Annotated in this window: 47 protein-coding genes and 1 tRNA gene (1 of these 48 cut by a window edge); 28 read left to right on the forward strand and 20 right to left on the reverse strand. The window is 66.2% G+C overall.

Features of this window, described 5'->3' with window-relative positions:
• Both D3I60_RS06560 and D3I60_RS06565 read right to left on the reverse strand, forming a co-directional pair.
• Window positions 1–457 carry the start of a beta-ketoacyl-[acyl-carrier-protein] synthase family protein gene (locus D3I60_RS06560; RefSeq protein WP_262775334.1) on the reverse strand. Its footprint begins 947 nt before the window's first position, so only the first 457 of its 1,404 coding nucleotides appear in the window; the start codon lies at window positions 455–457; the stop codon falls past the left edge of the window.
• Window positions 454–2,094, reverse strand: coding sequence for a class I adenylate-forming enzyme family protein (locus D3I60_RS06565; protein WP_262775335.1), 1,641 nt, complete (start codon window positions 2,092–2,094; stop codon window positions 454–456). Before D3I60_RS06565 ends, D3I60_RS06560 begins: the two co-directional genes overlap by 4 nt.
• Window positions 2,095–2,302: 208 nt before the next feature.
• On the opposite strand from D3I60_RS06565, the gene D3I60_RS06570 reads away from it, so the two are divergent.
• From D3I60_RS06570 to D3I60_RS06580, 3 genes are read left to right on the forward strand one after another with little or no spacing between them, the layout of a single operon-like run.
• Entirely contained in the window at window positions 2,303–2,908 is a 606-nt protein-coding gene (locus D3I60_RS06570) for a TetR/AcrR family transcriptional regulator (RefSeq protein ID WP_262775336.1), read from the forward strand.
• Window positions 2,905–3,246: a DUF6204 family protein gene (locus tag D3I60_RS06575; RefSeq protein ID WP_262775337.1), complete on the forward strand. Its 342-nt coding sequence runs from the start codon at window positions 2,905–2,907 to the stop codon at window positions 3,244–3,246. The genes D3I60_RS06570 and D3I60_RS06575 overlap by 4 nt, the downstream gene beginning before the upstream one ends.
• Window positions 3,243–3,653, forward strand: coding sequence for a hypothetical protein (locus D3I60_RS06580; protein ID WP_262775338.1), 411 nt, complete (start codon window positions 3,243–3,245; stop codon window positions 3,651–3,653). Before D3I60_RS06575 ends, D3I60_RS06580 begins: the two co-directional genes overlap by 4 nt.
• On the opposite strand, the gene D3I60_RS06585 is transcribed toward D3I60_RS06580, so the two are convergent.
• Window positions 3,642–4,001 carry an MFS transporter gene (locus D3I60_RS06585; protein ID WP_262775339.1) on the reverse strand — a complete coding sequence of 120 codons (360 nt, stop codon included), beginning with the start codon at window positions 3,999–4,001 and terminating at the stop codon, window positions 3,642–3,644. The genes D3I60_RS06580 and D3I60_RS06585 overlap by 12 nt on opposite strands.
• A 54-nt stretch (window positions 4,002–4,055) precedes the next feature.
• Between D3I60_RS06585 and D3I60_RS06590 the strand changes: the two genes are divergently transcribed.
• A complete protein-coding gene (locus D3I60_RS06590; RefSeq protein WP_262775340.1) occupies window positions 4,056–4,613 on the forward strand; it encodes a DUF402 domain-containing protein in 558 nt (185 codons plus the stop codon).
• Between the two features lie 137 nt (window positions 4,614–4,750).
• Here the strand turns inward: D3I60_RS06590 and D3I60_RS06595 are convergent, their stop codons facing one another.
• The 3 genes from D3I60_RS06595 to D3I60_RS06605 form a co-directional block, all read right to left on the reverse strand.
• Complete coding sequence (locus tag D3I60_RS06595) at window positions 4,751–6,145, reverse strand: NAD-dependent succinate-semialdehyde dehydrogenase (protein WP_262775341.1); 1,395 nt, start codon at window positions 6,143–6,145, stop codon at window positions 4,751–4,753.
• A 344-nt stretch (window positions 6,146–6,489) separates the two neighbouring features.
• Complete coding sequence (locus D3I60_RS06600) at window positions 6,490–8,913, reverse strand: transketolase-like TK C-terminal-containing protein (RefSeq protein WP_262775342.1); 2,424 nt, start codon at window positions 8,911–8,913, stop codon at window positions 6,490–6,492.
• A 2-nt stretch (window positions 8,914–8,915) separates the two neighbouring features.
• Entirely contained in the window at window positions 8,916–9,932 is a 1,017-nt protein-coding gene (locus D3I60_RS06605; protein WP_262775343.1) for a 1-aminocyclopropane-1-carboxylate deaminase, read from the reverse strand.
• Window positions 9,933–10,110: 178 nt separating this feature from the next.
• Here D3I60_RS06605 and D3I60_RS06610 point away from each other — a divergent pair, with 178 nt between their 5' ends.
• The 8 genes from D3I60_RS06610 (at window position 10,111) to D3I60_RS06645 (ending at window position 17,668) form a co-directional block, all read left to right on the forward strand.
• On the forward strand, window positions 10,111–10,770 hold the full coding sequence (locus tag D3I60_RS06610) for a GntR family transcriptional regulator (RefSeq protein ID WP_262775344.1): 660 nt from the start codon (window positions 10,111–10,113) through the stop codon (window positions 10,768–10,770).
• A 143-nt stretch (window positions 10,771–10,913) separates the two neighbouring features.
• Window positions 10,914–11,942 carry an alpha/beta hydrolase family esterase gene (locus tag D3I60_RS06615; RefSeq protein WP_262775345.1) on the forward strand — a complete coding sequence of 343 codons (1,029 nt, stop codon included), beginning with the start codon at window positions 10,914–10,916 and terminating at the stop codon, window positions 11,940–11,942.
• An 83-nt stretch (window positions 11,943–12,025) separates the two neighbouring features.
• Window positions 12,026–12,709, forward strand: coding sequence for a FadR/GntR family transcriptional regulator (locus D3I60_RS06620; protein ID WP_262775346.1), 684 nt, complete (start codon window positions 12,026–12,028; stop codon window positions 12,707–12,709).
• On the forward strand, window positions 12,706–13,527 hold the full coding sequence (locus D3I60_RS06625) for a creatininase family protein (protein ID WP_262775347.1): 822 nt from the start codon (window positions 12,706–12,708) through the stop codon (window positions 13,525–13,527). Before D3I60_RS06620 ends, D3I60_RS06625 begins: the two co-directional genes overlap by 4 nt.
• Before the next feature lie 127 nt (window positions 13,528–13,654).
• Window positions 13,655–15,199: an AbgT family transporter gene (locus tag D3I60_RS06630; protein WP_262775348.1), complete on the forward strand. Its 1,545-nt coding sequence runs from the start codon at window positions 13,655–13,657 to the stop codon at window positions 15,197–15,199.
• 398 nt (window positions 15,200–15,597) lie between these two features.
• Window positions 15,598–16,212, forward strand: a complete 615-nt coding sequence (locus tag D3I60_RS06635) for a DUF6230 family protein (RefSeq protein ID WP_262775349.1) — start codon at window positions 15,598–15,600, stop codon at window positions 16,210–16,212.
• Complete coding sequence (locus D3I60_RS06640) at window positions 16,212–16,829, forward strand: DUF6114 domain-containing protein (protein ID WP_262775350.1); 618 nt, start codon at window positions 16,212–16,214, stop codon at window positions 16,827–16,829. The genes D3I60_RS06635 and D3I60_RS06640 overlap by 1 nt, the downstream gene beginning before the upstream one ends.
• Window positions 16,826–17,668 (forward strand): hypothetical protein, encoded by an 843-nt coding sequence (locus tag D3I60_RS06645; protein ID WP_262775351.1) that lies wholly within the window; start codon window positions 16,826–16,828, stop codon window positions 17,666–17,668. The genes D3I60_RS06640 and D3I60_RS06645 overlap by 4 nt, the downstream gene beginning before the upstream one ends.
• A 54-nt stretch (window positions 17,669–17,722) precedes the next feature.
• Here the strand turns inward: D3I60_RS06645 and D3I60_RS06650 are convergent, their stop codons facing one another.
• The 3 genes from D3I60_RS06650 to D3I60_RS19150 all read right to left on the reverse strand — a co-directional run bounded on the left by D3I60_RS06650 (window position 17,723) and on the right by D3I60_RS19150 (window position 20,552).
• Complete coding sequence (locus D3I60_RS06650; RefSeq protein WP_262775352.1) at window positions 17,723–19,375, reverse strand: alanine/glycine:cation symporter family protein; 1,653 nt, start codon at window positions 19,373–19,375, stop codon at window positions 17,723–17,725.
• A gap of 126 nt (window positions 19,376–19,501) precedes the next feature.
• Window positions 19,502–20,269 (reverse strand): type 1 glutamine amidotransferase, encoded by a 768-nt coding sequence (locus D3I60_RS06655; protein WP_262775353.1) that lies wholly within the window; start codon window positions 20,267–20,269, stop codon window positions 19,502–19,504.
• A gap of 82 nt (window positions 20,270–20,351) precedes the next feature.
• Window positions 20,352–20,552 carry a DUF2871 family protein gene (locus tag D3I60_RS19150; protein ID WP_346659555.1) on the reverse strand — a complete coding sequence of 67 codons (201 nt, stop codon included), beginning with the start codon at window positions 20,550–20,552 and terminating at the stop codon, window positions 20,352–20,354.
• 155 nt (window positions 20,553–20,707) lie between these two features.
• On the opposite strand from D3I60_RS19150, the gene D3I60_RS06665 reads away from it, so the two are divergent.
• A complete protein-coding gene (locus D3I60_RS06665; RefSeq protein WP_262775354.1) occupies window positions 20,708–21,193 on the forward strand; it encodes a hypothetical protein in 486 nt (161 codons plus the stop codon).
• 77 nt (window positions 21,194–21,270) lie between these two features.
• On the opposite strand, the gene D3I60_RS06670 is transcribed toward D3I60_RS06665, so the two are convergent.
• Window positions 21,271–22,833 (reverse strand): 8-oxoguanine deaminase, encoded by a 1,563-nt coding sequence (locus tag D3I60_RS06670; RefSeq protein WP_262775355.1) that lies wholly within the window; start codon window positions 22,831–22,833, stop codon window positions 21,271–21,273.
• A gap of 449 nt (window positions 22,834–23,282) precedes the next feature.
• Here D3I60_RS06670 and D3I60_RS06675 point away from each other — a divergent pair, with 449 nt between their 5' ends.
• Window positions 23,283–24,893 (forward strand): nucleobase:cation symporter-2 family protein, encoded by a 1,611-nt coding sequence (locus D3I60_RS06675; RefSeq protein ID WP_262775356.1) that lies wholly within the window; start codon window positions 23,283–23,285, stop codon window positions 24,891–24,893.
• A gap of 131 nt (window positions 24,894–25,024) precedes the next feature.
• Here the strand turns inward: D3I60_RS06675 and D3I60_RS06680 are convergent, their stop codons facing one another.
• The 4 genes from D3I60_RS06680 to D3I60_RS06695 all read right to left on the reverse strand — a co-directional run bounded on the left by D3I60_RS06680 (window position 25,025) and on the right by D3I60_RS06695 (window position 30,139).
• Window positions 25,025–26,971 carry an HNH endonuclease signature motif containing protein gene (locus D3I60_RS06680; protein WP_262775357.1) on the reverse strand — a complete coding sequence of 649 codons (1,947 nt, stop codon included), beginning with the start codon at window positions 26,969–26,971 and terminating at the stop codon, window positions 25,025–25,027.
• Between the two features lie 361 nt (window positions 26,972–27,332).
• A complete protein-coding gene (locus tag D3I60_RS06685) occupies window positions 27,333–28,010 on the reverse strand; it encodes an HAD family hydrolase (protein ID WP_262775358.1) in 678 nt (225 codons plus the stop codon).
• A gap of 151 nt (window positions 28,011–28,161) precedes the next feature.
• Window positions 28,162–28,911 (reverse strand): M50 family metallopeptidase, encoded by a 750-nt coding sequence (locus D3I60_RS06690; protein ID WP_262775359.1) that lies wholly within the window; start codon window positions 28,909–28,911, stop codon window positions 28,162–28,164.
• 121 nt (window positions 28,912–29,032) lie between these two features.
• A complete protein-coding gene (locus D3I60_RS06695) occupies window positions 29,033–30,139 on the reverse strand; it encodes a Gfo/Idh/MocA family protein (RefSeq protein WP_262775360.1) in 1,107 nt (368 codons plus the stop codon).
• 178 nt (window positions 30,140–30,317) lie between these two features.
• Between D3I60_RS06695 and D3I60_RS06700 the strand changes: the two genes are divergently transcribed.
• The 3 genes from D3I60_RS06700 to D3I60_RS06710 are packed head-to-tail and all read left to right on the forward strand — an operon-like array spanning window position 30,318 to window position 32,665.
• Window positions 30,318–31,220 (forward strand): PhzF family phenazine biosynthesis protein, encoded by a 903-nt coding sequence (locus D3I60_RS06700; RefSeq protein WP_262775361.1) that lies wholly within the window; start codon window positions 30,318–30,320, stop codon window positions 31,218–31,220.
• Window positions 31,217–32,188, forward strand: a complete 972-nt coding sequence (locus D3I60_RS06705; protein WP_262775362.1) for a methyltransferase family protein — start codon at window positions 31,217–31,219, stop codon at window positions 32,186–32,188. Before D3I60_RS06700 ends, D3I60_RS06705 begins: the two co-directional genes overlap by 4 nt.
• Window positions 32,189–32,233: 45 nt before the next feature.
• Entirely contained in the window at window positions 32,234–32,665 is a 432-nt protein-coding gene (locus tag D3I60_RS06710; protein ID WP_262775363.1) for a YdeI/OmpD-associated family protein, read from the forward strand.
• Here D3I60_RS06710 and D3I60_RS06715 read toward each other — a convergent pair whose 3' ends face one another.
• Window positions 32,666–33,064, reverse strand: a complete 399-nt coding sequence (locus D3I60_RS06715) for a VOC family protein (RefSeq protein WP_262775364.1) — start codon at window positions 33,062–33,064, stop codon at window positions 32,666–32,668.
• A gap of 101 nt (window positions 33,065–33,165) precedes the next feature.
• Between D3I60_RS06715 and D3I60_RS06720 the strand changes: the two genes are divergently transcribed.
• Entirely contained in the window at window positions 33,166–33,639 is a 474-nt protein-coding gene (locus tag D3I60_RS06720; protein WP_262775365.1) for a MarR family winged helix-turn-helix transcriptional regulator, read from the forward strand.
• Between the two features lie 80 nt (window positions 33,640–33,719).
• On the opposite strand, the gene D3I60_RS06725 is transcribed toward D3I60_RS06720, so the two are convergent.
• The 4 genes from D3I60_RS06725 to D3I60_RS06740 all read right to left on the reverse strand — a co-directional run bounded on the left by D3I60_RS06725 (window position 33,720) and on the right by D3I60_RS06740 (window position 37,937).
• Window positions 33,720–34,193 (reverse strand): VanZ family protein, encoded by a 474-nt coding sequence (locus D3I60_RS06725; protein ID WP_262775366.1) that lies wholly within the window; start codon window positions 34,191–34,193, stop codon window positions 33,720–33,722.
• A gap of 80 nt (window positions 34,194–34,273) precedes the next feature.
• Window positions 34,274–34,741: a VanZ family protein gene (locus tag D3I60_RS06730; RefSeq protein WP_262775367.1), complete on the reverse strand. Its 468-nt coding sequence runs from the start codon at window positions 34,739–34,741 to the stop codon at window positions 34,274–34,276.
• A 158-nt stretch (window positions 34,742–34,899) separates the two neighbouring features.
• The gene (locus D3I60_RS06735; protein ID WP_262775368.1) at window positions 34,900–35,979 is read right to left on the reverse strand and encodes an NAD(P)-dependent alcohol dehydrogenase; all 1,080 of its coding nucleotides are present in this window, start codon (window positions 35,977–35,979) and stop codon (window positions 34,900–34,902) included.
• Between the two features lie 131 nt (window positions 35,980–36,110).
• A complete protein-coding gene (locus D3I60_RS06740) occupies window positions 36,111–37,937 on the reverse strand; it encodes a bifunctional 3'-5' exonuclease/DNA polymerase (RefSeq protein ID WP_262775369.1) in 1,827 nt (608 codons plus the stop codon).
• A 161-nt stretch (window positions 37,938–38,098) separates the two neighbouring features.
• Between D3I60_RS06740 and D3I60_RS06745 the strand changes: the two genes are divergently transcribed.
• From D3I60_RS06745 to D3I60_RS06785, 9 genes are all read left to right on the forward strand, one after another.
• The gene (locus D3I60_RS06745; RefSeq protein ID WP_262775370.1) at window positions 38,099–39,472 is read left to right on the forward strand and encodes an FAD-binding oxidoreductase; all 1,374 of its coding nucleotides are present in this window, start codon (window positions 38,099–38,101) and stop codon (window positions 39,470–39,472) included.
• A gap of 176 nt (window positions 39,473–39,648) precedes the next feature.
• Window positions 39,649–40,083 (forward strand): YciI family protein, encoded by a 435-nt coding sequence (locus tag D3I60_RS06750; protein WP_262775371.1) that lies wholly within the window; start codon window positions 39,649–39,651, stop codon window positions 40,081–40,083.
• A gap of 10 nt (window positions 40,084–40,093) precedes the next feature.
• Window positions 40,094–41,341 carry an RNA polymerase sigma factor gene (locus D3I60_RS06755; protein ID WP_262775372.1) on the forward strand — a complete coding sequence of 416 codons (1,248 nt, stop codon included), beginning with the start codon at window positions 40,094–40,096 and terminating at the stop codon, window positions 41,339–41,341.
• An 84-nt stretch (window positions 41,342–41,425) separates the two neighbouring features.
• Entirely contained in the window at window positions 41,426–42,388 is a 963-nt protein-coding gene (gene mvk / locus D3I60_RS06760) for a mevalonate kinase (protein WP_262775373.1), read from the forward strand.
• The gene (gene mvaD / locus D3I60_RS06765) at window positions 42,385–43,401 is read left to right on the forward strand and encodes a diphosphomevalonate decarboxylase (RefSeq protein ID WP_262775374.1); all 1,017 of its coding nucleotides are present in this window, start codon (window positions 42,385–42,387) and stop codon (window positions 43,399–43,401) included. Before mvk ends, mvaD begins: the two co-directional genes overlap by 4 nt.
• On the forward strand, window positions 43,398–44,528 hold the full coding sequence (locus D3I60_RS06770) for a phosphomevalonate kinase (protein WP_262775375.1): 1,131 nt from the start codon (window positions 43,398–43,400) through the stop codon (window positions 44,526–44,528). The genes mvaD and D3I60_RS06770 overlap by 4 nt, the downstream gene beginning before the upstream one ends.
• Window positions 44,518–45,678, forward strand: coding sequence for a type 2 isopentenyl-diphosphate Delta-isomerase (gene fni / locus D3I60_RS06775; RefSeq protein ID WP_262775376.1), 1,161 nt, complete (start codon window positions 44,518–44,520; stop codon window positions 45,676–45,678). Before D3I60_RS06770 ends, fni begins: the two co-directional genes overlap by 11 nt.
• Entirely contained in the window at window positions 45,675–46,781 is a 1,107-nt protein-coding gene (locus D3I60_RS06780) for a hydroxymethylglutaryl-CoA reductase (protein WP_262775377.1), read from the forward strand. Before fni ends, D3I60_RS06780 begins: the two co-directional genes overlap by 4 nt.
• Window positions 46,778–48,124 carry a hydroxymethylglutaryl-CoA synthase family protein gene (locus D3I60_RS06785; RefSeq protein WP_262775378.1) on the forward strand — a complete coding sequence of 449 codons (1,347 nt, stop codon included), beginning with the start codon at window positions 46,778–46,780 and terminating at the stop codon, window positions 48,122–48,124. The genes D3I60_RS06780 and D3I60_RS06785 overlap by 4 nt, the downstream gene beginning before the upstream one ends.
• Before the next feature lie 306 nt (window positions 48,125–48,430).
• On the opposite strand, the gene D3I60_RS06790 is transcribed toward D3I60_RS06785, so the two are convergent.
• A tRNA-Leu gene (locus tag D3I60_RS06790) sits at window positions 48,431–48,514 on the reverse strand.
• 513 nt (window positions 48,515–49,027) lie between these two features.
• On the opposite strand from D3I60_RS06790, the gene D3I60_RS06795 reads away from it, so the two are divergent.
• The coding region (locus D3I60_RS06795) for a DUF3662 domain-containing protein (protein ID WP_262775379.1) at window positions 49,028–49,513 on the forward strand (486 nt) is incomplete at its 3' end.

A 49,513-nucleotide genomic window follows, 5' to 3' on the forward strand; every position in this document is an offset into this window, starting at 1 on the left:
CGTGGATGGACAGGGTCAGCGGAACGGACCGGGAGCCGTCCGCGTCGAGGCGGCGCGTTGCCTCCTGCATGGCGTCGACAGGTCCGGAGCCGGTGGCAGTGATGACTGCCGTGCGGTCGCGGTCCCAGGGCAGGGACTCGGCCGCGGATTCGACTCCGCCTGCGCGCATCGCCTGGTCGGCCGCGGCGATGGCCCAATGCTGGACGGGGCTGAGCCGGCGGGCGAGCGCCCGGGGCAGAACCGCCTCGGCGTCGAAGTCCTTGATCTGCCCGCCGATCCGCACGGCGAGGTCGTCGAACTGCTCACCTGCGAGGATGTCGATAGCACTGGTGCCGCTGCGCACAGACTGCCAGAGGGTTTCGGGGTCCTGGCCGCTCGGGGTGATGGCGCCGAGTCCGGTGATGACGACCTCGCGCACGCCATCTGGCCGATGCCGATTGCTCCGGGATGCGTTCACAGCCGTTGTGCCTTTCCGCTCATAACCAGGTCAACGGTTTCGTGGCGTCGAATCTTCCCGCCGACGGTCCGCGGCAGCCGGTCGATTAAGTAGAACCGTCGCGGCACGAACTGCGGGGCCAGTTCCGCCCGGGCGTGGTCGAGCAGTGTTGCTTTGTCGGGCAGAGTCGATTCGCCATGCCCGTCATGGCTCCCGGAGCTCAGAGCACCAGGTTCGATGACGAGGGCGACGATGCCGCCGAGACCGTCGTCGGGCAGCGCGATCGCGCAGACCTCGCCGAGGCGGCCCTTCCCCGACCGCGGATCCTCGCGGTCGAATTCTTCGAAGGCTCTTTCGACCTCGGGCAGGGACACCTTGTGTCCTCCGGTGATTGCGATGTCACCGGCCCTTCCGGCGAGTTGGAGGAGTCCGTTTTCGATCCGTCCCTGGTCACCGACAGTGGCCCAGCCGTCGGGGCGTCTCAGCTGAGCGTCGGTGGTGCCGGTGACATAGCCGCCCGAGCAGGCGGCGGCCCTGATCCAGACCGTGCCGATCTCTCCGTCTGGCAGCCGGGCACCGGATTCGTCGCGGACCTCGACGCCGATGGTGTCGTAGATCGAGATCCAGGTGCCGTCGCCGTCGCGGCTGTCGCCGATGAATCCGATCTCGGCGGCACCGTAGTAGCTGATCAGCCGGGCGTCGGGGAGGACGTCGGCGAGTGCCGAGCGGATGGAGGCGGGCAGGTTCGCTCCTCCGGTGACGACGAGGTCGAGACCATGGAAGTTCTCAGGTGTTCGGCGTGCCGCCTCGGCGAGGGCCTTGACGACGGCGGGCACGGCGACGATGCGGGTGATGGCTTCGTCGGTGATGCGCGAGCCCATCGCGAACGGGTCGAAGTCGTCGGCGACGTGGACGCTGCCGCCGGTGGCGAGGCTTTCGATGACGGCGTAGAGGGTGAGGCTGTAGGACACGGGGCCAGGCGCCAGGGTAGCCACTCCGGCGAAGGGTTCGAGGTGGGCCGAGGACACAGCCACGTTGTCGCGGTACTGCTGGCGCGTCTTGATGAAGGCCTTCGGGTTACTCGTCGTGCCGGAGGAGAAGAGCATGAGGAACGGCTCGGACGCCGCGCGGACGGTTGGCGGTGCGGTATCTGCGGGGTCGATGGCGGCTTCGCGGGCCTGGAAGTCGGTCGCGGTGATGACGGTTCCGGTCCAACCGGCGATGGCGAGCGCCTCGGCGAGGCGGGTCGAGTCGCTGATGACGAGGCCGATTCCGGTGGTCGTGATGACTCCGACCTGGTGTTCGAGCGGCCAGCGGGGGTCGATGGTGGCCGAGACCGCGCGGAAACCGGCGAGCCCCGCGATGATGCGGGAGGTCTCGAACGCCGAGGTGAGGCTCACTGCCGTGATCGGGATGCCGTGGGTCTCGGGAGCAGGATTCGGAGGGTCGGACTGGGCACGGTGGAGGGCGTCGACGGCGGCGAACATCGTGGTCGAATCACGGACGAGCTGCGCGTAGGTGAGGGAACGTGGGGCTCGTGTGCCCTCGGCTGAGTCGGCGCTCTCCTCTGGGGCAGGGCTGCCAGAGTGGCCTCCGACGATGGCCAACTGGTCCGGATAGGTGGCCGCAACCTCGAGGATCCTCGACGTGATGGGCAATTCCGTCCTCCTCGAATTCGTACCTCGCGGGCCCGATCCCGGGCCGGCACGTGCCCGATCCTCGACCGTCACCGGCAGACCCCGGGCACCGATCCTCAGTATAGAAGCGACTCGGACGGCTGTGACCTTGGAGGGGTCCCCGGCCCGCTTCCGCCCGGTCTGTTCGCATACTTTGCAGTATTCAGATACATTGATGTATCTTGAAGTCATGAGCTCAGCACCACAGCGCATGACGCGCAGAGAAAGTCAGGAAGCGACTCGCCAGCGACTCATCGAATCGGCGATCTCGCTCTTCGCCGACCACGGTGTCGCCGAAACCTCGCTCGTCGCGGTGGCCGAGAACGCCGGGTTCAGCCGCGGCGCCGTCCACGGAAACTTCTCCGACAAGGAGGACCTGGCCGCCGCCGTGGTGCAGTCCATCGTCGGCGAACTCGGCCCCGAGCTCGGCCGCGCACTGAATTCGACCGCGAGCTCGAACGACAGGCTGGCGGAGTACATTTCGACGCATATCGCCTACTGCCGGCGACACCCCGCGCGGGCTGCCGCCATCATCGCCTCCGTCGGCCATCTCGCCAGGCGCGCACCGGGAGCAGCCAGCTATGGCGAACGCGCCACCGAATCGGTCGCCGACCTCGTCGCGCTCTTCGAGGACGGACAGCGCCGAGGCGAGATGCGCAGCTTCGATCCCACGACGATGGCCCTGACGTTGCGCTCGGTCCTCGACACCGCGGTGCCCACCTACGGCGACATCGCTGCCGAAGAGATCGTCGCCATCTTCGATCACGCCACCCGCATCCAGGAGACTGCCTCATGACGTGGAACTATCGCATCACCGTCCGCGGCCGCTTTGCCGACCTCGACGACGAGCAGCGCCGCCGCCTCCGTGCGGCGCAGTCCGAGCACGACATGTTCGCCGCCCGTTTCACACCCGAAGGGACCTTTCTCTACACGCCGGAGCTCGTGTTCTTCCAGCATCGATTCCTCATCGACGTCGACGAGCCCGATCCCGATGACGCCGAGGTGCTGGCCAAGCTCAGAGGCGAGGAGCTCGCCGCCAACGACCTCGACCGCCGCGGTTTCGCAGGTACCGTCACCGAGGTCTCCGCAGTGTGCGTCGAGGACATCAAGACACGTTCGCGGAGGCGGTCATGAACGCGGTACCCAACCTCGACGCAGCGCTGACCGTCGCCTGGGCGAAGAGTGCGCTCGATACGACAGTCGGAGCTGCCCTGGCCCGCGTCGGCCTGTCGCTCGATGATCTTCGTCGACTGCGCATCATCGGGACACATCCACAGGGCCTGACCAGGGAGGACCTCGCCGAGGCGATGGGTGAGGCACGGTCGCAGACCATCCGCTCCAGCGGCCCACTCGTCAAGCTCGGCTGGCTCTCACGTGCAGAGTCCGGTGAGTTCTCCCTCACCGACAGCGGCCGCCACCTCATCGATCAAGCAGAAGGCATTGCCGAGAAGGCGGCTGCCCGCTGGTTCACCGATTCCGAGCTCAGTCCGGCAGAGGTGATCGCGAGCGTGAGCCCGAACCGTTCGGCTTCATCGAAGTGAAGGGCACGGACGAGGCTGACCCGTCTTCCGCTGCACTTGGATGCAGACGACCGCGCCAGCGACCAGCAGCGTGATCGTCGTCGACAGCGAGCAGGCCAGTGAGCCGACGAAGAAGCAGAGGAACCCGAAGACGACGACCCAGCGATGGCTCCACCTGTCACCTATCGCCCCGAACGGCAGCAGCAGCGCCGCGAGAACGATGGTGTAGGCATTGACGACTCCGGCCATTCCCGACTGCCCTGCCTGGAGGTCCGAATTGATCTGGGGCAGGGCGACATTGACAACAGTCACGTCGAGGAGGACGAGGAAGTAGCCGGCGCACAGGCCGAGGACGAGCACTCTCGGCATCAGCCTCGCCTCATTCCTCGGCTCACGCACACACCGGGCCGAGAGAATGAGAGCATGAGCGGAGCAAAGAGCCGGGACGAACGGGCAGGCGAACCACGCTGGCGATACGGCGACCAGATCCTGTGGACCTACACCAACCCGGCGCACCCAGGACTGTACGACCAACGCCCCGTCACGGTCATCGCCGATGACGAGAACCACCTGGCCGTCTGGCTGGAGTCGGGGACGAGGATGCTCCATCATGTGCTCGCCGACGGCTCGGGAATCCGCACCGCTGACGGACCCGCCCGCTTCGGCGCCCCGCGGGCCCAGGGCCTCAAACGGTGGCAGGGACCGGGAATCGTCGCCGTCTTCCAACCGGGAGTCGACTATTCGGTGTGGTTCTTCGAGGACCGCACGGGACCGACCACCGAGGCAAACTCGCCCACCCCGGCCCGTCGCGACTCCTTCTACGTCAACCTCGAAGAGCCCTTCACCCGCTTCGACACGGGCGTCCTCACCTCCGACCACGTCCTCGACATCGTCGTCGATTCAGGTGGCATCTACCAGCTCAAGGACGAGGACGAACTCGAATTCGCGCGCGAAGCCGGAATGTTCTCCGACGCAAGCTGAGCCACCCGGAGAGCATTGGACCCACCCCTGAAACGACGATGGAGCGTCGAGGCAACGGTGCGTACACCGTCGTCTCGACGCTCCATCACCGCTCGGACGAATATCGCCCGCGGCAGCAAGTCCCCGCAGGGACTCAGTCAGTCAGCCACGTAGTACATGCGCTTGTTGACGAACTCGTCCATGCCGTAGGGGCCGAGCTCGCGGCCGAAACCCGAACGCTTCGTGCCGCCGAACGGGATCTCCGCGCCCTCACCGGCGGGGGTGTTGACGTTCGACATGCCGACGTCGAGGCGCTGAGCAAGCTTCGCGGCACGCTCCTCATCCTTGGCGAACACGGCACCACCGAGACCGAAGCGCGAGTCATTGGCCAGGGCCAGTGCTTCGTCATCGCTGCTGACCTTGTACACGGTGGCCACGGGCCCGAAGAGCTCTTCGCGGTAGGCGTCCATCTCCGAGGTGACTCCGGTGAGCACGGCCGGGGAGACATAGGCCGAGCCATCGGTGGCGAGCTCGCCGCCGACGAGGGTCGCACCCTGCTCGACGGCACGGTCGAGCTGCTTGCGCAGGTTCTCGGCGGCCGAACGCGAGGACAGGGGCGAGTACTTGCCGTCGCCCGCCTCGGCGGGGGTGCCCTTCTCCCAGGACTGGGCGCGCTCGGTCAGACCGGACACGAAGTCGTCGTAGATGTCGTCCATGACGATCATCCGCTTGTTCGCGTTGCAGACCTGGCCGGTGTTGTACAGGCGGGTGCCCCAGGCGGTGTCGACGGCCTCATCCATGTCATCGGTGTCGAGGACGATGTAGGGGTCGGAGCCGCCGAGCTCGAGCACGGCCTTCTTGAGGTATTTGCCCGCAGTCGCGGCCACGGCGGATCCTGCGCGCTCGGAACCGGTCAGGGACACGCCCTCGACGCGGTCGTCGGCGATGATCGTCTCGATCTGCTCATGCGTGGCGTAGATGTTGTTGTACACGCCCTCGGGGATGCCGGCTTCCTTCATGATCTCGGCGATCTTCGCCGAGGAGCGGGGGCAGATCTCCGCGTGCTTGAGGATGATCGTGTTGCCGAGCACGAGGTTCGGTGCGGCGAAGCGGGCGACCTGGTAATAGGGGAAGTTCCAGGGCATGATGCCCAGCAGCGGGCCGACGGGGCGGCGCTGGATGAAGGCCTTGCCGCCCGACATCGATTCGATCGGCTCATCGGCAGCGAATTTCGGTCCGTTGTCGGCGTAGTAGTTGAAGATCGCCTCGCAGAACTCGGCCTCTTCCTCACCTTCGGCGGTGGGCTTGCCCATCTCCTCGGCGATGATCTTCGCGAGTTCTTCCTTGCGCTCACCGAAGAGAGCGGCGACCTTGTTGACGACCTCGGCACGTTCCTCGATCGTCTTCTCACGCCATTCGAGGTAGCCCTTGTGCGCGGATTCGAGGACCTGCTGGACCTCTTCGTCGGTGGCATGGTCGAACTTCTCGACGACCTCACCGGTTGCCGGGTTCTCGACACGGTAGCCGCCTGCAGCACTGCCTACGTTGCTCATTCCAGACTCCTTTGACTTGTGTGCGCCTGTTGGCGCCGCTGAAGCAATTGCATACCTGATTGCCGCCCGAATCGACGGAATGCGTATGCCTGCCACCCACGCTATCAATACGTGACCCGCGCAACAAGTGCCGAAACCTGGGGGAATCCTCAGTCCCAGGTCGACCGTGATTCCCTCGCCGAGGCGGTGCGGATTCCGAACCGATCACGACGAAATCCGAACCGGACTCGCGACGAGAGAACCCCAGCTTCGATCGGGGACCACCCTCCTCGGCGAGAGGATCCGCTCCGGTCCCTGTTCATCGAACCAGAGGACCGAAACGGTTCACCTCGCGTCGCGAGAGCTCACCGTCCCACGAGGTCGAGTCCGGCGCGCACGATCGAGTCCGTGTCGATCCCGTGGATCTCATAGGCCTCCCCCACCGAGGATGCCTGGCCGAATTCGGTGACCCCGAGGTTCCGTGTGCGATCCCCGCGCACTCCGGACAGGAACGACAAGGTGTGCGGGTGTCCGTCGAGGACGGTGACCAAGGGTGCCGGATGCTCTGCGGGGAAGAGTTCGTCGGCGATGGCAGAGCGGATACTCGAGCGGACCTGCAACCGCTCCTGCATCGACCGGAACACCTTCGACGGGGAGCTCAGGCAGACGATTCCTGCCCGCACTCCCAGGGATTCCAGCCGGGCCGCCGCGGCGATCACCTCGGTCATGATGGCCCCTGCACCGACGAGGGTGACCTCATCCTCGGCGGCCGGTCTGGCGGAGAGCCGGTAGCCGCCGGCGATGACCTGGTCACGGCGACGTTCCCGCAGCAGCGGATCCTCGGGCACGCTCGCGAGTTCCTGGGCCACGGGCCTCGTCGTCAGCCGGAAGTAGGCGGAGTCGCCGTCCGGGTCGGCGAGTTCACGCAGCGCTTCGAGCAGGGTCCACTCGAGGTCCTGGGCGAAGGCCGGCTCCCAGCTCGTCAGGCCCGGGATCTCCAGAGTGACCGAAGGCGTGTTGAACGACTGGTGCGCCCCGCCTTCCGGAGCGAGCGACACACCCGAGGGCGTGCCGACCATGATCGAACGCCCACCCGCGTAGAGGCTGAAGGTCCAGGGCTCCAGGGCCCGGTTGATGAAGGGATCGTAGATCGTGGCGATCGGCAGCAGCGGCTGTCCCCAGCGCTGCCCGGTGGATCCGAGCTCCCCAGCCAATGAGACGAGATTGACCTCGGCGATGCCGAGCTCGATGTGCTGTCCGCTCGTGCCCTCCTGCCACCGCAGCACTCGTTCCCGATCATCGGAGAACCAGTCATGCCGGCCCGCCGGGGACCAGATCCCGGTCTTGTTGATCCATCCGCCGAGGTTCGTCGACGTCGCGACGTCCGGTGACAGGGTCACAACCCGCTGAGCCACCTCGGGGGCGACGTTCTTGAGGTCGGAGAGGAACCGACCGAGTGCGGCCTGCGTGGAGATCGTCGGCCGCGGAGTGAAGCCGAGTTCGGCAGGCACCTCGGCCACGGCATGACCGGCCACCGGCTCCCGTCGCAGCCGCTGCGCGGTCTCGGCACAGAACCGGCCGGCCGGGGTGTCCGGAGCGAAGGTGACCCACGGTTCATCGAGGTCCATCCCCGAGGCGGCCGCGAGTTCGCGCATCTGCGCTTCGGTCAGCTGCGCGGCATGGTTGCCGGGATGCCCCTCCGTGGCCAGCCCCTTGCCTTTGATCGTATAGGCGAAGACCACCGTCGGCCGGTCGTCGTCGATCGCGTCGAAAGTCGAGATGAGCTGGCCGAGGTCATGTCCGCCCAGATCACGGATGAGGGAGGCGAGACCGTCCGCGTCGAAGCCGTCGATGACCGCGGACAGGGCGGCCGCCTCGGTGTCGGTGAGCCCCGAGAGCAGCCGGTCGTGGATTTCGGACGGATGGGCGCGCAGCAGCCGCTGGTATTCGGGATTGGGCATCTGCACGAGCCTATTCTTGAGCACCTCACCGCCGGGGGCCGCGAACACGGCTTGGAGGCGGCGCCCCCACGGACAGGTGAGCACCTGCCAGCCGGCTGCGTCGAACATGCCCTGCAGTCGGCGGATCTGGACGTCGGGGATGACCCGGTCGAGCGACTGCCGGTTGAGATCGACGATCCACACGATCTCGCCGAGGCTGCGCACCTCCGGATCGATGATCGCCTCCCACACCGCGCCTTCGTCCATCTCCGCGTCCCCGAGAAGGGAATAGAACCGGCCGGCTTCCGGGGTCTCGGGGAACCGGTCGGAGACGTAGCGGTGGGACAGCGCCGCCCAGATCGGGGCGGTCGCGCCGATGCCCACGGATCCGGTCGAGAAGTCCACCGTGTCCGGGTCCTTCGTCCGCGACGGGTAGGGCTGGAGTCCCCCGCGGCTGCGCAGCGAATCGAGGAATTCCTCGCCGAGGTCGCCGAGCAGATAGTTGATCGCATGGAGGACGGGAGAGGCATGCGGTTTGACCGAGACGCGGTCGATCGAGCGCAGTCGCGTGAACCACAGCGCCGTCATGATCCCGGTCATCGAGGCCGAGGAAGACTGGTGGCCGCCGACCTTGACCCCGTCCGGGTTCGTCCGCCCCCGGTTGGCGCGGTCGATGATCGAGGTTGCCAACCACAGCACCCGCTGGGCAATCTCGTCGAGGACCCCCTCATCGCCGGAGGCCGAGGCCCGCAGCGGACGGTCGTTCGTCCCCGGCGGGCTGACCTGCAGGGAAGTCTCGAATTGGTGGCGGTCCGGTTCCTGAGCCGTCGGCTCCTGCGCGGTCGTCATCGTCAGAAGATCGACGAGTAGGCGTTGAGCGCGAGCTGTCCGCCGAGGTGGGCGTAGAGGACGGTGGAATCCTTGCCGATCGTTCCGTCGCCGACGAGGTCGAGGAGCCCGGCCATCGACTTGCCCTCGTAGACGGGGTCGAGGATGACGCCTTCGAGACGGGCGGTGGTGCGGATCGCGCTCACGGTCGACTCGTCGGGGATGCCGTAGGCCGGTCCCTCCCAACCGGTGCGGATATCGACGTCGTCATCGGTGATCTCACGCCCGAGGCCGATGAGTTCGGCAGTGGTGTTCGCGATCCTCTTCACCTGGTCGCGGGTCTTCTCGATCGTGGCCGAGGCATCGATGCCGATGACCTTGCGGGGACGTCCGCCGGCGGCTTCGAGGGCCGCGAAGCCCGCGATCATTCCGGCGTGCGTCGAGCCGGTCACGGTGCACACGACGATGGTGTCGAAGAAGACGCCGAGCTCCTTCTCCTGTTCGGCGACCTCATACGCCCAGTTCGCAAAGCCCAGTCCGCCGAACTTGTGTTCGGAGGCGCCGGCCGGGATCGGGTAGGGCTTGCCGCCGGATTCTTCGACCTCGGCCAGGGCGTTCTCCCAGCTCGAGCGGATGCCGATGTCGAATCCGGCCGAGTCGAGGCGGACGTCGGCACCCATGATGCGCGAGAGTTCGATATTGCCGACCTTGTCGTTGACCGGGTCCTCCCAGTCGACCCAGCGTTCCTGCACAAGGCGTGCCTTCAGTCCAAGGTGAGCGGCGACGGCTGCGACCTGGCGGGTGTGGTTGGACTGGTAGCCGCCGATGGACACGAGCGTGTCCGCGCCGGAGGCGAGGATGTCGGGGACGATGTACTCGAGCTTGCGGGTCTTGTTGCCGCCGAAGGCGAGTCCGGAGTTGACGTCTTCCCGTTTGGCCCAGACCCGGGCCCCGCCGAGGTGGTCGCTCAGTCGCGGGAGCTCGTGCACTGGGCTCGGCCCGAAGGTGAGTGGGTAGCGTTCGAAGTCGGTGATGGCCATGATGTCCTCTGTTCTCTGAAGCGTTCGCTTCGGGGCGATCGCTCTCTCGTGCGATGTGTCCTGGATCGCATCCAGTGATATGCAATATATTGCATTCTGCTGATGGTTACAATGGGTCAGAGTTCGAGTCCCATCCCGCGGGACGAGACCTACCCACTCAGAGACAAGGTGACCGAGCGTGCCGATCCCCACGGATTCCCCCGCCCCGCAGCGCAGCCTGCTGCGCGATGACGTCTATCGGTCGATCCGCGACGCTATCGTCCGCGGCCAGCTCGCCCCGGGGGAACAGCTGCGCGATCAGGAGCTCGGCGCCTGGCTCCAGGTCTCCAGAACTCCCGTGCGCGAGGCGCTTCAACGGTTGGCGCAGGCCGGACTCGTCGTCGCGGAGCCGGGCCGGATGACGCGCGTGGCCCCAGAAGATCCCGAGCTCATCCTCGCGGCCCGGCAGATCGCCGCCGAACTCCACGGCCTGGCGATCGACCTCGCCTTCCCGGCTCTCGACGAGGCGGCTCTGAATGAGATGGGGCAGGCGAACGACCGTTTGGGTGCGGCCCTCGCGGCCGGCGACGCCGAGGCGGCGATTGCGGCCGATGACGACTTCCACGAGGTGGCCCTCACCCGATCCGGCAATCCCCTCATTCCCGATCACCTCGAGGTCGTCACCGCCACTCTGCGCCGAGCGGAGTTCCTGCACTTCGAATCGGTGAAAGGATCAGCCTCACCGGAGCAGCACACCGAGATCATCACCGCCGTCCGTGCCGGTGAGCATGCGCATGCCGTCGCACTGACGAAGGCGAACTGGTCGACCATCGAAGGGGATTCGCCGCAGACGACCTGAGTCGAACACCTTCCGGCTCCGGATTCCGGATCGGCAACACCACGGCCTCCTCGACGACGCCACCGTCATAGCCAACTCATTTAGTCATCTGATGACTTGTGCTAGAGTCCTCACCACGATCACCGACGATCAAAGGACTGACGATGTCATCAATGACGAAACGCAGCACGATCACTCTGCTCGCGGCCGCCGCAAGCCTTGCCCTGCTGACGGGCACCGCGGGACCAGCAACGGGCACCGGCGCGAAGGCATCGCCGATGCCGGCCGCCCCGTCGGCCGGCTGCGGCACAGAGCAGAAGCCGGGCAACGACGAGAGGACGATCTCCACGGAAGACGGCGAGCGCAGTTATCGGATCAACATCCCGCGCGACTACGAGATCGCGACTCCCCTGCCGCTCGTCCTCGGATTCCACGGCAACGGGTCCGACGGTGCCGAATTCCAGAACTACACGGGGCTGCCGACCCTGCCCACGATCACCGTCTTCCCCGACGGTGACGAAGGCGACGGCAAACGCTCCTGGCAGGGCGCCCCGTATGCCAGCGGCGCCGATGACGTCGCGTTCGTCGCCGAGCTGCTCGATTCGATCGAATCCGAGCACTGCATCGACCTCAATCGGGTCTATGCCACAGGCAAGTCGAACGGCGGCGGCATGGTCTCCGTCCTCGCTTGTCACCTGCGCGATCGCTTCTCCGCCTTCGCCCCCGTCGCAGGCGCCTACTATCCGCAGTCGACAGAGGGCTGCGATTACTCGACGCCCACACCGATGCTCGCGATCCACGGCACCGGGGACGCGACGATGCACTTCGAGGGCGGCCACCGCCAAGGCGAGGACTACCCGGGAGTCCGCGAATGGATCCAACCCTGGGCGGAGGCCTCCGGCTGCACGAGAACGAAGGAACGCCAGGTCGGACGCAGGGGCGAAGACGTGGTGCGCATTCAGTGGACGCGGTGCCAAACGGAAGGCGGAGCGGGAAGCCGCGCGGTCGGCAAGTCCGGCGAGAGGTCCGCCGCAGTCGAGCTCTACTCCGTCGCCGACGGCGGTCACGTCTGGCCGGGTGAGGTCGTCTACAGCGGAGGCGGATACGTCACGAAGGACTTCTCGGCCACGGAAGCGGTCTGGGACTTCTTCTACAGCCACCCGGGAGCAACGCAGGGGCCCGCCCAGAAGTGACCAACTGGATCCGCCCCGAAAGTGACCGTTGACACACATCACTCAAAGTGATTAGATGACTTAAACACTTGAAGGAGAGCACCATGCCGTCCACCGCCGGACTCGTCGAACGCCTCACACGTGAAATCGTCGACACCATCCGCACCGAGAACCTCCAGCCCGGGCAGACCCTGCCCTCCGCGAAGGTCCTCGCCGCACGCTTCGAGGTCACCGTGCCCACCGTCCGAGAGGCACTGCGCCGGCTCGAAGCGACGGGCTCGGTCGAACTCAAGCACGGATCGGGCACCTACGTCCGCGAAGCGATCAACCGCCGCATCCTCGACAACCCGCACTATGTGCCCGTCGATCTCGCCGCGGCCGTCGAACTCCTCGACGCTCGCATCGCCATCGAGCCCGGAATCGCCGAGCTCGCAGCGACCGTCCAGGAACCTGACGCCGTGTCCTCCATGGAGTCGGCACTCGACAATGCCCTCCAGGTCGAGACCGCGGTACCGGCCGGTCATTTCCACGTCGAACTCGCTCGCGCCTCAGGCAACCGCGCTCTGCACGAGATGCTCGTGTCCCTGCTGGCCATCCACTCCCGCACCCAGCAGGCGGCGCGCACGAGCTACGACAGACTGCGCGACCACGACGAACACGCGGACATCCTCGATGCGATCCGTCGCGGCGACGGCTTCGAAGCCTCCCACCGCACCCGCAAGCACCTCGAGGCCATCAAGACCGCCGTCCTCGCCGGCTGGGCCGACGAAGAAGGACCCCAGCGATGAGCCGCCCGACGATCTCCGAGATCCGCCCGCATATCCGCGAGTACGCCGAACTCACATCTTTGGAGGTCGAACTCGCGAAGGACCGAAACAGCCTGCTCGTCCTTCCCGTCGGCGCCTGCGAACAGCACGGCGACGGACTGCCCCTGGGCACCGACAACATCCGCGCCGCCCACGTCGCACGCGCTGTCGTCGACCGGCTCCGCAACAGCGCCAACGGGGATCAGGTTCGAGCGGGCAGCGCCTTCGTCCTGCCGAGCATCGACTACGGCGTCTCCCCACACCACCGCTTCCTGCCAGGCACGATCAACATCGGCCCGCAGCTGTTCATCGACCTCGTCTCCTCGATCGTGCGTCAGCTCGCCGATGCCGGCTTCGACAGACTCCTCGTCATCACCGGTCACGGCGGCAACCTCGCCGCGCTCGGCGTGATCCAACAGTCCCTGCTCGCCACCCATCCGGACTTCGTCTTCGCCTATGCTCCGGTCTCCGCCTTGGCCACGGAGGCGACCGCCCAGCTGCCGCGCACCGAGGTCAGCGGCCACTGCGGAGAGTCCGAGACCTCGCAGATGCTCGCCATCGACGAATCCCTCGTCGACTCAGGCCACCTCAACCCCGGCGCCACCCGGCTCGACGATCTCGACCCACGTGCCCGGCTCTCACGAACAAAATCACCGTCAACAGCGGTGACATTCGACCGCTACGCCGACAACGGCGTCCTCGGCGATCCACGGACTGCCACGGCCTCGGCCGGGGAGGACATCCTCGGCGAGGTCGTCGACCGACTCGTCGCCTACTGTCAGGAGCTGCAGAGACTGTGACGCCCGCTTCTCACTGACCGGCCGCCCGGCCCGCACCCCACCACAGATCACCCGATTCCAGCGCCGTAATCACCATGCCCTGGTGGACCCTGCCCGAAGGACCTGACTGGACTCTCAGGAGCTCACAATGAAACCGACCCAGACCACCGATACTCCGCAGACCGACGAGCAGGAGAAGCTTCCGCTGGTCATCCGCGCCCTCAACGTCATCGAAGTCGTCGGCAACAAGCTGCCGAACCCCTTCTGGCTGTTCTGGATCCTCGCGGCCATCCTCGCCGTGTTCAGCCTCGTCCTCTCCCTCGCCGGCGCGGGAGTCGAGGATCCCGGCACCGGGGACTGGACCCCGGTGAACAATCTGCTCAGCGGCGACGGCATCGCCATGGCCGTGAACACCGCGCTCGACGCCTATGAGACCTTCCCACCGCTCATCACGATCATGGTCGTCATCATGGGCGTGGCCCTGGCCGAACGCACCGGTCTGCTGTCAACGGCGATGAAAGTCTCGATCGCCCGCGTCCCGGCCGGACTCATCGTCTTCACGGTCGCGTTCATGGGCACGGTCTCCCACGTCGCCTCGGCGACGGCCTATGTCATCCTCGTCCCGCTCGGCGGAATGGTCTTCAAGGCCGTGGGCCGTTCCCCCGTCCTCGGCGTCATCGTCGCCTACACCTCGATCGCCTCCGGCTACGACGCCAGCCCGATCCCGACACCCAACGATGCGATCTTCGCGGGCATCACGACCGCCGCAGCGAACATCATCGACCCCGACTACATCGTCACTCCGATCGGCAACTGGTACTTCAACATCGCCAGCTCCATCCTGCTGGCCATCGTCATCACGATCGTCACCGAGCTCGTGCTCATGAAGCGCGACAACCTCGAAGCCGACGAAGATGCCGAACACGAAGACCTCGTCATCACCGACAAGGAGCACAAGGCCCTGCGCCTGGCCATGTTCGCCGTCATCGCTGCGATCATCGCCATCGTCGTCCTCGTCGTCCCAGACGGTGCGCCGCTGCGTGGTGACGGCCCCTTCGGCGAGTCCCCGTTCCTCACCGGAATCGCCTTCCTCATCGCCATGCTCTTCGGCATCGGCGGCATCGTCTACGGCTTCCGCGAGGGCACGATCGAGACCTGGTCGGACGTCCCGAAGCTCATGGGTCAGGGGCTCGCCTCGATCTCCGGTGTCCTCGTCCTCTTCTTCGCCATCGCCCAGTTCCTCGAGTACTTCGAGTGGACGAACATCGGCATGCTCGTCTCGGTCTCCGTGTCCGAACTCTTCACCGGCCTCGGCCTGCCGACGTGGGTGGTGTTCATCCTCGTCCTGCTCGTGCTCTCCATCGTCAACGTGCTCATCACCTCCGGTTCGGCGATGTGGGCGATCATGGCCCCGGTCATCGTGCCGCTGCTCATGCTCCTCGAGGTTCCGCCGGAGACCTCGCAGGCGATCTTCCGCATCGCCGACTCAGGGTCGACGGCCATCACCCCGATGAGCCCGTACTTCATCCTCGCGCTCGGCTTCATGCAGAAGTATCAGGAGAGTGCCGGCATCGGCACGCTCGCCTCTCACACCCTGCCCTTGGCCGTGTGCATGACGATCAGCTGGAGCATGCTGTTCTTCCTGTGGTGGGGTCTGGGCATTCCGCTCGGTCCCGATGCGCCGGTGCGCTGACCGCATCCGCCGGCGATCCGGCGCGGAAGTGCCCGGACTCCGCGGATCATCGCCCTGCGTGCGGCTCTCGCCGAAGAGTTTTGAAAGTTTTGTTCACGCACACCTCCCACGCGGATTCCACCGCCCGCGACGGATCCCCCGGGGCGCTTGGAGTGATTGAGCTCACACGGAAGACGGCTCCGAGTACGCAACCTGACCTGCAAGGATGATGAGCCTCAGGTGCCGACCGGGCCACCTTGGACCGGCCCGCTCAACCGCCTGGACGCTGTCCCGGGAAGGCGCCGTCGATTTAGGATGTTGACGCTCAAACTTCACCCGCGATACTGTCTGGTAACACCCCGTAGTAACTTACGTCACATGCCGATGCCGACCATGCCGTCGGTGGTCAAGGAGGATCAATGAAGTTCCGCAATCCCAGCCTCATCCGCAGGCTCGTCTCATCCCATGCCGGTCGCATCGCCATGGTCGCAATTCCCACGGGGGTCGTCTCAGCAATGCTCATGGGCGGGGTGGCCCAGGGCGCGGTGCCGGTGTCGTTCGCCATTTCCGGCACTCAGTTCAAGATCTCCTCGACGCAGCTCGAGGGAACCGGCTTCTCCCAGTACAGCGGAGTCGCCAAGGACGCCGAGGGCGGCAAGCACGCCGTCGTCACCGCGAACATCAAGGATGCGACCCTGGAGAACCTCTGCCAGTCGGCAGTCCAGGAAACCCCCCTTGGCAAGGTCGGCATCCTCATCAAGGCGGGCGGCAAGGGCACCCCCGCCTCGGCGAAGGATCTGCAGATCGGCATGACCGGGCTCAAGGGCGATGCGGAATTCAAGAACATCCGGATCGGCGTCGATGCCTCCGACGTCAACACGAAGGAAAAGGGCAGCAAGGGCGACTTCTCGCAGGACGCCGACACCGTCGACATCAAGGACCTCAAGCAGGATTCCTGGTCGACCACGGCCTCGGTCTTCACCCTCAAGGACATGTCGCTGAAGCTCACCGACGGATCTGAGCAGTGCGACTGATGAGGGACTCAGCAGCCAACGGGCAGCCGACCGATGAACGGGGGGCCGCCGAACAGGAGGACACCGTGCAGAAGACGAGCCTGCTTGCGCTGTCCCGGCGGAGTCGACGCGCCAACGAACAGAGCGACCTCTCCGAATCCGGCGTCGAGACGGCAGAATTCGCCGCCCCGACATCGGAGACGGGGGATGTTGACAACAGCGAGGGAGCCGAGATGACCGAAGGCGCCGAGACGAAGCGCCAGGGGTTCAAGCACTGGCGTCGGCAGCGTCCCTTCATCGGAGGCGTGCTTGCCGTCCTCGGCGGAATCGAGCTGTTCTTCTCCGGTCAGCTGGACCTCGGCAATATGCAGATCCAGTTCGGCATCGAGGGTCTGCAGGCGACGGTCGTTCCGATCGCCATCGTCGTCCTCGCTCTGCTGTCGATCTTCCGTCCGACGCATCATGTGTTCTACGGGATCATCGCTCTCGTCCTCGCAGTCTATTCACTCATCGGAGTGAACCTCGGCGGGTTCATCATCGGCATGCTGCTGTCCACCATCGGCGCGATCCTGATCGTCGCATGGATGGGACCGCGCGGGCCGAAGGAGTCCGAAGCTGCTGAGGGGGAGACTGCATGAGGGCACCCAGCCGCCGCACGGCCTCAATCCTCGCGGCAGCTGTCCTGATCCTCCCGACGACTCTCGGGGCAGGTTCGGTGGCAGCCGCCCATTCGTCACCGTTGTGCTCACTCGTGGGCACCTGCGATGACGAGGACTCCGCCAAGGCCAAGGACTCCTCGCCTGCGGGAAGCCTGTCGCCCGGAATGCCGGTGAAACCCAGTGATCCACCGACGTCGGACCCCTCGCTGCCCGCACCGGGCCCCACGGATGAACCGAGCGAGGACCCGACGGAGGAACCGTCCGACGAACCTACGGACCCGGGTGGTCTGGGACTCGATGAGCCCAGCGACGACCCGACCGAGGACGAGGATGAGGACTCGGAGGAAGAGGGCAACGGCGAGTTCCCGTCCGATGCACAGATGGATGAGAACGCGCCGGTCTTCACGGAGACTCCGGCCGCAATGGGCTCGGAGGCCCTTTCGTTCAAAGGGCTGAAGAGCATCTCCTTCGTCTCAGTGCCCACCGCTGACGGCGGGTCCATCGTGGTGCTGAAGATCCAGGCCGATGAGATCAAGATCACCGGCTTCTCACTCACGGTTCGACCCCCCGAAGAGCACGAAGGGCTGGTGACGAAGGCCGACACGATGACGCTCAGTGGCGATGTCACTACGTACATCGGGTCGATCACCGCCACGACGAAGGACGGAAAGTCGCTGACCATCGGGCCAGAGACCCCTCCGCCCATGGATGACGTCAAGCCCGGACTGCTGCGCGTGACGATGGGGCTCGTCGGATCCACCGCTGACTCGATCGCCTACTCGAACACCGATCAGAAACTCAAGGAAGTCGAAGACTGATCGTGCGATGAGACAGTGAGCCCGCCGAGGCGGAAAGACCCGAAGGCCGCGGACTCAGTCCGCGGCCTTCTCGCGTTCCCGCTTCTTCCGACGCAGGGTATCGCGCACTTCACGAAGCTTGTCGCGTTTGCGCCTGCGCCCCGCCTCGGCGGCCCTGATCTGCTCCGGGGTGGGCTCATGGTCGCCCATCCCGACCTGGAGCTCGACGGGACTGATCTCCCGCATGACGCCGACATCGATCTTCGTGCGCAGCCGCAGGATCTCGAGGCGGAGGATGCGGGCCAGGAAGTAGATGCCGAGCAGATTCGGGAATGCCATGAGGAAGAAGATCGCATCAGAGAAGGCGATGACCGAATCGAGCGACATCGAGGCGCCGACGATGACGGCGAGGATCCAGAACACCTGGTAGGCCTTGTCAGCGAACTTCGAGTTCTTCGTCAGATACCCCAGCGCCTGCTGACCGTAGTATCCGTAGGCGAGGATCGTCGAGAAGGCGAAGAGCACCACTGCGACGGTGAGCAGGATCGGGAACCAGCCCGACACTGTGGCGAACGCCTGCGCCGTCAGGCCGATACCGTCCTCGGTGCTCTCGGAATAGAGACCTGTGGTGATGATCGCCAGCGAGGTCAGGGTGCAGATGATGACGGAGTCGATGAGGGGCTCCCACATCGCCACGAATCCTTCCGTGGCAGGCTTCGTCGTCTTCGACGCGGCATGGGCCATACCGGCCGATCCGATGCCGGCCGCGTTGGAGAACAGCGCCCGCTGGATGCCGACGATCGCCACGCCCACGGCACCTCCGGCGACTCCGCTGGGGCTGAAGGCCCCGGTGAACATGAGGGCGAAGGCGTGAGGGATCTGCCCGGCGTTGAGGACGAGGATGATGACGATCGAGACGAAGTAGAGGATCGCCATGAGGGGAGTCAGCTTCGAGGTCCACTGTCCGATCTTCTTGATCCCGCCGAGGATGACCAGGGCGGTGAGCGCGGCGATGATCGCACCGATGAGCCATAGTTTGTCGGCGAAGAAGCTCGACTCGCTGCCCGTGGCGTCAACGATGATCGCGGCCGCCTGATTCGCCTGGAACAGGTTGCCGGCGCCGATGACACCGAGCACGGCGGTGAGGGCATAGAACCCGGCGAGGAACTTCCCGAGCTTGGGCCGACCGATCTCGGCGAGCCCCGCCCGCAGGTAGTACATGGGACCGCCGGAGACGCTGCCGTCGTCATTGATCTGTCGGTATTTCACTCCGAGGGTCGCCTCGGCCATCTTCACGGTCATGGCGAAGAAGCCGAAGATGATGATCCACAGGGCGGCACCAGGGCCGCCGATGGTGATCGCCACAGCCACGCCCGCGATATTGCCCAGCCCGACGGTGCCAGAGAGTTCGGTGGCGAGCGCCTGGAAGCTCGAGACCTGGCCCGGGTCGGTCTTACGGGTGAAGCGGCCGCGGATGATTCCGACGGAGTAGCGGAGTCCGGTGATCGGCTGGAAACGGAGGTAGAAAGTGAGGAAGACGGCTGCGGCCATGAGCCACACGACGATGAGCGGGATCCCGAGCGAGCCGATCTGCAGTTCGAAGAAGACGATGTTGCTGAAGGTCTGCGCCGCGGGTCCGAGGAAGGATTCGATGGCCTCGTCGACTCCGGCGGCGGCGAGGTCGGGCTCGACGGCGGTCTGGGTGAGATGTTCAGTTGTGAAAGTCATATCTGCGGGTGCGAGATTGCCGTTCGTCCGGAGGGTTGGTCCGGGACCGGCACCCGTGATCAACCTAACAATCGCCAAGCCTTTTTTCAGCTTTCGCTCAGATAAAGGTCTCTGTTCACAGGGTTCTCACATGGTCATCCGCGACACCGAGGATCGGTTCCGCACCGAGCGCCTGCTCTCCAGGAATTCCACGAAGGACCGAGCCAACCGCCGACCGTTGTCGACGAGGGCTGAGTCGTGAGCCTCGACCTCGGCGATGATCGAGTCCTCGGTCTTGCCGGCGGGCAGGGCGAGATCATTGCCGTCCAGCCAGCGAGCGATCTGCGTGGCATCGGTCTCCGGATGGAACTGGGTGCCCCACGCGAATTCTCCGAGGCGGAAGGCCTGGACCGGAGCATCGGAGCCGGTCACAAGCAGTTCTGCCCCGGTGGGCAGCGCCATCTCCTCCTGGTGGAACAGCACGGACGGCAGACTCCGACCGGCCAGTGATCCGAAGACGGGGTCGGAGTCCCCCGCCGAGGTGGCGCTGAGTTCGTAGGTCCCGATCTGCGGGTGCGCCCGGCGGGTGATCGGAGCATCGCCTGCGACGGCGAGCATCTCCCCGCCGAGGCAGATGTTGAGACTGGGGAATTCCCCGCCGATCGACCGGCGAAGCAGGTCTCTGACCTCGGGAAACCACGGATTGTCCAGATCCTCAGTGGGTCCGGCGGATCCGCCGAGGACGATCAGCGCATCGAACGAGTCGCGTTCCGGGATCGCCTCACCGAGGTACGGGCGGGTCACCACCACCTCGGCGCCGGCGTCGACCAGCCACTCACCGAACCGCTGCGGTCCGGTGCCACGTTCGTGTTCGATGGCGAGGATGCGCACTCGGCGCGGGGAATCACTGCTCATGCCACCATTGTCACCCACCAGTCGGAACTCCTGAGGCAGCGCGGCCCCTGTTCCGGCCGGCCGGTCCCGGCGTCCGCGCCGATCAGCGCGACAGCGAAGTCGCCTCGGCGGCACCGGTCTCAGCCTTATCTGCGACGACCTTCTTCCGCAGGGCGAGGAAGAACAGGACGAGGCCGAGCTGCGTGAACTCACCGGAGGGGAAATCGTTGGTCTTGGTGAACTCGCGGTAGAACAGTCCCGAGAGGACGCCGATGATCATGTACGTGAGAGCTGCATTGAATATCTTCTTCGTGCTTCCACTTCATCAGTGCGCGGGCGCGGTTTCCTGACCCCACAGGATTGAATTGCATCCCCAACTTTCGATTGATGTTCCATCACACAGGGGCCTGAGGTCCCGAATATCGGATCCGGAGCTCGTGATCCCGCTAGCCTGGAGGCATGGCCATGGAGATTCTGCTCGCGACGATCGAGCGTCTCGCCGGCGGCAGGAAAGCCGGAATCGTCGTGCCCTCGGACGGCCTCGAGCAGCCGAGGACGAAACGCGCCTTCACGTGGATCACCTGGCTGCTCGTGTTCGAACTCATACTCGGCTTCGGAGCCGTGGTCTACGCGGTGCTCATCGCCAGGGCCGGCGAACCGGTGCCGTTCGCCGTGTGGATGCGCACGATCGTCGTCCTCGGCATGACCGTGACCCTCTTCTACTTCTTCTGGCGCGCAACGAAGGGCTTCTACTGGGGATACCAGCGCCTGCGCCTGTTCACGCAGATCTTCCCCGTCATCACCCTCGTCATGGCCGCGATCCCCGGCCTCTACCCGGTCTGGATGATCACCGAGCAGATCGTGTTCAGCCTGGTCATGATCGGCGTCGGCGACTTCCTCACCGGCGACCACCTGCGCGAGGTGTTCCGCAAGCCCGAGGACTGAGCCGCCGGCTGCCTATATGTGCCCAAGGCGCGGACGGCTCCGATTCAGGATCGCCGAGGCGACCGCCGCCCCAGATCTCATCCCGCAACGAGGCGGCGCGCCTCCTCCTGATGCGCAGCGATGAGCGCTTCTTTGTCGAGCGCGTGCCCGTCCGCGCCGATGGCGTGGCCGTCGACGACCCGCCATTGACCGCCGACCATCACGCGATCGGCCTTCTCTGCACCGCAGAGGACGAGCGCGGGGATCGGGTCGTGCGATCCGGAGAAAGCGAGGCCGTCGAGGCGGAACATTGCGAGGTCGGCCTGTTTGCCGACCTCGATGGTGCCGAGATCGCCGCGCCCGAGTGCCGCCGCCGATCCCTTCGTCGCCCAGTCGAGGACGCGGCCGCAGGTGACCGCCTCGGCGCCGTAGCGCAGACGTTGGATGTAGAGCGCCTGCCGGACCTCGCGGATGAGGTTCGAGGCGTCATTCGACGCGGATCCGTCGACACCGAGTCCGACGTTTACTCCGGCGTCCTCGAGTTCGACGGCGCGGGCGATCCCCGAGGCCAGCCGCATGTTCGAAGTCGGGCAGTGCGCGACGGAAACACCGGCCGCGCCGAGGCGGCCGATCTCCGAATCGTCGAAGTGCACACCGTGCGCCAACCAGGTCCGTTCCCCCAGCCAGCCGACGGATTCGAGGTAGTCGACGGTGCGCAGGCCGAAGGTCTCGCGGCAGAAGTCCTCTTCATCGATGGTCTCGGCCAGGTGGGTGTGGAGGCGGACATCCAGTTCCGCAGCGAGTGCGGCGGATTCGCGCATGAGCTCGGTGGTCACAGAGAACGGGGAGCACGGGGCGAAGCCGATCTGGATCTGAGCGCCGGGCCCTCGCTGGTGGTAGGTCTCGACGAGGCGACGGGAATCGTCGAGGATGACCTCCGAGTCCTGGACGGTCTGCTGAGGGGGCAGTCCGCCGTCGTCCTCGCCCAGGGACATCGACCCGCGGGTGAGCATGGCGCGCATGCCGAGTCTCCGGACGACGTCGACCTGGATGTCGATGGCCTCGTCCATGCCGGTGGGGAACAGGTAGTGGTGGTCGGCGGCAGTCGTGCATCCGGATTCGAGGAGCTCGGCCATCGCCACGGTCGTGGCGAGTTCGAGCGCGTGCGGTGTCAGTCTGGCCCAGACCGGGTAGAGGTTCTGCAGCCACCCGAACAGCGGCAGGTCGGCGACGGGCGCCCATGCTCGGGTCAGTGTCTGGTAGAAGTGATGATGCGTATTGATCAGCCCGGGAGTGATGACATGCGCTGAGGCGTCGATGACTTCGAGGGCAGCCGTGTCACCGGCGGCTCCGCCGGCCCCGGATGAGGTGGGTTCGCCACCGGCGGGAACGAGTTCCACGATAGTTCCCGTGACTGGGTCGATGACGATTCCCCGCGCCGCCCGGTTCGGATCGACGCCGGCACCGAGGTGGACGGCCAGCGGATCGCGCAGCCACAGTCGCGCGGTCGATGTGTTCCCGGAAGCCGGGGAGTTCCTCGGCAGCGGGGAGTTCCTCGATGCGCGGTCTCCTGTAGTCAGTGAGCTTGCTGCAGCCGCGAAGCTTCCTGGTGCCGAGAAACTCTCTGCTGACGGTGTGCCGGTTCCATTGATGTCGGTCATCGTGTCGCCTTTCACTCTTGAACCGTGCGCGTCGAGCGCGCACTATTGGTCAGTGGCGACAGAACTGGGGCTGACGCCACCAGCTCAGGTTTTCCGGCGTCTGCTGCTCCGCCGGTCGGTATCCCATCCGGGATCCCCGACTGTACCCACCTATCGGCGAGACGGTACGATGATCCAAGACCATCGAACTGAGCGAACGTTCAGTAGATCGTCGAGGGATGAGTACGCGACTGCCGTGAACTCTAACATGTGCCACGGGTCACTAAAATGGCTTGCGGCGAAAATGGTATTCCTTTAGAGTTTTGCGATAAGGAAATTTCCTTTCGCATAACGGAATTATGCAACCGATCCCTCGGTCATCTGATGCCCGCTCGCACGCTACACCGGCCACTGAGGTCGGTCAGTCACAGTGAGGCCATCGCCCGAGGACGCACTCAACGGAGAGATAGATGTCGGTATCCCATCAGTCACCCAGCAACGACCGCAAGTCCGCGGTCGCGAGCAAGCCGGCCCGCCCGGAGGACGAACGGCTTCCCGTCGGCAGTTCCTTCGCCTACGGTCTGCAGCACGTGCTCACCATGTACGGCGGAATCATCGCCGTTCCCCTCATCATCGGCAATGCCGCCGGTCTCGACGGCAACGGCATCAGCCTCCTCATCGCCTCCTGTCTGTTCATGGGCGGTCTGGCCACGATCCTGCAGTCGGTCGGTGTGCCGTTCTTCGGCTCGCAGCTGCCGCTGGTCCAGGGTGTCTCGTTCGCCGGCGTTGCGACGATGACGTCCATTCTGGCCGGCGGCGACGGTCTGCCTGCGGTCTTCGGATCGGTGCTGGTCGCCTCGGTGATCGGCCTGATCGTCGCCCCGGCCTTCGCGCTCATCGTGAAGTTCTTCCCTCCGGTGGTCACCGGCACGGTCATCACCACGATCGGTCTGTCACTCATGCCCGTAGCTGCAGGCTGGGCCATGGGCGGGGACGCCGAGGCCGCCGATTACGGCAGCATGCGCAATATCCTGATCGCCGTGGTCACCTTGGCCATCGTGCTCATCCTCAGCCGGATTCCCGTCGCGGTGATCTCCCGCCTGTCGATTCTGCTGGCCATCGTCATCGGCACCATCGGCTGCCTCATCTTCGGTTGGGCCGATTTCTCCCATGTGCTCGATCGCGGTGTCTTCGCGTTCCCCGAGCCGTTCGCCTTCGGTATGCCGACATTCTCGGCCGCGGCGATCATCTCGATGTTCATCGTCATCATCGTCACCTTCGCCGAGACGACTGCGGACATCATCGCCGTCGGAGAGATCGTCGATACGAAGGTCGATTCCAAGCGCATCGCTTCAGGCCTGCGCGCTGACATGCTGTCGTCGGCGGTCTCGCCGATCTTCAACTCCTTCACCCAGTCGGCATTTGCGCAGAACGTCGGCCTGGTGGCGATCACCGGCGTGAAATCGCGCTTCGTCGTCACTGCCGGTGGTGCGATCCTCGTCGTCCTCGGCCTGCTGCCCGTGATGGGCGGGGTCATCGCAGCGGTGCCGACTCCGGTTCTCGGCGGTGCGGGCATCGTCCTGTTCGGCACGGTCGCCGCGTCGGGCATCCGCACGCTGTCGAAGGTCGAGTACGAGGGCAACCTCAATATGATCATCGTGGCGGTCTCGCTGGCCTTCGGCATCATCCCGGTCGTCGAGCCCGATTTCTACAACGCCTTCCCGGATTGGGTCGGCATCATCCTCCACTCAGGCATCTCCTCGGCCACTCTCATGGCCGTGCTGCTCAACCTCGTCTTCAACCACATCGGTGCGAAGTCGAAGGACCGTTCTGATCGGTCGGTCTTCGTGGCCGGCACCGGACGAGTCATCCGCAAGGAAGAGCTGCAGCGTCTCATCGACAACGAAGCCATCCTCTATGAAGGCGATACCGTCAAAGACGGCAAGATCGTCGATTGCAACGGAGAAGAGGTTCCGGTCGTCACCGAGGAGCAGCACGAGAAGGTCGTCGACGCCGCTCAGAAGGGCGAGGTGCGCACCCAGGAAGATGTCCGCCGCCTCCTCGCCGAGGACGGTAACTGAGGCCAGTTACGCCAACTGGACCCGGATACACCGAACGGGCCCCGGCCGCCGTCTGCGAAGGCACGCGACCGGGGCCTCGTGCGATTTCGGGCTGCAGTCAGATCGGACCCGCCGTGAGATCGAGCCCGCCGTCAGAACGGGGGCGGATCTCCGGAGTCCCAATAGTCGTTCCACGGCGGCTCCCGGCCAGCCGTCGGGGCACACTTGTCCCCTCGTTCCGGACTGGGCGATGGATCTGCGACCTCACGATGAGAGGCCGAGTTCAGCTGCCCGTCACACTCGTGACTGCCCGAGTCATCGACCGCAAAGCAGTCGGGAATGCTGTCGGAAGTCACTTCACCGTCGTCGGAGATCCGCTCGCCAAGCAGATTCGGCAGTTGGGCGCAGTTCTCCACCTGTCGAGCATGCTCGGCATTGATCGGGTTGTCCGGTGGATACATTGTTGCGACGACTCCGCGGGTGAAGGAGTACTCCACAGCCCCGTCCTCGGTCATTCGGACCGCGAACCTGCGGTCGGTCTTCGCCTGGTGGTCGGGTTTGCACAGCGGATGGAGGTTCTCGAAGGTCGTCTGACCGCCTCGGGCCGGATCGGCTTGGTCGAAGGGAATGATGTGATCGACTTCCGAGGTCTCCGCTCGTCGGGTGCACCCCGGAGCAGTGCAGGACTGCCATCTGCTGACCAGGGGAGCACGAACTTCTGCCGGGATGTAGTAGCTGCGCGAGCGGGCATCGATCGGCGTCCCGGTGGCGGGATCGGTGAGGATCCGGTGCCAAGTGGGGCTCCCGCCCGCCAGAGCCCGTGCCGCGTCGGGCGGCACCGGGGTGCCGTCGGAGAACGTCCCCGGGAGCTCCGACTTTCCCACCGCGGTGAGATACGGAACCGTCACCATCATCTTCGACTGCTCTCGCACCCACTGTCCGTGGGTGGGCATGACGAGCTTGATGGTGGTCTTCACGTCGATTCCGGTGCTGGCGGCCGCTTCCGCTTCACGCCGTGCAGTGTGCGCGGTGCGATCGACCGCGGCTGCAGTGATCGGAGCCGTGGGGTCGGATTCGTCGGCAGTCCCGAGAGCGATCTCGTTGGTGGTGGTCTCACCTGTCATGGTGTCGTGCGTCGTCACGGTGATGCTCATCTGCGGGGTCGCTCGAGTGGCGATGTCGAACATGAGGGCGGCGATGCTGTCCTGGTCGGCGACCTCGAGGCCAGCGGTGCTCTCTTCGGTGAGCGCCGAGATGTTGCCGTTGCGGATCGCTCGGGCGAATGCTTCGATGCGCAGGTAGAAGGCGTTGAGTTCCACTGCGGGTCCGGACAGGGTCACCGAAGCGGTGCCGTCAGGATAGGTCATGATGTCGACCCGGCGACGCTTCTCGGCCAGTTCGGTCCGGTCGTCGACAGGGACGAGTGCCGCGATCTTGAGGTTGAGCGACCTCTTGAAGGTCTCCATAGTGATATCGGCACGGCGGCCGCCCAGGTAGGCATCGAGACGGGGCAGATACTCGAAGGCGACGTCTTTGATGGCACGGGTCGCTGCAAGTACGTGTTCGATCGTGAACTCACCGGCGAGGCAGCGCTGCAGGAACTTCGGCAGTCCGAACGCCAGCGTGACTGCGTTCGTGATCTCGTTGTAGGCACCGTTGCTCGTCGAGCCGAGGACCGTGGTCAGCTCGGCGATCTCTTCGCGCGAGGAAAGGTCGTGGACCCAGCTGTTGAAGGATTTGTGCAATCCGAACTTGGGGAAGTTCGGAAGCGGGGCTGCCGGCTGATCCAGTGGTTGCTCGACGATGCTCTCCTCGGTTTCGCCGTCGTCGGTGGCAGCGCCGGTGGAGGAATCAGCGTCATCAGACCCGTCGACAGTGCAGTCTTCGAGAACGAAGCCGGTGGAGGTCCACGGGTCCACGAAGTCGTCCTCCTCGGGCTGCAGTCCGTCACGTGCCGTGATGAAGCGGCCAGCCGTTTCGGTGAACGTTGCGTGATAGTAGATCTTGTCGCCTTCGGCGTAACGGAGCTTCTCAATGACTTCGGTCAGAAACAGACCCGCGACGGCCTGGAATTCGGCGAGCCGAACTCCCGTGCTCAAATGAGCCAGACTGACGACCACGGCCATCGGCGAATCGGGGTCGACGTCGAGACGGCGGGGTGAGTCGGGGCCGATCAGAGGAACCTGTGGTGAAGAAGAGAGGTCCGCCGATGTCGCGGGTGAACCGGAGACTGATTCATTCGAGGCACGCTCGAGACCGCTGCTGCCCGGATCCTGAGGATCCTTCATCGGTCTCGCCGCCTATCACGTCGATGTGAATTCCTTGGCTCTATTTTACCCCCAAGGGGAAGAAGTGAATGTCACAATTCGATTAAGAAAGGAATTTCTACAAGTTTGGATGCTGTTTGATGTATTTTGATGATGCAATTGCGTCCCAGCCGAGGTTCGGCGAGCCAGGCACCTACTCAGTCAGCAGGCCGGGCAGCTGGTCCATCGCGCTGAAGGTCTCGGCCGCACCTGCTGCCAACAGTGTTTCCGCGCTCTGATGCACCGGAGAGTCCGGGCAGAATCCGAGCACACGGGATCCGGCCGCAGCGCCGGCGATCACCCCGGTGGGGGAATCTTCGATCACGGCCGCCTCGGCGGGGTCGATGCCCAAGGAATCAGTCGCAGCGAGGTAGACGTCTGGGGCGGGCTTCGAGTTCGGCTGTTCCATGCCGGAGAAGATCCGACCCTCGAAGGCATCGAACAGGCCGATCTTGCGCAGCTGCAGCTCGATCTTCGGACGATCCGCTCCCGAAGCACAGGCGATCCTGCCCGGGTAGATCTCGGCGATGCGGTGAACGGCGTCGACGACCCCTGGAATCGCTTGGAGGGAGGCTTCAAGCTGGGCATTGCGGCGCCGCCGGAACTCCTGCATCCAGTGCTCGTCGATGCGGAATCCGGTGTGCTCCTCGATGACATCGGCCTCGTCGCGGAGCATCTTGCCGACGAATCGCGCAATGCACTCCTCGGCGCTCAGCTGCCAGCCGAGTTCCTGCAGCATCTGGTGGAGGACGCCGTTCGTGATGCTTTCGGAGTCGACGAGGACTCCGTCACAGTCGAAGAGGACAGCGGAGAATTTCGGAAGTGGGGCCATGCTCCGATTCTGCCACCGGGCACTGACGCGGAATTACGGGCATCCACGCCGGCTCGTCCCTGAATCTCGCGGACCCGATACAGCCGCCGTCGCACTGTGCCGACCGACACCGCCCCTGCTGCTCCAGCTCAGGAAACTGAGAGAGCCCCAATCACACCGCACCGACCGCCACCGCCGTGTACAGCACCCGTGCGGTGGCGAGCGCGCAGACGATGATGACCAGCGCAAACAGCGTCAGCCAGGCACCGGCGGGCAAGGCCGAACCCTGCGCGAGGATATAGGCATCGGACTGCTGCACGTGGCGCCGGCGCGTATGGACGCGGATGACCTTGGCGAGGTCCTTGAGCGACCCGATCGTCAGTGCCGTGCCGAGTGCGGCGACGAAGACCGAGATCCACTCCAGCGGCAGGAACACGACGACGAGCTGCGCCGCGATCGCCGTGATCACGGCGATGACCGCGCCCGCGAGGTTCCGGATGAAGAGGAGAGTGACCAACAGGATCAGCGCACCCACCGACAGTGCCAAGGGGGCCCAACCGAAGACCGCCGAGGTGGCCAGGACGAGTCCGAGCACGCCCGGTGCCGGATATCCCCAGAAACCCGCCCAGGTGGCGGAGAAGCCGACTCGGCCGAAGGAGTTCATCTGCCCCGAATGGTCGAAGTTCAGTGAGATCCCTTTGACCACGCGTCCCGTCATCAGGGCGGCGAATGCGTGGCCGAGCTCGTGGATGAAGGTCACGAACAGTCCGAAGAACCTCCAGATCCCCGGAGTCAGAGTCACGACCAGGGGCACTCCGATGACGAGCACGAGCCCGAGGACGTCGAGCTCGAGCCCGTCCTGCCGCCCGAAGCCCGAGGTGATGGCATCCCACCACGTCGCCGTTGCCTGCTTGAAGTCCATAGCGGCCCAGTGTACGAACCGCTCCTGAGCGGGACCCTCAGGACCTCCTCAGCGATTCGGGAGGTCGCGTCGCCCATGGTTCCGGAGGTCGCGGCACCCATGGTTCCGGAGGTCGGGGTGCCTAGACGGCCAGCGCCTCGACATCGACCCAGGAACGTTCGTGTACCGACCGCAGCACGGCCTCCGTCACGAGCACGGCGCGCACCCCGTCTCGAAGCGTCGGCAGCCCCTCCGGTCGCTCGCCTGCGAAGAGCGCATAGGAGTCGGCGACGAAGGCATTGAACGCATCCTGGTACCCCTGCGGGTGCCCCGCCGGAACCATGCACAGACGCGCGGCATCGGCGGACAGGGAGTCAGGATCGCGGACGAGGAGGCGGCTGTCGGCGCGCCGACCGAACCACAGCTGCTCGGGCCGCTCCTGCTCGAAGCGCATGCTCGCCTCGGTGCCGGCGATCTCCACGGTAAGCCCGTTCTTGCGTCCCGGAGCCAGCTGGGACACCAGCAGCGAACCGATGGCACCGCCGGAGAACTCGACGGTCACGGCCACGGTGTCCTCCGTGGTCACCGCGGTGCCGCCTCGGCGTGGGTGAACTGTTCTCGTGGTCGCCACCAGGGACGATATCCGGTCGTCGACGATGAACTCGATGAGGTCGACGAGGTGGGAGCCGATATCGGCGAAGGCCCGCGAAGGGCCGCCGCGTTCGGAGTCGACCCGCCAGTTCTCATCTCCGGAGCCGAGCAGCCAGTCCTGGAGGTATCCGGCGTCGACAGTCAGCAGAGTTCCGGCCTGACCCTCGCGGAATCGGGCGCGGGCCTCGCGCACCATCGGGTGGTAGCGGTAGACGAACGGAACGGTCCCCTGCAGCCCCGCCTCGTCGGCGCGGGCCAGCACGGCACGCGCGGCTGCCGAATCAGTGGCCAAGGGCTTCTCGCAGATGATGTTCGATCCCGCGTCGAGCGCCTGCAGAGACTGTGCCGCGTGGACGTCATTGGGAGTGCAGATGTGGACGGCGTCGAAGGTGCGACCGAGCAGTTCGTCGGACGGAGTCGAATTCTCGAAGCCGAGCTCAGCCGCCGCTTGTGCCGATCTCTCCGGCCGCGACGATGCGACCGAGTCGAGCACGGCTCCGGCCGACCGTGCGGCCCGACTGTGGACGCGGCCCATGAACCCGCCGCCGAGCATTCCGATGCGGAGACCTCGGCCCCGCGCTGTGTCACCTGAGTGCATGCCTCATTATGCAATCACCATCCGCACCGAGTCGACCGAACCGCTGCTCTCCGCCGCTGACACCCCCGCGCCACCGGGGGCCAATCCACCGACGCTCCGGCCTGGGCCTTTACACTGTGAGAAGCGACCGCGCAATCCCCCGCTCGCAGCGTGGTCCGCATCTTGCGAAGGAGTGTCATTGTCACAGCACCGCCGATTCGCCCAGGTCGATGTCTTCTCTGCCGTGCCCTTCCAGGGCAACCCCGTCGCGGTCATCGTCGATGCCGATGGCCTCGAAGAGAAGCAGATGGCCCGCATCGCGAACTGGACGAACCTGTCCGAGACCACCTTCATCCTCCCGCCCGACGACCCCGCAGCCGACTACCGTCTGCGCATCTTCACTCCGCATCGAGAACTGCCCTTCGCCGGCCACCCCACGCTCGGTTCGGCCGCGGCCTGGCTCGACGCCGGCGGCGCCCCGAAGCACGAGGACCGCATCGTCCAGGAGTGCGGTGCCGGCCTCGTCGACATCCGCAGATCCCCTCGCCGAGGCGGCCCGAACGGCCCGACCGCCGATTCCCCGACCGCGGCGACCGACGCACCCTCCGAGACCCTCGCCTTCGCCGCTCCCGACCGACTGCGCTCAGGACCGCTCGACGATGCCTACGTCGACCAGATCGCAACCGCCCTCGGCGTCGATCGCGCCGAGATCCTCGGACACCAGTGGGTCGACAACGGCCCCGGCTGGGCCGCCGTGCGACTGGCCAGCGCCGACCAGGTGCTCGCGCTCACCCCCGACTTCGCGGCCATCCCCGATGCGAAGCTCGGTGTCCTCGGCGCCCACCCGGACGGGGCAGACCACGAGTACGAGATCCGCGCCTTCGTCCCCGGAGTCGGCGTCGCCGAGGATCCGGTGACCGGCAGCCTCAACGCCTCCGTCGCCCAATGGCTCATCGGTGAGAACCTGGCTCCGAACAGCTATACCGCGACCCAGGGAACCGCGCTCGGCCGCTCCGGAGTCATCTCCATCACCGCCGAGGACGACGAGATCTGGGTCGGCGGAGACACATCCATCTGCATCCGCGGGACGGTGCACACATGAATCGACATCTCACTGAAGTGAACAAACCGAAGAAACGACTGCGCATCTTCCACGGCCGCATGTACTTCGCCCTCCAGGCCCTCGCCGGAGCGGCATGGTGGCTGGGCACCGCGACGATTCCCGGAGTCGCGACCGCGACGCTCGGCAGCATCGACCCGCTGCTCATCGCGATCGTCGACATTCCGCTCTTCGTCATCGGTTCGGCCCTGGCCGCGCTCAACTTCCGCTGGGCGGTGTGGATCGCCACCGGCTGGACCGTGCTCGTGGCGCTGGGCATGGTCATCTACGCAACCGCCACCACCGAGGCGGGACTCGGCGCCGTCCTCATGATCCTTGCTGCGCTCGGCAGCCTCCTTGCCGGTGCGCTCATGATCGTCGGCCGCATCCCGTCCGAGAAGCTCCTGGTCGGACCCTTCGCGTTCCACAGTTCGCACACCCGCATCCGGTCCCGCCTGCTGCTGCACACCACCATCCAGATCGTCGTGTTCTGGGGCGTGTTCCTCATCATCATCCCGGTCATCATCAATGCCTTCGAAGACCGCTGGAACCTCGCCTACAAGTTCCCGATCCTCCTGGTCGTCGTCGGCTTCGCCCTGCTCGCCTTCTCCAGCGTCATCGGCGTGTGGTCGGCCCGAGCGATCGCGAACTTCGGCTCCGGCACCCCGCTGCCCTCGCAGATGGCCCACCACCTCGTCGCCCGCGGCCCCTACGCCTTCGTCCGCAATCCGATGGCCATCGCCGGCGTCGTCCAGGGCATGGCCATGGGTCTGCTCATCGGTTCTTGGCTCGTCATCGTGTACGCGCTCATCGGCTCACTGCTCTGGAACTGGCTCATCCGTCCCCACGAGGAGACCGACCTCCTGGAGCGCTTCGGCGACGAATACCGCGACTACGCCAAGCGCGTGCGCTGCTGGTGGCCGGCCCTCTCGACCGCCGAAACCGCTCCCGACCTTGTCGACGAGGACTGATCGGCCTACGCTCGGTCAAGACCATCCACTCACCGAGGAGGCCGCATGGTCACGTTCACCACTGAACTCCTGAAACTCGGCGACAACGTCGGCATCGAAGTTCCCGAGGACATCGTGCTCGGCTTCGGTGCGGGCAAGCGGGTCCCGGTCATCGTCACGATCGAAGGCTATTCCTATCCCTCGACGACCGCGGTGATGGGTGGGAAGTACCTGCTCCCGCTCGCCAAGGAACACCGGGAGAATATCGGTGTCGCCGGCGGCGAGACCCACGTGGTGACGCTGACTCACGACACCTCGAACCGAGAGACCCCGGTTCCCGATTCCCTCGCCGAGGCGCTCGCCGCCGCCGGTGTCCGCGCGGCTTTCGATGCACTCGCACCGTCGAAGCGCAAGGAGCATGTGCGGCAGGTGACCTCGGCGAAGGCCGAGGAGACCCGCGATCGCCGGATCAAGAAGATCGTCGACTCGCTCGGCTGATCACCCTGCATCGTGCAGGGTCACCGCATAGCCGTCGGTGTCGGCGAAGGCGAAGGTCAACCCGAAGGGACTGGGAGCGGGCGCCCGGAGGATCTCCACCCCCGCCTCGGCGAGGGAATCATGCAGCGCCTGCGCATCATCGCACTTCAGCCACAGTGCCACCCCGTTTCCCGGACGGTCGCCGGAGTCGAGGTCGACTCCGGGCAGCGGTTCGCGCACGGCGAAGGGGATCGGCGAAGTCATGAAGACGACCGCTCCGGGAGGAGCAGCCGGGGCACGGGTGAGTCCGAGTCGCGATTCGTAGAACTGTGCGGCCGCTTCCACGTCTCGGACCTGCAAGGCGATGAAGTCCGGACCGCTGACTGAGCCGACCTGCTGTGTGGTGCCTGAGGCATCCATGTTGCTCTCCTTCTCTTCCGGGATCCCGCCACCCGACGTGGATCCCATGATCATCTGATGTCAGTATCCTGACATCAATTACAGTATGTCAGAATACTTACATGGGTCAAGAGAAAGGTGCTGACGACTTCGCACGCGAAGACAGCCTCGAGTCGCTGCTCGGCTATCAGCTCAAGCATCTGCAGTCGGCGCTGCGGTCGAAGATGGACGAAACGCTGCGGCCGTTGGAGCTGACCACCCCGCAATACAACTGCCTCGAGCAGCTGCGCCGGAGACCGGGAGCGTCGAATTCCGAGCTCGCGCGCGGCGCCTTCGTCACCCGGCAGACGATGAATACGCTGCTGCGCGGACTCCAGGAACGGGGACTGATTGAGCGACCTGCCACGGCCGAATCCGGTCGCATCCTGCCCACACTTCTCACCTCGGCAGGCGTTGAGGTGCTCGACCAGGCCATCTCCCGCGTCGAGGCGGTCTCCGCCCGCATGGTCTCACCGCTCGACGATGAGACTCAGGCGATGGTCACCGAGGCGCTCGGCCTGTGCATCGCGGCCCTCGAAGAGCCTGAGAACCGCTGAGGACGGGGAGATCGGGCATAAGGGGAAGGACGACTGGAAGGCCGGCGGACAACCAGGGTTCTGGACTGTCGTGGTCGGACCTACACCGGCGCGAGTTCCTTTTCGGATTCCCGCCTCATCGACCGTTTCGGCCATGCGGCCAGACAGCACAGGCCGAGGAGCGCGCCGATACCGGCGCCGAGAGTGTTCGTGACGAGGTCGCTGAGCGTGGCGAAGCGGGACTGAGTGAGCACGGTGCCCTGGAAGATCTCGATGGCTGCGCTGAAACCCGCGCCGAAGAGGAATCCTGGCCACCAGCGTCGGCGCCCGTAGTGCAGTGCCGCGAGGAAGCCGAAGGGAATGAACATCGCCACATTGCCGAGCTTCTCGACCCGTTCATAGGTCAGCCAGGCGGTCTCCCGGTGAGCGGCGAAGAGGTCGAGTGCGTGCCCGATGAGAGTGTCCGAGCCGGTGCCCATCTGCTGCGGGGTCAGCGTGATGGCAGCGATGAAGAGTGTGTAGAGGACGAGAAGGGCCAGCGGGGCACCGACTGTGCGCTGATCACGATCGATCATCAGCGACCAACTTACGACCGAATCCTGGGCACATCCTCAGATGCGGATTTGACCCGGCTCTCACAGGGCCTCAGGAACTCTCACCGGACCTCATGCTCGACGGGAACGACGTCCATCCTCGGTGGCCAGATCTTCATGACGAGGAGTCCGACCACCGCTCCGATGCCGGCACCGAGGCTGTTCGTCACGAGATCACTGATCGTGGCGAAGCGCGTGGGTGAGAGCAGGGTCGCCTGAGTGCCCTCGATGAGGCACGTGAACGCGATGCCTGCGACCCAGCCGACCCACCAGCGTCTGCGGCCGCACTGGAGGGCCACAAACAGGCCGAAGGGAATGAACATTCCGACGTTCGCAAGCTTCTCGAGGATGTCAAAGCTGATCCATGCGGTCACCCGGTGAGAGGCGAGGAACTCGAGCAGTCCTGCGATGAACGACCCGGGGCCTGTGTCCATCTGGTTGGGTGTGAGCGTGACGAAGCCGATGAAGACCGTGTAGAGGATGAGCAGCGCCAGGGGCATCGTCCGCAGCTGTCGCCTCGTGCCCGTCATCGTTCCCCTGTCCCTCGGCCTCCAGTCGCTCGGCCCGGTCTCATTCTGCCCGTCTGCGGCATGAGGGTCGAGGGATTCCCGCATCGATTGCGGGAATCACCCCTACCATTGCGGTCTCACGACCGGGATTCAGACGAGGTGGATCCAGACGAGGTGAATCAGGCGATGGCCTCGACGTCATCGAAGCTCGCGGTGTCGATGACGACGCGGAACTGCACGTCTCCGGCCACGACTCGGTCGTAGGCGGCGTCCGCCTCGGTGACGGGGATCGTCTCGATCTTCGCGGCGATGCCGTGTTCGGCGCAGAAGTCGAGCATCTCCTGGGTCTCGGCGATGCCGCCGATGTTCGATCCGGCGATCGCCTTGGCCCCGCCGATGACGGCACCGAAGGAGAACTCCTGCTTCTCCGGCGGGAGGCCGACGACGGCCATGACCCCGCGCGGTTTGAGCAGTCGCAGGTAGCGGTTGACGGGGATATCGGCGCTGATCGTGTTGAGGATGAGGTCGAACTCGCCGGCGTGGTCGGAGAAGAAGTTCTCGTCGGTGGTGGCGAGCATCCGCTGCGCACCGAGTTCCAGTGCCGCTGCTTCTTTCTTCAGTGTGCGCGAGAGGACGGTGACTTGCGAGCCCATGGCCGCGGCGATCTGCACGCCCATGTGGCCGAGTCCGCCGAGTCCGAGCACGGCGACCTGCTTCGGAGCACCGTTCTTCTTCTCACCGGCGCCCCAGCGGTTCAGCGGTGCATAGGTGGTGATGCCTGCGCACAGCAGCGGGGCGGCGACGTCGAAGTCGAGCGCATCGGGAATCCGGCAGACGAAGCGTTCGTTGACGACGACCTTCTGCGCGTATCCGCCCTGGGTGATCGTGCCGTCGACGTCTTCGACGTTGTATGTGCCGACGTTGCCGTTCAGGCAGTTCTGCTCCTGACCGGCCTGGCATTCCTCGCACTCGCCGCACGAGTTGACCATGCAGCCCACGCCCACGCGGTCGCCGACCTTCCAATCAGTGACATCGGAACCGACGGCCTCGACGACGCCGGCGATCTCGTGTCCGACGGTGAGCGGGAAGTGCGCCTCGCCCCATTCGTTGCGGATGGTGTGGATGTCGCTGTGGCAGATGCCTGCGGCCTTGATGTCGATGACGACGTCATCGGGTCGGGGATCCCGGCGTTCGATGGTGGCCACGCGGAAAGGCTGATCCGTTCCCGTCTTCTGCAGTGCCTTGACGCTGATGCTCATGTGATCTCCTTGGACTTGCGTATCCGTTGCTGGGCCACATCGTCCAGCGCTTGCGGCTCGCAGTCTATTCCATGCACATGGACTTATACTTCGACTATCCGCCAGTCCTTCATTCGGCCCCATCGAACGGCTCAGTCCTTGATCGCGCGCTCACCGATGCTCAGATCGAGGGGGAAATCGACGGGGGCATCTCCGAACAGCAGTCGACCCGCCGAGGCGGCCGCCGCCCTGATCGCCTCTGCCGCCTCCTCGGCCTGCTCGGTCGGGGCATGGACGATGACCTCATCGTGGAGGAAGAACACGAGGTGAGCACGGCGGGAGAACACCGGCCCAGAGGCGGCCGCCGGGGAGGTGTCCTTCCCACCGTTCGGTGCCGCCGCCTCTGATGTCTCCTCGATCTCCGGCAGCCGCGCCAGGCGCAGTCGCAGGTCGGCCAGCCAGGCCAGCGCCCATTCGGCCGCTGTGCCCTGAACGACGAAGTTGCGGGTGAATCGTCCCTGGTCACCGGCGGCCCGCCGGGCCCTCTGCTCATCGGCTCCGGTGGCATCGAAGCGGTTCGCGGCCCTCTGCAGTCTCTGCCACCCTTCGCCAGGAGGTGGGGAGGTCCGGCCCAACCAGGTGGACACGACTCCTCCCTGTCGTCCCGCCTCGGCGGCGGAATCGACGAGGTGCATAGCGGCGGGGAAATTCTGCCGCAGACGCGGCACCAGGGCTCCGGCCTCCCCGGTCGTCGATCCGTACATTGCCCCGAGCACCGCGATCTTCGCTTCCTGCCGGGTGGCCACGACGCCGGCGTCGACGAGTCCGGAGTAGAGATCGCGACCGAATCCGGCCTCGGCCATCGCCCGGTCTCCGGACATGGCGGCGAGCGCACGGGGTTCGAGCTGGGCGACATCGGCGGAGACGAGCCGCCATCCCTCGTCGGCACGCAGGGCAGGACGCAGCTGTCGCGGGATCTGCAGGGCCCCTCCCCCGCTGGCCGCCCACCGTCCGGTGACGACTCCGCCGGGCACATAGACCGGACGGTAGCGGCCGTCATCGACCCATTCATCGAGCCAATGCCATCCGTTGGCACTCAGCAGCCGCGCCATCTTCTTGTACTCGAGCAGGGGTGCGACCGCCGGATGTTCGCTCGTCTGCAGCTCCCATTTCGAGGTCGAGGCGACGTTGATGCCGGCATTGCGCAGCGACGCGAGCAGCCGGTTCGGCGAATCGAGGTTGACCCGCGGATCCTCAAGGGCCGCGCGGACGTCCTCGGCCTTGGACAGCATCTTCTGAGGCTTCCCGTCCCGGATCGGCCGGGGACCGAGCAGTTCGGTCAGTATCCGATCGTGTTCGGCTTCGTCCCAGGGCACCCCTGCCGCACGCATCTCCGCGGCGACGAGTCCTCCCGCCGACTCAGCGGCCAGCAGCAGCCTCAGACGTCCCGGATCGCTCGCGGTCTCGATCGCCGCGGTCTGCCGGACATGTTCGGCCAGGGCCGCCACGAGGTCATGCGGAACCTGTGGGATGAATCCGCGCCCGGCATCGAGGTCGAAGAGAGCGGCGGCCTGTTCGGGTGCGGCGGCGTCGGCGGGCGCGGCGTCCCATTCGGAGGCGGCGCGCACCGCCTCCGGTGCGGTGACGAGTTCGGAGCGGGCCAGGATCGCGTGAGCCAGACGCAGATCATGGCAGCGCTCGAGGCTCACCCCGGCGGCGAGCAGCGGCGGGCACCATTTCGCGGTATCGCTGAGGACCCAGCGAGAGCGGGCCCCGCCCGGCCCACTCGAATCTCCCCCGGCCCTGTCCTCACGGTCACGGACGAACTCGGGCAGGTCCGCCTCGGCGAGGTCGATCCGACCGATCTCCTGACCTGCGCTGTCGAGGTCGACGATCCCGATACGCTGCCCCTCGAACTTGGTTCCGGGCACGGTTCCGAGCACGCAGGCGGCGGGCCGCTGAGCGGGGGCGGAGGTCATAGATCCAGCCTACGCCGCGGGCTCGCTCTGACAGTCGCTCGGACGATCTCCCACTCGCCTGTCCGCACCCTGACCCTGGCCGCCTGCGGCGAACGTGATCCTGGTAACGTCGAGAGCGAATTCCGGGTGCCGAACTCCGCTCGAAAGGTCAGACACACAACATGGACGTTGTCTCCTCTCTCACCTCCGCTCTGCCGGCCGAAGCCGTCATCACCGATCCCGATTCGATGGATGCCTACCGCTGGGACCGCGCGAACGACCCCGATGCCGGGGTGCCTGCCGCCGTTGTTCGGGTGAGAACCACCGAGGAGGTGCAGACGGTGGTGCGCATCGCCGCCGAGGCGAAGGTCCCGATCGTGCCCCGCGGCGCCGGATCCGGCCTGTCGGGCGGCAGCTCCGCGGTCGCCGGCGGAATCGTGCTGTCCCTGGACAAGATGCGCGAGATCAGCATCGACCCCGTCACCCGCATGGCCACGGTCCAGCCTGGCGCCTTCAACGCCGAGGTCAAGGCCGCCGCGGCCGAACACGGCCTGTGGTACCCGCCGGACCCCTCGTCCTTCGAGTTCTGCTCCATCGGCGGCAATATCGCCACCAACGCCGGTGGCCTGTGCTGCGTGAAATACGGTGTGACCACGGACTATGTCCTCGGGATGACCGTCGTCCTCGCCGACGGGCGGGCCGTGAAGCTCGGCGGACCCCGGCTCAAGGACGTCGCCGGTCTGCCGCTGACGAAGCTCTTCGTCGGTTCCGAGGGGACCTTGGGCGTGATCACCGAGGTGACCCTGCGCCTCATTCCCGCCCAGCTGCCTCCGACGACCGTCGTCGCGATGTTCCCGAAGCTCGCCGATGCCACGAACGCCGTGCTCGAGATCGCGAAGGCCATGCGCCCCTCGATGCTCGAGTTCATGGACAGACCGTCGATCAACGCCGTCGAGGATGAGCTGAAGATGGGCCTCGACCGTGAGGCCGAGGGCATGCTCGTCATCCAGTCCGACGAGCCCGGCGAGCACTGCACCGTGCAGGCGAAGATCATCGAGGAGATCTGCAACAGCAACTCAGCCTCCGAGTGCTATCTCACTGCCGACGCCGACGAGGGCGAAGCCTTCGTCACGGCCCGCCGGATCGCGATCCCGGCCGTGGAGAAGAAGGGTGCACTGCTGCTCGAGGATGTCGGGGTTCCGCTGCCGAAGCTCGGCGACCTGGTCCTCGGCATTGAGAAGATCGCGGCCGACCGCGGCGTGACGATCGCCGTCATCGCGCACGCCGGCGACGGCAACACGCATCCGCTGCTCGTCCTCGATCCCAAGGACGAAGACCAGCAGAAGCGCGCGCAGATCGCCTACGGCGAGGTCATGGATCTGGCCACGGGGCTGGGCGGGACGATCACCGGTGAGCACGGCGTCGGTCGACTCAAGGCGCCGTGGCTCGCGCCCTACCTCGGCGAGGACGTCATGGAGCTCAACCACCGGATCAAACAGGCCCTCGATCCGGACAACATCTTCAACCCGGGATCGGTCTACACCGGACTCGTCTGAGGCTCCGGCCGTCGGGACCGGCTCGGTTGGTTCGGGACCGGCTCGGTTGGTTCGGGACCGCCTCGGCGGATGAGATTCGTGGAAGAATTCTGCACAGCTGTCGAATCGGCGTCGATTCGATCGTCTTCTCTGTGAGCGACCGAAATCCGGCCGCCGCACACAGAACGGAGCGAACCATGCGCTATTCACTGATCTTCCACGCACCCGAGCCCGGAGCCGACGGCCCCGCCCCCACCGAAGAGGACTTCCTGGAGATGATGCGCCTCATGGACGACTTCGGCCAGGCGCTGAACTCGGCCGGAGTCTTCGTCGCCTGGGAGATGCTCGCACCCCACACCGAGACGAAGACCGTGACCCGGAGGACCGGAGAGGTCGTCATCGAGGATGGGCCCTTCGCCGCGGCGAAAGAGGCCCTGGCCGGGGTCGTCGTCATCGACGTTCCCGACATCGAGGCGGCCCTGGCTTGGGCCGAGAAGTTCCCCGGCACGAGCTACGGCACCATCGAGGTCCGACCCGCGGCGACTTCGTTCGTCGACGGCACCTGGACCCGACCGGATGACGGGCCGACCCGATCCGGCGACTGCCCGTCCCGCGCGGACGGCTCCTCCTGATAGCTCGCCGATGACCGAATCCGCAGAGTCGGCCGATCCTGCCGAGCGCGCGATGATCCTGTCCCAGGACGGCTGGGGCAGGATCATCGCGCTCATCGCAGCCGCCGATGGTGATATCTCCGGCGCCGAGGATGCGCTGTCCACCGCGCTCGAACGTGCCGTGACCGCGTGGCGGGCCCAAGGACCGCCCGCCAACCCCGAAGGCTGGCTCTACCGGGTGGCGCTCAATGCCCGCCGGGACGTGTGGAGATCGGCGGCGGCACGGACCTCAACGGCCCTCGACGAGGAGACGATCGACCGCATCGACGGCGGCACCGACCCCGCCGATCACGCCCCTGACGCCCTGCCCGACCGCCGGCTCGAACTCCTCGCGGCCTGCGCTCACCCGGACATCGACCCTCCCGCCCGGCCGCTGCTCATGCTCTCTGCGGTGATGGGGATGACGGCAAAACAGATCGCCGCGGCCATGGCCCTGCCCGCCGCCACCGTCTCTGCCCGTCTGACCAGAGCGAAGAAACGCATTGCCGGTCTCGGCGTCGCCTTCGGCAGTCCCGACCGCCTCGACCTCGAGTCCCGTCTGCCCGATGTGCACGAAACGATCTACGGGGCCTTCGCCATCGAATGGGCCCAAGCGGCCGCGCAGCCACGGGAGGGCATGATCGGCGAGGCCCTGTACCTGTCCCGCCTCGTGGCCGAACTCTGCCCCGGCGACGGCGAATCCCACGGACTGGCCGCCCTCATCCACCTCTCCGCCGCCCGATTCCCCGCTCGTCGCAGCGGCGACGGACGATTCGTCCCCCTGTCCGACCAGGACCCGGACCGCTGGGACGGAACACTCACCGAGGCGGGTGAGCGCCACCTCGTCGAGGTCCACCGCTGCGGACACGTCGGCCGATTCGGGCTCGAGGCGGCCATCCAACTCCTCCATATGGCCGGAATCCGCACCGGATCCACGGATTGGCCGATGCTGCTGCGCCTCCACGACGACCTCGCGCTGGTAGCCCCGAGCCTCGGCGGATCGGTCTCCCGGGCGGCCATCCTCGCCGAAGTCGAGGGACCCGAGGCGGGACTGACGGCACTTGACGCGCTCGATGCCGACTCGCTGCGTCTCTCCGCCTTCCAACCTGCCTGGGTGCTGCGGGCTCACTTGCTCGCCCGCCTCGGCCGCACAGACGAGGCGGCCACCGCCCGTCGTCGGGCCCTCGACCTGACCACCGACCCGGCCGAACGCGACTACCTCTCGGTAGGACTCACCTGAGACGGACGTCACCTCGTCTTCGGGATGGGCGGGGGTACGGCATATGATGGTGAAATCAATCCACAGACTCCGAAACCATCCTGCATGCACAATTCCTCTCAGACCGAACCCGCCCAGGGCACGTCCCAGGGCTTCGCCCACGCAAAGGCGATCCTGTTCGGCGAACACGCGGTTGTCTTCGGCTCTCCGGCCGTCGCAGTGCCATTGCACGGGCTCGGAGTCCAGACCGACATCCGCCGCTCCCCGCATCAGGAGACCCGGATCGAGAGCCAGCTGTTCTCCGGAAATGCGCAGACCGCTCCCGAGCCGATGGGCCCCGTCGTCGCCGGTCTCAACGCCGCGCTGAAGGCCGTGGGAAATCCCGACGCCGAGGTGGAGCTGCTCATCCGTTCGGCGATCCCCCACAGCCGGGGCCTGGGTTCGAGTGCAGCCGTGGCCACCTCCGTGGCCCGCGCCGTCGCGAACCTGCATGCGACGGTCTTCGACGAGAACACCCTCCACGAGATCGTGCAGGCGGCCGAAACCGTCGCCCATGGCCGACCCAGCGGAATCGACGCCTGGGCCGTGGCCAAACCAGCCCCCATCCGCTTCCAGACGGGGTGCGCCCAGACCATCGACGTCGGTCAGCGCCTCGTCTTCGTCCTCGCGGACTCCGGTCATCACGGGTCCACCGCCGAGGCGGTCGGAGGGGTCCGTGCCCGCCGTGACGCCGATCCTGTGCGCATCGGGGGGATGATCGACCGTCTGGCCGAAATCACCGACTCCGCCGTCGACAACATCCGCTCCGGTGACCGTGGGGCGATCGGCACCCTGATGAACGAAGCCCATGGACTGCTCGGCAGCCTCGGTGTGTCGACCCCGACCCTCGATTCCCTCGTGGACGCCGCCACCGCGGCCGGAGCCTGGGGCGCCAAACTCACCGGCGGCGGACTCGGCGGCTGCGTGCTGGCCCTGGCCGATGACGATGATTCGGCCGAAGAGCTCGCCGAGGCCCTGCGCAAGGCGGGAGCACCCCGCACCTGGACGACGGAGGTCAGACCGACATGAGAACGACGACGGCGCGGGCCTACCCGAACATCGCCCTGGTCAAGTACTGGGGCAAGGCCGATGAGGAGCTCATCCTGCCCGCTGCGGGCAGTCTGTCGCTGACCCTCGACCATTTCGAGACCACGACCACCGTGGTGCCCGCCCCGGATGCCGAGACCGATGTCCTCGAACTCGACGGCGCACTCGCCGATGCCGGTCAGACCGACCGCATCTCGACTTTCCTCGACCATGTCCGCGCCCTGGCCGGACGGGATGACCGGGTCCTCGTCCGGTCCCGCAACTCCGTGCCCACGGGTGCCGGTCTGGCCTCCTCGGCGTCGGGCTTCGCCGCTCTGGCGACGGCCGCAGCCAGGGCCTTCGACCTCGACCTCGGCGCCGAAGATCTCAGCCGCCTGGCCCGCCGCGGTTCGGGGTCGGCGTGCCGCTCGATTCCCGACGGCATCGCCGTCTGGCACGCTGGCGACGACGCCTCCTCCTTCGCCGAGACCGTTCCCGCCCCGGATATGCGGATGATCATCGTCACCGTCAACCGAGCGAGGAAGGCAGTGTCCTCCCGCGAGGCGATGCGCCTGACCGCCGCCACCTCTCCCTTCTACTCCGGCTGGGTGTCCTCGACCGAGGACTACCTCGAGCAGATGGTCGCCGCGTGCGCGGCCGGGGACTTCACGCGCATCGGTGAGATCACCGAATCCCACGCCCTTCGCATGCACGGACTCATCCAGTCCACCGTGCCGCCGATCCGGTTCCTCAATCCGACCAGCCACGCGATCTTCGACGCCGTGGCCGAAGCCCGCGAGTCGGGAATCGAAGCCTATTCGACCGCCGATGCCGGCCCGAACGTCGCCGTCATCGTCCGTCCCCATGACGCCGAGGCGCTGGCCGAGAAGCTCTCCGGCTTCGGCGACGTCCGCGTCGTCGGACCGGGACCGGGAGCCCACCTGCTCACCGCCGCTGACGCAGTCCCGCCCGCAGACGCAGTGAACCAGGCTGCGGGTGAGGGCAGCCGGGCATGATCGAGACCCGGGCACCCGGCAAGCTGTTCATCGCCGGCGAGTACGCCGTCGTCGAGCCCGGACAGCCCGCCGTGCTCATCGCCGTCGACCGGTGCATCACCGTTCGGCTGACCGAGAGCGAAGGTGCCGGCCGCATCCATTCGAGCGAATACGGTCAGGCTCCCGTCGTGTGGCGGCGCGAAGACGATGGTGAGCACATCATCGTCGATGAGCGCCCCTTCGACTATGTGCTCTCGGCGATCTCCACCGTCGAAGAGCTGCGCTCCGGCCGGGGTGCCAGCCCCCGCTACTTCGATCTCGAGATCTCCAGCGAACTCAATGACTCAGACGGCCGGAAGTTCGGGCTCGGCTCCTCGGCGGCGGTGACTGTGGCGACGATCGCCGCTCTCGATGAGTTCTATCGCCTCGGGCTGACCCTGACCGAACGCTTCAAACTCGCCGTCCTGGCGACCATCGCGATCTCCACGAAGGCCTCCGGCGGCGATCTTGCCGCGAGCACCTTCGGCGGCTGGATCCGCTACTCCTCCCCCGACCGTGCGGCCCTGCACGCTCACCGCGAGGCCCACGGGGTCGTCTCCGCCATGAGCTGCTCGGAATGGGCGGGCTGCTCGGCCAGACGGGTCACCCCACCGAGCTCGCTCAACCTCCTCGTCGGCTGGACCGGATCACCGGCGTCGACCGAACACCTCGTCACACGCGTCCGCACCCCGCGTGAGCGGGCGGACGAATCCTCTGCCGAATCGACTTCGGCACCGCAGAAAGCGCGCCCGCTCGTGTCCTTCGCCGCAGAGTCCCACACCCTTGTCGACGACCTGGTGGCGGCCTTCGACGCCGACGATGCCGAGGCCAGCCTGACCACGATCCGCTCCGTGCGTACCCTGCTGCGGCGACTGAGCGACTCCACGGGCAGCCTCATCGAAACCGAGGCCCTGCACGATCTGTGCGAGATCGCCGAAACCCATGGTGCCGCCGCGAAGCCGTCTGGAGCCGGCGGCGGCGACTGCGGAATCGCCCTCGCCCACTCCCACACCGAAGCACAGACCATTCTCAGCGGCTGGGAAGCCGCCGGAATCCGACCACTGGACCTCGGTGCCCACCGAGAGGAAGGCGAGATCGATGAGTTCTGAGACCCCGGCATCAGTTGAGACACCGGAGACCAAGGCCTCACGGGCCTCCCGCAAGGACGACCACGTACGCCTCGCCTCGGCGCAGCAGACGGAAGGCCCCCGACGCACCGACTTCGACGACCTCGAATTCGTCCACCATGCGCTCTCGGGGACGAACCCCGAACTTGTCGACCTCAGCGTCGAACTAGGCGAGTGGACGTGGCCGACGCCCTTCTACGTCAACGGCATGACCGGCGGCACGGAGACCACGGCGAAGATCAACCGTGACCTGGCCATCGCCGCCGCCGAGACAGGCCTGCCCATGGCCTGCGGATCGATGAGCGTAGCGCTCGACGACGCCGAGGCAGCGAAGGGCTTCACCGTCATCCGCGAGGAGAACCCGGACGGCTTCGTCATGGGCAACCTCGGTGCCGGTCGCAGCGCCGATGATGCCAGGCGGGCCGTCGAGCTGCTGAACGCCGATGCCCTCCAGCTGCACATCAACCCGGTGCAGGAGACCGCGATGCCCGAAGGCACCCGCGACTTCTCCACCTGGCTGTCCGGCCTCGAAGACATCGTCGCCGCCTGCCCCGTTCCCGTCGTCGTCAAAGAGGTCGGATTCGGACTCAGCCGCCGGACCCTGCGACTGCTCGCCGATATCGGGGTCCAGTACGCCGATGTCTCCGGCGCCGGAGGCACGGACTTCCTGCGCATCGAGAACGATCGCTCACCGGCCGATGACTTCTCCATGCTCACCGGCTTCGGCCAGTCCGCCCTGGCCTGTCTGCTCGACGCCCCACCCGAGTGGACGACGGAGACAACGATGGACGACGGCGTCTCGAACCGTGTGCTCCTGGCCTCCGGCGGCGTGCGCAACCCCTATGATGTCGTGAAAGCACTGGCCTGCGGTGCTCGCGCCGTCGGCGTCGCCGGCACGTTCCTGCAGACCGTGCTCGACCACGGTCCGGACGGACTCGTCGATCTCGTGCGCACCTGGCAGACTCAGACCTCGGCTCTGTTCGCCCTGCTCGGGGCGCAGCGGTCCACGGACCTCATGGCCACGGACCTGCTCACGCGGGGCCGCCTCGGCGAGTTCGCCCGCCTGCGCGGAATCGACGTCACCGCGCTCTCGCAACGATCCGACGTCCTTTCGAGGAGGAATCAGCTGTGAATCAGCAGACCACGATCACCGGGATCCCCACCACGTGGGTCGGTCCCCTGCGGGTCAGCGGCGAAGCGCTGGCTCCGGAAGGCACCCCCCACACCGAGGTGGCAGTGCCCCTGGCAACGTACGAGACCCCGCTGTGGCCCTCCGTCGGCCGCGGCGCGTCGATCTCCCGTGAGATCGAGGGCGGGATCCGCACCGTCATCGTCGATGAGCGGATGACCCGATCCGTGCTGTTCGTGGCCGAATCCGCGATCGGCGCCGAGGCGGCCGCGCAGGCCATCCGTCACCGCACCCGCGAACTCGAATCCGTCGTCGAGGCCGGGTCCGGCCATTGCCGGCTCATCGAGATCCACCCCGAGATCGTCGGGAACCTGCTCTTCGTCCGCTTCGCCTTCCGCACCAACGACGCCTCGGGCCACAATATGGTCACCCAGGCCTCGGATTCGCTTATGGACACCATCCTGTCCTGGCAGCTGGGCCTCGACTACGGCTCGGTGTCCGGCAACTACTGCTCGGACAAGAAGGCCACCGCGGTCAACGGGATCCTCGGACGCGGACGCAATGTCGTCGCCGAGATCGTCCTGCCCCACGAGGTCGTCGAGCGTCGCCTGCGCACGAGCGCTGAGAAGATGGTCGAACTCGTCGTGCGCAAGAACCTCGTCGGATCGACGATCGCCGGAGCCCTGCGTTCGGCGAACGCCCACTACGCGAACATGCTGCTGGCCTTCTACCTGGCCACCGGTCAGGATGCGGCGAACATCGTCGAAGGCTCGCAGGGCATCACCTATGCGGAGAACCGCCCCGAGGGCCTGTACTTCTCGACGACGCTGCCGCACCTCATCGTCGGCACCGTGGGCAACGGCAAGGATCTGCCGCATGTCGATGAGGCGCTGGAGCGTCTGGGCTGCCGGGAGGATCGTGAGCCGGGAGCGAATTCGCGTCGTCTGGCCGCACTCATGGCCGCGACGGTGCTCTGCGGTGAGCTCTCACTGCTCGCCGCTCAGACGAACCCCGGTGAGCTGATGGACACTCACCGTCAGATGGAACGCAAGGCTGATGAGCAGCGAGCTGCCGAGACTCAGCGAGAGGACGGCGAGGCCGCATGACATCACACACTGCTGCAGGCACTGTGCCGATCGGCATCGACGACATCGAGCTGGCCACGAGCCATCATGTCGTCAGGCTCGATGACTTCGCAGAGGCGAACGGCACCGATCCGAACAAGTTCCGCCTCGGCCTCGGCCAGGACGAGTTCAGCTTCCCGGCGCCCGATGAGGATGTCGTGACCATGGCCGCCGCGGCCGCCGCGCCCATCATTCAGCGCAGCGGGACCGAGGGCATCCGGACCCTGCTGTTCGCCACCGAATCGGGAATCGACCAGTCGAAGGCCGCCGGTATGGCCGTGCACTCGCTGCTTGACCTGCCGTCGCAGATGCGCGTCGTCGAGGTCAAGGAAGCGTGCTATTCGGCGACTGCGGCTCTGCAGGCCGCCGTCGGCATCGTCACGCGCTCTCCTGGCCAGCGGGTGCTCGTCATCGCCTCGGATGTCGCCCGCTACGAGCTCGACACCCCCGGTGAGCCGACCCAGGGCGCCGGCGCCGTGGCGATGCTCGTCTCCGCGGATCCGAAGCTGCTCGAGATCGAACCGGTCTCGGGTCTGAACTCGGCCGATGTCGATGACTTCTGGCGCCCGAACGATTCGACGACCGCGATCGTCGACGGGGCCCTCTCGGTCACCGCCTACCTCGATGCGCTCACCGGCGCATGGACCGATCTGGCCGCGCAGGGCGGACCGGAGATCGCCGAGATCGACCGCGTGCTCTACCACCAGCCGTTCACGAAGATGGCGAAGAAGGCACAAGTCCATCTCGCAGGACTCACCGGTGCGGATCTCGACACGGAGATCGTCGCGAGTGCCGGCGCGGGCGCCGATGCTGTCAGTTCCGGCCCGGCCGCCGCCACGGACTCGGCCGCTGCCGGCGCTTCCGACAACTCCGTTGCCACAGGCCCGCGCGATACGGGGCTGGCCACGAGCACTCTGTACAACCGGCGCCTCGGCAACTCCTACACCGCTTCGCTCTATGCCGGATTGTGCTCACTGCTCGATCACGATGAGGATCTTGCCGGCAAGCGCATCGGACTGTTCAGCTATGGGTCGGGCAGCGTCGGCGAGTTCTTCACCGCCCGCGTCATCCCCGGCTACGAGCAGCATTCGCGCCGACAGGCCGTCACCGAGGCCCTCGACGCCCGGGTTCCGCTGTCCATCGACGCGTATCGCGCTCTCCACGCCGCCGAGCTCTCCAGCGCCGAGGACGTCACGACCTCGAAGGTGACCGCGGGACCGTTCCGCTTCGCCGGGATCAAGGGCCGCGCCCGCCTCTACGAGCGCGCCTATCTCCCGATCCCAGCTCCTGAAGCTGACTCCATGCCGGCTCTGCGCCGCAAATAGTACAGGTTTCTCTGAACTGCTCACGTTCTTCCGTGTGCATCTCAGAAAAACCAGTACCATATTCGCGTTCGGCCCAGTTTGGGGCGAACAGCCCCTCTTTGAAGCTGGGCTGCTCAACTCAAACTGGGCCTTTCGCGAGTTTTGGCACAGGTTTCTTCGAAGGGCTCGCTTTGCTCCCTGAGCCATCCGAAGAAACCTGTGCCATTTCGCGTTCGGCCGCCGAGCCCCTCTTCAACCGACCGCAGGCACGACGAAGCCCCTCACCCTGACCCTGGCGGGACCCGGTGAGGGGCTTCTCGTTCGCTGTGCGCGAGGGGGGACTTGAACCCCCACGACCTTGCGGCCACTGGCACCTGAAGCCAGCGCGTCTACCAATTCCGCCACTCGCGCGAACAAGGTAAAACTCTAGCATCGGAGACGGCGAAACTGAAAACCGAGGAAGCCGAATCGAGGCAAACGTGTCCACCTTCACATTTTCGCCCCGCGCGGTCACTCAACCTGTGCCGCCCGCTCGCACCACGTGCATCCCACGCGGCCAATCATCGTGCATCCCGCGCGGCCACTCATCTTCGCCCTTTGCAGCCCCACGCCCTCAGCTCTCCCGCCGCCTGTACTCACCCCACGCGACCGCCCGCGCTCACCCCGCGCAGCCACACACGCTCGCCCCGCACACGGGCCCACCTGCACCGCGTGCCCTGCCTCGGTCTTCCCTGGACGCGCGCAGGGAATCCCGGCACAGCTTCGCCCCGCGAACACGCGTGACGTGAGTTGAGAGCCTCACCGCGTTAGGATTGGGTGTTGATGTGCCCAGAGTGCACGTGATCAGGACCACCTGGTCAGAGCACTCAAAGACGCTAGGCGAAGAGTTCGTCCGGCAACGGCAACACCTGATGAGGAGGTGCCATGGGGTTACTCGATCGCTTCGAGAAGGGGCTGGAGAACGTCGTCAACGGCGCCTTCGCCAAGGCTTTCAGATCCCAGGTCGAACCCGTCGAGCTCGCCGGAGCCCTGCGCCGTGAGGCCGACAACAAGGCCGCCGTGGTCTCCCGCGGTCGCACCCTGACGGCCAACCACTACGTCATCGAGCTTTCGCAGACCGACCACGACCGACTCTCCGGACTCGAGTCCGAACTGCGCTCCGATCTGCGCCAGGTCGTCGGCGACCACGCCGTCGAACAGGCCTACAGCTTCGTCGGTCCCGTCTCCGTCGAGTTCGCTCTCGCCGACGACCTCGACACGGGAATGTACCGCGTCGTGTCCTCGACCCAGCGTCCCGACGGATCGCCCGCCGCTCAGCCGGCCAACCGCGGCGGCTACGACCCGATCTCACGGGCGAATCCGATCGTCGGCGAGTCCCCGAACTCCGGTTCCCGACCCGCGACCCCGCGC

It is taken from the genome of Brevibacterium permense (genome assembly GCF_025506275.1).
Taxonomy (GTDB): Bacteria; Actinomycetota; Actinomycetes; order Actinomycetales; family Brevibacteriaceae; genus Brevibacterium; species Brevibacterium permense_A.

Bases quoted from the DNA above. Each gene is read 5' to 3' on its own strand.
- D3I60_RS06570 (WP_262775336.1), top strand. From the start codon at position 2,303: ATGAGCTCAGCACCACAGCGCATGACGCGCAGAGAAAGTCAGGAAGCG.
- D3I60_RS06575 (WP_262775337.1), top strand. From the start codon at position 2,905: ATGACGTGGAACTATCGCATCACCGTCCGCGGCCGCTTTGCCGACCTC.
- D3I60_RS06580 (WP_262775338.1), top strand. From the start codon at position 3,243: ATGAACGCGGTACCCAACCTCGACGCAGCGCTGACCGTCGCCTGGGCG.
- D3I60_RS06585 (WP_262775339.1), bottom strand. From the start codon at position 4,001: ATGCCGAGAGTGCTCGTCCTCGGCCTGTGCGCCGGCTACTTCCTCGTC.
- D3I60_RS06590 (WP_262775340.1), top strand. From the start codon at position 4,056: ATGAGCGGAGCAAAGAGCCGGGACGAACGGGCAGGCGAACCACGCTGG.
- D3I60_RS06595 (WP_262775341.1), bottom strand. From the start codon at position 6,145: ATGAGCAACGTAGGCAGTGCTGCAGGCGGCTACCGTGTCGAGAACCCG.
- D3I60_RS06600 (WP_262775342.1), bottom strand. From the start codon at position 8,913: ATGACGACCGCGCAGGAGCCGACGGCTCAGGAACCGGACCGCCACCAA.
- D3I60_RS06605 (WP_262775343.1), bottom strand. From the start codon at position 9,932: ATGGCCATCACCGACTTCGAACGCTACCCACTCACCTTCGGGCCGAGC.
- D3I60_RS06615 (WP_262775345.1), top strand. From the start codon at position 10,914: ATGTCATCAATGACGAAACGCAGCACGATCACTCTGCTCGCGGCCGCC.
- D3I60_RS06620 (WP_262775346.1), top strand. From the start codon at position 12,026: ATGCCGTCCACCGCCGGACTCGTCGAACGCCTCACACGTGAAATCGTC.
- D3I60_RS06625 (WP_262775347.1), top strand. From the start codon at position 12,706: ATGAGCCGCCCGACGATCTCCGAGATCCGCCCGCATATCCGCGAGTAC.
- D3I60_RS06630 (WP_262775348.1), top strand. From the start codon at position 13,655: ATGAAACCGACCCAGACCACCGATACTCCGCAGACCGACGAGCAGGAG.
- D3I60_RS06635 (WP_262775349.1), top strand. From the start codon at position 15,598: ATGAAGTTCCGCAATCCCAGCCTCATCCGCAGGCTCGTCTCATCCCAT.
- D3I60_RS06640 (WP_262775350.1), top strand. From the start codon at position 16,212: ATGAGGGACTCAGCAGCCAACGGGCAGCCGACCGATGAACGGGGGGCC.
- D3I60_RS06645 (WP_262775351.1), top strand. From the start codon at position 16,826: ATGAGGGCACCCAGCCGCCGCACGGCCTCAATCCTCGCGGCAGCTGTC.
- D3I60_RS06650 (WP_262775352.1), bottom strand. From the start codon at position 19,375: ATGACTTTCACAACTGAACATCTCACCCAGACCGCCGTCGAGCCCGAC.
- D3I60_RS06655 (WP_262775353.1), bottom strand. From the start codon at position 20,269: ATGAGCAGTGATTCCCCGCGCCGAGTGCGCATCCTCGCCATCGAACAC.
- D3I60_RS06665 (WP_262775354.1), top strand. From the start codon at position 20,708: ATGGCCATGGAGATTCTGCTCGCGACGATCGAGCGTCTCGCCGGCGGC.
- D3I60_RS06670 (WP_262775355.1), bottom strand. From the start codon at position 22,833: ATGACCGACATCAATGGAACCGGCACACCGTCAGCAGAGAGTTTCTCG.
- D3I60_RS06675 (WP_262775356.1), top strand. From the start codon at position 23,283: ATGTCGGTATCCCATCAGTCACCCAGCAACGACCGCAAGTCCGCGGTC.
- D3I60_RS06685 (WP_262775358.1), bottom strand. From the start codon at position 28,010: ATGGCCCCACTTCCGAAATTCTCCGCTGTCCTCTTCGACTGTGACGGA.
- D3I60_RS06690 (WP_262775359.1), bottom strand. From the start codon at position 28,911: ATGGACTTCAAGCAGGCAACGGCGACGTGGTGGGATGCCATCACCTCG.
- D3I60_RS06695 (WP_262775360.1), bottom strand. From the start codon at position 30,139: ATGCACTCAGGTGACACAGCGCGGGGCCGAGGTCTCCGCATCGGAATG.
- D3I60_RS06705 (WP_262775362.1), top strand. From the start codon at position 31,217: ATGAATCGACATCTCACTGAAGTGAACAAACCGAAGAAACGACTGCGC.
- D3I60_RS06710 (WP_262775363.1), top strand. From the start codon at position 32,234: ATGGTCACGTTCACCACTGAACTCCTGAAACTCGGCGACAACGTCGGC.
- D3I60_RS06715 (WP_262775364.1), bottom strand. From the start codon at position 33,064: ATGGATGCCTCAGGCACCACACAGCAGGTCGGCTCAGTCAGCGGTCCG.
- D3I60_RS06720 (WP_262775365.1), top strand. From the start codon at position 33,166: ATGGGTCAAGAGAAAGGTGCTGACGACTTCGCACGCGAAGACAGCCTC.
- D3I60_RS06725 (WP_262775366.1), bottom strand. From the start codon at position 34,193: ATGATCGATCGTGATCAGCGCACAGTCGGTGCCCCGCTGGCCCTTCTC.
- D3I60_RS06730 (WP_262775367.1), bottom strand. From the start codon at position 34,741: ATGACGGGCACGAGGCGACAGCTGCGGACGATGCCCCTGGCGCTGCTC.
- D3I60_RS06735 (WP_262775368.1), bottom strand. From the start codon at position 35,979: ATGAGCATCAGCGTCAAGGCACTGCAGAAGACGGGAACGGATCAGCCT.
- D3I60_RS06740 (WP_262775369.1), bottom strand. From the start codon at position 37,937: ATGACCTCCGCCCCCGCTCAGCGGCCCGCCGCCTGCGTGCTCGGAACC.
- D3I60_RS06745 (WP_262775370.1), top strand. From the start codon at position 38,099: ATGGACGTTGTCTCCTCTCTCACCTCCGCTCTGCCGGCCGAAGCCGTC.
- D3I60_RS06750 (WP_262775371.1), top strand. From the start codon at position 39,649: ATGCGCTATTCACTGATCTTCCACGCACCCGAGCCCGGAGCCGACGGC.
- D3I60_RS06755 (WP_262775372.1), top strand. From the start codon at position 40,094: ATGACCGAATCCGCAGAGTCGGCCGATCCTGCCGAGCGCGCGATGATC.
- mvk (WP_262775373.1), top strand. From the start codon at position 41,426: ATGCACAATTCCTCTCAGACCGAACCCGCCCAGGGCACGTCCCAGGGC.
- mvaD (WP_262775374.1), top strand. From the start codon at position 42,385: ATGAGAACGACGACGGCGCGGGCCTACCCGAACATCGCCCTGGTCAAG.
- D3I60_RS06770 (WP_262775375.1), top strand. From the start codon at position 43,398: ATGATCGAGACCCGGGCACCCGGCAAGCTGTTCATCGCCGGCGAGTAC.
- fni (WP_262775376.1), top strand. From the start codon at position 44,518: ATGAGTTCTGAGACCCCGGCATCAGTTGAGACACCGGAGACCAAGGCC.
- D3I60_RS06785 (WP_262775378.1), top strand. From the start codon at position 46,778: ATGACATCACACACTGCTGCAGGCACTGTGCCGATCGGCATCGACGAC.